The following is a 56,488-nucleotide window of genomic DNA, read 5'->3' as shown; positions in this document are numbered from 1 at the left end:
TGCGAAGCGACGTAGGCGAACTGCTCCAGGTCGGCGTTGGACCGCTCCAGCTCGCGTGTCCGCCGGTCGAGCAGTGCGTGCGCCCGCTCCAGCTCGGCGACCTCGTCGAGGATGCGCTGCCGCATGGCTTCGACGTCGGCGCCGAGCTGGGCGATCTCGCGCGGCCCGGTCCCGTGCACCGGGTGGTGGACGTCGGCGTCGGCGACCTGCCGGACCTCACCGGCCAGCCGCAGGATCGGCCGGGTGATGACCTGCCGCAGGCCGAAGAACAGCACCACGAACAGCAGGACGACCAGCACGCCGACGGCGGCGAGCATCGCGTTGAGGAAGCTCTCGGCGGCGTCGAGGTCGGCGCGGCCGGCGTTGCGGACCGAGGTGAGGTGGGCGAGCTGGGCGTCGACGGCCGTCCGCACCGCGCCGAACGCCGTCCGCCCGTGCTCGACCTCGGCCGCGGTGACCGGCGGGGCGCCGGGGGCGATGGTGGGCGCGGCCACGGCCTGCCAGGCGGCGGCCGCGCGCAGCACGGCGTCGAGGTCGTCGCCGGCCTGCGTGCCCGGGACCGCGCCCAGCTGCCGCAGCTGCGCGGCCGCGTCGGCCTGCGCGCGGACGCCGTCGGTGTACGGGGTGAGGAACTCCGGGCGGCGGCCGAGCTGGTAGCCGCGGACGCCGCTTTCCTGGTTCGCCAGCGCCGCGGACAGCTGGACGGCGCTCACCCGCTGCGGCCCGACGACGTAGAGCAGGCGGTCGCGGGCTTCGGTGAGGTTGTTCAGCGCGATCCCGCCGCCGGCGAGCACGGCGAGCAGCAGCACCAGCTCGATGGCGGCCAGCAGGCCCAGCCAGCGGCCGATCGGCCAGCGGCGTGCGTCAGTCTTCATCGGGCGTCCCGGCCGGGTCGTGGCTGAGCAGGGCGAGGGCGACGTCGTCGTCGAGCGGGCCGGAGTTGAGCCGTTCGGCGCGCGCGATCAGCTCGTCGAGCAGGGCCCGGCCGCCGAGCCCGGTCTCCCGCTTGATGTCGAGCACCAGCTCGGCCATCCGTTCGTGGCCCAGCCGTTCGGACCCGGCGCCGACGCGGCCCTCGAACACGCCGTCGGTGTACAGCAGCAGGGACCAGCCCGGCTCCAGCGGCACGTCGAGGGCGTCCCACTTGGCGCCGTCGACGATGCCGAGCGGGACGCCGAGGCGCTTGCCGGAGAGCAGGTGCCCGTCGCCCGGGGTGAGCAGCAGCGGCGGGAGGTGCCCGGCGAGCGACAGGCGCAGGGATCTTCGGTCCGGCGCGACGACGACCATGCAGACGGTGGCGAACAGCGGCTCGATCCGCTCGTGCACCAGGACCTGCTCGACCATGGCCAGCACGTCCGGCATCGGCAGGCCCGCCATCACCAGCGAGCGCCACGCAATGCGCAGCGCGACGCCGAGCGCGGCCTCGTCCGGGCCGTGGCCGCAGACGTCGCCGATCATCATCTGGACGGTGCCGTCGGCGAGCTCGATGGCGTCGTAGAAGTCGCCGCCGAGCAGGGAACCGTTGCGGCCGGGCCGGTAGCGCGCGGCGAGGTCGAGGTGCGGATCGCGCAGCAGCGGGCTGGGCAGCAGGCCGCGTTCGAGCCGCGCGTTCTCCCGCGCGAGCAGCTGCTGCTGCAGGAACTGCTGCTCGACCTGCTCGGCGCGCTTGCGCTCGCGGGCGAAGCGCAGTGCCTTCACCAGCAGCGGCCCGTCGACCTGGTCCTTGACGAGGTAGTCCTGCGCGCCGGCGGCCACCGCGGCGACGCCGGTGGCCTGGTCGTGCTGCCCGGTCAGGACGACCACCGCGACGCCGGGCGCGTGCTGGCCGAGCCGGGTCAGGCCGGTGAGGCCGAAGGCGTCGGGCAGCTGCAGGTCGAGCACGACGCAGTCGGCGGTGAGCGGGCCGGCCAGCGCGGCGGCGAGGGTCTCGACGCGTTCGAGCGAGAACGGCTCGGCCGTGTCCGCCAGCATCTCCTCGACCAGCAGCGCGTCGCCGTCGTCGTCCTCGATCAGCAGCACCCGCAGGCGGGTGCCGGGATCCCACGATGGGTCGGCGGTCACCGGCGTCTCCCGTTCGGCTGCTCGTGAGCCAGCACATCCAGACGATCAACCCTAGCGGCACCGGTGGCGCACCGGGATAGCGCTTTATAGCACTCCGGAGCGGCACCGGGTCGGTAACGGTTCGGCGCACGACCGTGCCGTCACGGCACATTCCGGCCCTACCCTGCGCGCATGTCCGAGGGATTTCCGCCGGGACCGCCGCAGCCGTACGGCGGGTTTCCGCCCGCACCGCCGCCGTACGCGGGCCAGAACGCCCGCCCCGAGCGGCCGCGGGAGGTCCGGAGGGCGGCGTTCGCCTGGTGGGCCGCGGTCGCGTGCTGGTTCCTCGGGTCGCTGTCCAGCCAGGTGCTGGGCGGGAACGTCCTGCGGTTCACGACGTTCCGCTCGGTCCGCACCGGCGACGGCACGGTGGTGACCAGCGCGACGGAAGGCCCGCTGCCGACCGGGATCGCGGTGGTCACGTTCCTGGTGCTGGGAGCACTGTGGGCGCTGCTGGTGTACGGGATGTACCGCGGCGCGAGGTGGGCCCGCATCCTGCTGGCGATCCTGGGCGTGCTGGGGATCCTCAACGTGGTGCTGCAGCTGATCGCGGTCGCCGGCGCGAACGGGATGACCGCCGGCGACCTCGCGCATCTGCTGTTCTTCCTGGGGACCCTGGTCCTGTCGATCACCGGTTTCGTGTTGATGTTCAAGGACGGCGCGGTCCCCTACTTCGCCAAGCGGGGTTAGCGCGGGGTCAGCGTCAGCGCGAACGTGTTGCCCTCACCCTGGACCAGGGAACTCAGGTATGTCGTGAACGTGCCGCAGCCGGTGAGCGGCGGGATCGCGTACGTTCCGGTCACCGGTCCGCCCGATTCCGGCGTGAAACCACTGCCGGTGCGAAGGTCGGTGAGGATCGGCGCGCTCGCGCGGCAGCCCGCGTCGGCGACCGGGAGGCCGAAGAGCGTCACCTGCGGCAGGCTCAGCGCGAACGTCGCGTGCGCGACGAACCCGGGTTCGCCCGGCTGCGGGCCGTCCGTGGTGAACTGCAGGTCCGCCGTGCCCGGCACGAACCCGAACACCTTGAACGCCGCCCGCGTCCGGTCGAACGCCGGGGTGAAGTCGCGGCCCACGGTGAACGAGCCGGTCACCGGTGCCGACGCGCCGAGGGTCTTCAGCGTCGTCGTTCCCGTGACGCCGTACGTCACCGGGGCCTGCGTGCCGCCCACGTCGAAGCTCAGCAGCACCGGGTCCTGGCCGGGGTCGAGCGTGCAGTCCGAGGTGAACGAGCCCAGCCCGGTGAACGACCCGTCGGCCTTCTTCGGCGTGAGGCGGGTGCTGAACCCGCCGATCGTCAGCGTCGTCTTCCCCGCGTTCGGCAGCCGGACCGGCGGGACCGAGCCGGACGCCGGAGTCGTGAACGCCCCCGACGGCGGCACCGGCGTCTTCGCCACCGTCATCGGCAGGCTGATCGGCAGCGTCAGCGGACCGTTGGCCAGCGTCACCCCTGCGGACGCCGTCCCTTCGATGCTCGCCGCGCCGACCAGGGCCAGGCCGCGGGCCGCCTTGTCCGGCACGGTCACCGAGACCGCGAGGTCCGAGGTCGTCAGCGTGCCCCCGGGCGCGGCAGGCACGTCGAACGACGCCGTGATCCGCACGTCCAGCCGCTGCTTGCCGATCAGCGGGAACGGGCAGGTGAAGGCGAGCTTCCTGTCGACCGGCGTCGACGCCTGCGCGGCCGGCGCGGCGACGAGCGGCAGCGTGAGGCAGGCGAGGCCCGCCGCGAGCAACGACCGGGCTTTCGGCACGGGCTTTCCCTTCCGGGGCATGGCACCGGCCCCCGCCGCGGCGCGACGGGGGCCGGCAGATCGGGTTACTTCTTGACGAGGTTCAGGTCCAGCGTGTTGCCGGTGCTCTTGGCGAACGCGCTGATGTAGTCGTTGAACGGGCCGCAGTTCTGCAGCGCGGACAGCGCGTAGGTGCCCGACAGCTTGCCGCCCTTGAGCAGGTCGAAGCCGTCGCCGGTGGTCATCTCGCTGGTCGACGGGCTGACCGTGCCGCACTTCGGGTCGGTGCTGATCGGGATGCCGAACAGGTTGACCGTGGTGAGGAAGACGTCGAACTTGATGTGCGCCTTGAACCCGGTGCCGACCAGCTCACCGGTCTGCGGGCCGTGCTGCACGACCTTGACGTCCGAGCTGCCCTGCAGGAACCCGAACAGCTTGAAGTCGGTGTGCGTCGGTTCCAGCTGCAGGTCGCCGGTGAACGTCTTGGCCGACAGGTTCACGTCGGCGTCGAACGCGCCCTTGATCGGCGCGGTGCTGCCGAGCGACTTCAGCGCGGTCTGCCCGGTGATGCCGAAGGAGTACTTGAGGCCGCCACCGGGCGGCGGGGTCGTCGTGGTGGGCGGCGGCGGGGTCGTGCTCGTGGGCGGGGGCGGCGTCGTGCTGGTGGGCGGCGGCGGGGTCGTCGTCCCGCCACCACCGCCGGCGATGGTGATCGTGGCGAGGGTGTTGTCCTGGCCGGGGTCCTGCGTGCACGGCGCGTCGATCGTGCCGTCGGGGGTGATGCCGGTGACCGAGCCGTCGGCCTTGCGCGGGGTGACCTTGAGGTTCAGGTCGCCGACGGTGATCTTCGCCTGGCCCGCCTGGGTGAACGTCAGCGACGGCGTCTTGCCCGCCGCGTTGATGGTCATCTCGCCCGAGGGCGGGATGTTCGTCTTGTCCAGCGTGATCGGGACGGTGACCGGCAGGTTGAGGCCCGGCGCGGCGACGTTCGCCTTGGCGGCGGCCGTGCCTTCCAGCGTCGTGGCGCCGATCAGGCTGAGGCCGCTGACGGTGTCCGCGTTGATCGTGGACACGGCCTTGATGTCGAACGCGCCCGTCGGCTGGCCGGTGTTCACCGTCGGCGGCAGGTCGGTGTTGATCACCACCTTCAGCGACTGCGAGCCCACCAGCGGGAAGGTGCAGTGGTAGTTGAGCGTCAGCGAGATCGGGTCGGCGGCACTGGTCTGCGCCCCGGCGACCAGTGCGGTGGCGACCAGCCCCACCGCGCCCGCGGCCGCGGCGGCCGCGACCGTCTTCTTCTTGCCTCTTGGCTGCCTCACGATGGGTCCTTCCGTGTATCAACAGTGATACGAAACGGCATGCGTTTTCCCCGGAAATCGCTACCGAACAGTAAGCTAACGAGCGCCGCCGGTGCCGATCAAGTCCTTTCCCGGAAAAGCACGCGGCGCCGCGGCAAATTGTCACACCGGCACGTCACAGCGGACGGGTTCCTAGCAGGACCGGGTGGATTTCCCCAGCACAGCGCGGTCGGCGAATCGCTGACGTGCGTAACAAACACCGGCGGCGCAATGTTGACGAGCGTGCCAACCGGCCATTCTCCGCTTGCTCGGGAACAACCGTGCTGCGTAGCCTCGAAACCCATGAAAAGAATGCACAGCGCGGTGCTGGTGTTGTCGGCGGCCGCGCTTCTGTCGTGCGCCGCCTGCGCTTCGGACGCCCCGGCCGACCCCGGCCGCCACGCCGATCCCGCGGCGCTGGCCTGGGTGGACAAGGTGTGCACGGGGGTGGCCGCGGGCTCGGCGAAGCTGTCCCAGCCGCCCGCCGTCGACGACGCCGACCCGGTGAAGACCCGGGACGCGATGGTCGGTTTCCTGGACCGGCTCGGCGCCGCTCTCGACGACATGGCGGGCGGCATCCGCACCGCGGGCGTCCCGCCGGTCCCGGATGGACAGTCCGCTGTGGACAAGGCGACCGGCAATCTCGGCGAGACGAAGAGCAAGCTGGCCGAGACGAAGGCGAAGATGGCGCAGGCGAAGGTGACCGACCAGGCCAGCCTGCGCCGGGTCATCGCCGACGCCGACGCGACGATGGGCAAGCTCGCCGACCCGGAGGGCCCGATCAAGGACCTCAAGGCGAATCCCGAGCTGAACCTGGCCTTCAGCGAGTCCGCGACCTGCAAGCGCGTCTACGGGACCCCGTCGTGACAGCGCGTCGCGTGCTCGCCGCGCTGGCGGCGCTGGTGCTCTGCCTGCCGCCCGTCCCGGCTTTTGCGGCTCCGGGAGGCGGCACCGGCCCGTTCGACGACTCGTTCTACACACCGCCGTCGCCGCTGCCCGCGGGCAAGCCGGGTGACGTGATCCGGTGGCGGACGTCGAACGCGGGTCCGCGCAAGGCATCGGTGGACGCGTGGCAGGTGATGTACCTGTCCACCAACGCACTCGGGCAGCCCGACGCGGTCACCGGAACCGTGCTGGTGCCCAAGAACGCCGACCGCGCGACGGCGCCGATCGTGTCGTTCGACCCCGGCACGCACGGGCCCGCCTTCGACTGCACACCGTCGAAGATGATCGACATCGGCGCCTTCTACGAGCAGCCCGGCCTCGACGACCTGCTCGACGCGGGCTACGCCGTCACGGTCCCGGACTACGAGGGCTACCAGCCGGCGCCGAAGACGACGTACGTCGTGGGCCGTTCCGAAGGCCCGGCGGTGATCGACGGGGTCCGCGCGGCCCAGCGGCTCACCGCGGCGGGGCTGTCTTCGACGTCGAAGGTCGTCTTCCGCGGTTATTCCCAGGGCGGCGGCGCGGCGGCGTGGGCGGGCGAGCTGCAGCCTGCGTATGCGCCGGAGCTGAACCTGGTGGGCATCGCGGCCGGCGGCGTGCCGTCGGACCTGATCCAGGTGACGCTGCAGCTCGACGGCAAGTTCGGCTTCGGCGTGTTCGCCTACGCACTGCTCGGCCTCGACCAGGCGTACCCCGAGCTGCAGCTCGATGCGTTCCTCAGCGACAACGGGCGGGCGAAGCTGGCGGAGATGAAGCAGAGCGCGTGCACGTTCGAGCTGCTCACGACGTACGCGAACCAGAAGATCGCGGACTACACGGCCGGCCCGGGCTACATCAAGCCCGCGTGGGTGGCGCGCCTGAACGAGAACAAGCTCGGCGGCAGCCCGCCGAAGGTCCCGCTGTTCCTGTACCACGCGACGGGCGACCAGCTGGTCCAGTTCGCACAGGCCGACACGCTGCACAAGACGTACTGCGCGGCCGGGGTGAAGCAGACGTGGAAGACCTACGACACCGACCACATCACGCTGGTCTACACGGGTAATGCGGACGTCCTGGCGTTCGTGAAGGACCGGATCGCCGGGAAACCGGCTACGTCGAACTGCTGATCGGTGGGTTCGGGCCGCCGTGGCTTGCGTCGCCCGCGGGCGCTGGTCCCGGGTCCGGCGCCGTGGCCGGGGCGCCGCTGTCCGGAGCCGAGCAGCCGGGCAGCTTGCGGCCCGGCGGCAACCGGGCGCCGGGCGCTGGTCGCCGGATCCGGTCGCCGTGGCCGGGAAGTGGCTTGCGTGCCCGCCCAACCGGGCGCTGGCCCCCGGATCCGGCCGCCGTCACCGGGGCACCGCTGCCCGGAGCCAGGCAGCTTGCGTCCCCGCGCCAACCAGACGCGGGTCCCCGGTTCCGGCGCCGTGGCCGGAACGCTGCCGCCCGGAGCCAAGCACCCAGGCAGCCGGTCCCGCTGTCCCCGGCTCCGCCGCTCAGCGGTTCCAGCCGCCACCATGGCCCGGCCGCTGCTGCCACGAGCTGATCACCGAGCTGACGTAGTCGCGCCACTGGTCCTCAGGGGACTCCGGCTGCGAAGTCGTCGCGTCGGGACCCGCCGGCTTGCGGCCCGCGGCGGCCGGGGCGCTGGTCGTCGGCTCGGCGGAGTGGCGTACCTGGGCGGTGAGCGGGGGTGGTGCCTGGGTCGCGCTCATCGTCTCCACCGCGTCGCTCGAGGTCGGCGGCGGGGCCGGGGCGGCGGTGGGCGCCCCCGGTGGCGGCACGGCCGTTCCGGCCACCTGGTGCGGCTGGACCAGCACCACCGCGGCCAGCCCGAGCGCGGCGAGGGCACCCGCGGCGAGGACGTACGGCTTCGCGCGGCGGGACCCGTCGGCCGGCGGGGCCTCCTGCGGGCGCTCCTCCGGCTCTTCGGCGGCCAGTTCGGCGTCGAGGATCGCCAGCGGGTCGAGCTTGGGCTCCGGTTCTTCGGCGAGCTTGGCGTCGAGTTCGCCGCGGATGACCAGCGGCTTCGTCTCGGAGAGGTTGACCAGCTCGGCGACCGAGGGGAGCTCCTCGTCACCGCCTGTGCGTGCCATCCCTAGACCTCCACCCCGTCGAGTGTCACCTGGAGGAACCATGCCCGAGCCGCGAGAGCTGCTCCGCTTCGCCGTCGTCGGCTTGGCCGCGTACGGGGTCACACTACTGGGCGACTACAGCCTGAAGCTCACCGTGTTCCGTGAGAAGCCGGTGACCGCCCTTTTGTTCGCGACGGTCGTCTCGACGGCGTTCGCGTACGTGCTCTCCCGCCGCTGGTCGTTCGCCGCGCGCGGCGGCCACGGACGGCTGCGGGAAGCGACGGCGTTCTTCGCGGTCAACGCGGGCGCGGTCGCGGTGAACCTGGTGCCGCCGCTGGTGTCGCGGTACGTGCTGCTGCTGTCCGTTCCCCATGTGGGTTACCTGGCGCAGGAGATCGCGGACTTCGTCGCCGGGATGGTGCTGGGCACGCTCCTGGGGACGGCGTTCCGCTGGTGGGGGTACCGCAGGTGGGTGTTCCCGCGCCGGTCAGCGCCACCAGTCGGAGTCGCCGAGGGTGACGAAGCCGAGCTTCTCGTACAGCGGCCGTCCGGCCCGGGAGGCGGTCAGCGTGACGGGCAGGTCCTGGAAGTGCCGTAGGACGGCGTGCATGATCTCGCGGCCGACGCCCTTCGAGCGGTGCTCGGGCAGGGTGGTCACCCAGTAGACACCGCCGACGCCGCCGTGGGTCATGGTGAGGCACGCGCCGGCGTGGTCTCTCCGGAGGAACAGGTCCGCCGATTCCAGCAGAGCGGGCGGGAAGGTGACGCCGGGTTCGTACGGCTGGTACTCCTCCAGCTCGAAGCCGTTGACGATGATGTCTTCGGCTTTCCGCAGGTCGGCGGCGGTCCGGACCAGCTCGGTCTCGGTGGGCCCCGGCGCCGGCGCCGGTTCCCTGACCATGACCGGCAGCTGGGCGGCTTTCATGCCGAGAGCGGCCAGGTCGAGCACCTGGAAGGGATCCTCGACGACCACGGTCCGGCCGTCGGCCCGCCGCGCCCGGGCCAGCGCGGTGAGCTCCTCGACGTCCACCCCGGGATGCCGCACCATGATCCGGAACCGCCGCCCGTCGACGGCGGTGAAGGAAGCGTGTTCGTGGACGACATCCCCGCGCGAACGGGCCACGGCGGACCACATGGCGATGGCGTTGTCGGATGCCTGGTGCAGACGCTCGGCGAGCAAACCGGTCATGCCGGGCAGCCTAGGGCCGGATTGGCCCGGTTCCCAGTGCCAATCCGGACGTCGGCGACCAGGCCACTTCGGCGCGATGGCGCGGCTTCCGGCCGCGACCCCGCGCCCCAAGGCGGCCTTCGGTGCGCTGGTGAACACAGCGGCGCGAAGCGCCTCGGTTGAGGGCGGCGGTGGGGGCATGGGCGGAGCACCCAAGGCGGCCTTCGGGGCATCCAACCCAAGGCGAACGGGCATTGGATGGCCTACCGCCCGACGGGCACAGCGCAGGCCCGGCGCGGCCGGGGAGAGGCTCACCCCAGCGTCTTGAATGACTCATTCAGGACCTCCGAAGACCTGAATGAGTCATTCAAGACACCCGTCCCGCACTCCTGCCGCGAGCGTCACCGGATTGTCCACAGCCCGCGCGGAATGTGGACAACCCGGCAGCCGGCCGGGCAATCCGCGGGTTTTGTCGGTCCCCGCCGGTAGACTGGTCCAGGGGACGCCCCCCAAGGGAAGGGCGGGGGCCGCGGCCGGTCACTCCTCCCCGGGCAACACCCGCTCCGCCAGCAGTGCCAGCTCCAGCCGCAGGCGCTCGCCCGGGTCGTCGAGGCGCTCGCCGAACAGCTCGCCAAGCTTCTTCAGCCGGGCGCGGATCGTCTGCGGGTGCAGGTCCAGCTGCCGTCCCAGCTCCGGGGCGCTTCCGCGGGTGCGGACCAGGGCCAGCAACGTCTCCGCCAGCTGCTCGCGCCGCTTCCCCGTCACCTCCGCCAGCGGCGCCAGCGTCGTCGACGCCAGCTGGGCCACCAGGAACTCGTCCGCCAGCAACAGCAGCGTCGTCATGTGGTCGCGGCACCAGATCACCGGGCCCGGGACGTCGAGCAGGCCGCGGGCCGCCAGGTCGATCGCGCGGCGGGCGATGCGGAACGACTCCGGGGCCTCGGCCGGGGCCACCAGCGGGCCGACCGCCGCCGTCCAGCCCGGCGGGAGGGCCCGCAGGCCTGCCAGGTCCGTGTCCGGGGCCGGGGTGAGCGCTGCCGGCGGGTCGCCCGACGGGTCCGCCGGGACGTGTTCCGGCAGCAGGTCCGGCGGGAACTCCGGGGCTCCCGGCAGGGCACGGAATGCCACCGCGGCCACGCGTGACGGCACCGGGAGGCCGGAGGCCGCCACCAGACCGTCCACTTCGGCCGGTGTCCGGCCGCCGATCAGCGCGCGCAGCAGACGGCGGTGGCGCTCGCCCGTTCCGGACACCGCCGCCTCGGCCGCGCTGTAGCCCTCCGCGACCGCCGCCATCGACGTCTCCACGTCGGCGAACATTCCCTCCGCCGCGCCGTACAGGACGTCACTCGACAAGCCCGCTTCCCGCGCGATGTCGGCGATCCACCGCCACGTCACCCGGCTCGACACGCGCACCGCCGCCTGCACGGCTTCGCGGCTCACGCCACTGTGGAACGCCTCGCGCCCGTGGCCGCGGAACTCCGCCAGCCGGTCGGCCTGCCACATCGCGGGCGTGCCGACGCGGTCGATGTCACGCTCGATGCCGCGCCGGGCACGCTCGATCGCCGCCTCCCGCCCCGCGCCGCCGCCGAACCTCGCGGAATATTCCGGAATCTCGGCGGCGATCGCGTCGATGCAGGCACGGGCGATCTCCGCGATCCGCGGCCGCACCGCGTCGCCCAGCTCGGACGGCAGGCGGGACCACACCGAAGCGTCCGGGGCAACGGGACCGCGCATGGGGAATTCAATCCTCCACTCGGGAATCGGCGCTGCGGAAATAGTCTCCGGGAAACCCCCTGCGCCATCTGACACGGAGCGTAGGACGCCCACCCGTCCGTGTCAAAAGTCCGGGCGTGCGTCACCCTTTCAGGGCGCAGTCGTTGATTTTTCAGTGACACACCCGGGTATAGGCTCTGCCCACACCGGACTCCAAGGGGGATTTTCGTGGTCGAGTACCGCAGCTTCCGCCTGCTGGCCTCGCTGCCGCGCGCGCTGGGCGCCGGGCTGCGCCCGCACATCGGGTACGCCGCGGCCGCGATGATCCAGGAGGTCCAGCGCACGGTCCCGGCCTACGCCCAGCCGCTCAAGGGCATCTTCGGCAAGGTACTGGTGAAGAGCGTCGAGTTCGCGGTGCAGCACTGCATCGACTCCATGGGCGCGCCGGACCTGTCCCACGAGCACTGGATCGAGTTCTACCGCGACCGCGGCCGGATGGAGTTCACCGAGGGCCGCAACCTCGACGCCCTGCAGGACACCGCCACGATCGGGGCCAGGGTGGCCTGGCGGGCGATGCACCCCGCGGTCGTCGCCGCCGGCGTCCAGCCCGCCGTCATCTCGGTCGCCGCGGAGGCCATCTTCGCCTACGTAGACGAGCTGTGCGCGACCGCGATCGAGGGCTACCAGCAGGCGCAGGCCGAGGCCGAAGGCACCGTCCCGGTCCGGCGGCGGCGCCTGCTGGAGCTGATCGTCGAGGCCCCGGAGGGCGCCGCGAGCAGCATCGCCGGCCTGGCGGGCGGGGCGGGCTGGCCGCTGCCGGAGACCGCCGCGATGGTCGCGCTCGAACGCGGCCCCGACGCCGCGGACTTCCCCGCCGACCTGCTCGGCGACGGCGTTCTGGCCAACCTCGACGACCCCGAGCCGCACCTGCTGACCCGCGATCCGGACGCCGAGCTGGCGCCGCTGGCGGCCAAGCTCGACGGCTGGCGGGCGGCGGTGTCGCCGACCGTGCCGCTGGCCGACGCCCCTGCCGCGCTGCGCACCGCGCGGCGGGCCCTGCAGCTGTCCGGGCCGGACATCCCCGGCCCGATCATCTGGTGCCGCGACCACCTGGCCACGCTCTGGCTGCTCGCCGAAGACTTCCTGGCCGCCGAGCTGGCCCGGCAGAGCCTCGACCCGTTCGAGTCACTCGGCGAGAAGCAGCGTGAGCGGCTCAGCGAAACCCTGCTGGCCTGGCTGGAGACCCGCGGTGGGGCACCGGAGATCGCGCAGCGCCTCGGCGTCCACCCGCAGACCGTCCGCAACCGGCTGCGGCAGCTGGACGAGCTGTTCGGCGACCGCCTCAAGGACGCCGACGACCGGCTCGGCATGCAGCTGGCGCTGCGGGCCCAGCGGCTCATGCGCGCGCACCGGCCGCCGGACGGGGAACGCTGACCACGCCCTTGCCGTGGTAGCGGGACCGGCCGCCGTCCCGCGGTTCGACCGCCTCGTCGGTGCCGGTCGACGCCCCGGAGGGCACCGTCCGCTCTTCGCACCGGGGCCGCCCGGTCATCGGCACGGTCAGCAGCCGCCGCCACGGACGCAGTCCCGGCCGCCGCCGCGGCAGGGCCTGCCCCGGCGCGGGGAAATGGAAACTCGCGCGGCAGGACATCAGCGCGTCCGGTGCGTCATTGCGACCATGGTCCGAAGAAATACCTGCCATCCCCGGGGAATGTCGATACGCATTCGGAGTGATACCGGGAAAACCCGCACGAAGGACCGGGTGCGGACGGCCGTTCTTGTCACGCCCGTCGCCGATTCTTCCGTGGTGGTGTTCGCCACATCGGGTTCGCGGGCCGGACTGGCCTATTTTCGGGGCCACGAGAAAGGCCGCCGATGACACTCGAGACGTACGCCCTCACCCTGCACGGCCGCCGTATCCGCCTGCACGAGCACGTGCCTCCCGACGGCGGCGGCGACGAAGCGATCGTGCTGCTGCACGGGATCGCGGGCAGCGCCGAAACGTGGGCGCCGGTGCTGGCCCGGTGTGCCGCGTGGAACCGGCGCGTACTGGCGCTGGATCTGCCCGGCCACGGCGAATCCGAGGCACCGCGCACGGATTACGGCCTCGGCGCGCTGGCGAGCGTCGTGCGGGACGTGCTGGCGGTGTCGGGCGTGCGGCACGCGACCGTCGTCGGCCATTCGCTCGGCGGCGGCATCGCCCTGCAGTTCGCCTACCAGTTCCCGGAAATGTGCGACCGGCTGGTGCTGGTGGGCAGCGCCGGGCTCGGCCCGGAGGTGAGCCCGGTGCTGCGGGCCGCCGCCCTGCCGGGCGCACCGGTCACCCTGGCACTGGCGGTCAACCGCGTGACACTCGCGATCGCGCGGGCCGTCGCGCGGCTGGGACGGCGGCTCGGCGGCTCGCTGAAACCCGAAACCCGGGAACTGGCCCGGCATTTCGGCTCGCTGGCCGATCCGGCGCGGCGGCGGGCGTTCCTGTTCATCGCGCGCAGCCTGATCGACCTGCGCGGCCAGCGGGCGAGCGCGCTGGACCGGCTCTACCTGGCCGAAACCGTGCCGATCCTGCTGGTCTGGGGTGCGCGTGACCCGCTCATCCCGGTGACACACGGGCGGCGCACGGCCGGGCTGCTGCCGGACAGCCGCTTGACCGTGCTGGAAAACGTGAAACACTTTCCACATGTGGCCGACCCCGACGGGTTCTGCCTGCTGCTGAACGAGTTCGTCACGGGGACCACGCCCGCGCGGCTGACGCTCGACGACGTCGTCGAGCGGCTCATGACCGCGAACGTCCGGCGCACGCCCCTCTAGAAAAGTTGTCACCCGCGCACCATCCCCCGTCGGCGGAAGTGTCACCTCCCCTCGCGCCGCTCCACCCGTTCGGGTGTAGTCCGGAAGGGTTACCGCAAAGTCAGCGGAGAACCCGTTGACAGTGCCGTTCGCGCGAAATTATGTTGCCTGAGCCACAAAATCTGGATCGGCTTCGACGACGAAGAGGCCGATTTTGTTGCCAGCAAGGATAAAACATGACCGACGTGGACACCGGGTTCGCCGTCCCCGCACTGCGGGCCGAGCGGCCACATCCCGGCCAGCGCTCTTCCGGACCGGCCTACCGGCAGCAGTCCGTGTCGGCCGACCGGCCCCGGACCGTCTATCCGCCCGCCCCGCGAACGCCGGCGGAACCCCGGCCCGCCCGCGCTTCCGGCGCGATCGGGCTGTGGGCGTCGCTGCCGCGCGAGCTGGCGATCCGCTTCAAGCCGCGGGTCGATCCGCTCGCCCGCGCCATCCTGCAGGAGGTGCAGCGGGCGGTGCCCGAGTACCGCCAGCCGCTGGAGGGCGCGTTCGGGCACATCATCACGCAGGGTGTCCGGCAGGCGATCATCCAGTGCCTCGACAGTGTCGGCACCCCCGGTGCCGTGCCGCTCGAGACGTGGACGACCGTCTTCCGCAACCTCGGCAAGATCGAGTTCAACGAGGGCCGCAGCCTCGACTGCCTGCAGACCGCCTACCGCGTCGGCGGGCGGGTCGCGTGGCGGCACATCTCCGAGTTCGGGCAGGCCGCGGGCGTCTCCGCGGACACGCTGTGCACGAGCGCGGAAGCCATTTTCGCCTACGTGGACGAGATTTCGGCGTTGTCGATCGAGGGGTACACGGCCGCGCAGACCCGGGCCGCGGGCACCCGCGCGCGGCGACGGCGGCGGTTGCTGGAGCTGCTGCTCGCCGACCCGCCGTCCGCGCCGCAGACCATCGCCGCGCAGGCCGCCACCGCCCAGTGGGCGCTGCCTGCCGAAGTCACCGTCGTGGCCCTGGAACCCCGCGCCGACCAGCACAGTCTCGCGGCACCGGACCTGCACTCCGACGTCCTCGTCGACCTCGAAGGCGCCGAGCCGTGCCTGGTCACCGGGGCACCGGACAAGCACCTGCGGAACCTCGCCGAGCGGATGCCGGGCTGGCGCGCGGTGATCGGCCCGTCCGTGCGGCTCACCGACGCGCCGCGGTCGCTGCTGTGGGCGCGCCGGACGTTGAAACTCCTCCAGCGGGGCGTGCTGCCGGACGTGCCGGTGACGCGCTGCACCGACCACCTGTCGACGCTGTGGCTGCTCTCCGACGAGTTCCTCGTCCGCGAGCTGTGCGCGCGCAGCCTGGCGCCGTTCAAGGACCTGACCCCGAAGCAGCGCGCGCGGCTCGGCGAGACGTTGCTGATCTGGCTGCAGTCCCGCGGCAGCGCGCCCGAGATCGCGAAGAAGCTCAAGGTGCACCCGCAGACCGTGCGCTACCGGATGCACCAGCTCATCGACCTGTTCGGCGACCGGCTCAACAACGCCGACGACCGGCTCGACATGGAGATCGCCCTGCGCGCGGAGGCACTCCTCGGTTCCTGACGTTCTCTCCACAATGGGGTGGGTGATGGCGGGATCTCCCGTCGAAACGGCCTACGGGCCGATGCTGGGCGGCGACGGCAGGCCGGGACAGCTGTGGGCCATGCTCCCCCGCGAGCTGGCCGCGGTGTTCCGGCCGCGGATGCTGGACGTCGCCGACGAGGTGCTGCGCGAGATCCAGCGGACCATCCCGGACTACGCGCGGCCGCTCGACGGCGCGTTCGGCAAGGCGCTGCGGGCCGGTGTCCAGGCGGCGATCCTGCAGTTCATCGACCGGATCGCCGCGTCCGGCCCGCTGCCGGACGACCGCCGGAAGCTGTTCGTCAGCCTGGGCGTGCACGAGCTGGCGCAGGGCCGCAACCTCGACGTCCTGCAGGCGGCCTACCGGGTCGGCGCGCGGGTGACGTGGCGGCGGATGGCGGAGGTGGGGACGCGGGCGGGCGTGCCGTCGGCCACGCTGTGCCTGCTGGCCGAGGCGATCTTCGCCTACATCGACGAGCTGTCGGCGTTGTCGATCGAGGGACACGCGGCCGCGCAGGCACGGGCGGCGGGCGCGCTGGAACGCCGTCGCCGGCGGCTGCTGGACCTGCTGCTGGCTGACCCGCCGTCGCCGTCCCGGACGGTCCAGGAAGCCGCGACGGCGGCGGACTGGCCGTTGCCGCACCGGCTGGTCGCGGTGGCGCTGGACGGCCCCGCCGACGTCACCGGGCTGGCCGCTCTGGAGGACTTCGAGGACGGCACCCCGCGGCTCCTGCTCCCGGCACCCGCGGACCGCGCGGCACTGACGGCGGCATTGTCCGGCCACCGGGCGGCGGTGGGACCGCCGGTGCCGCCACGCCAGGCGGGCCGGTCACTGGCCACGGCCCAGGAAGCACTGCGGCTGGCCGGCAACGTCCTCCCGGACGAGCCGTTGACCTGGTGCGAGGACCACCTCGCGACGCTGTGGCTGCGGAAAGAGCCGTTCCTCGCCACGGAAGTGGCCCGGCGGCGCCTGGCCCCGCTGACGGCGTTGACCCCGAAGCAGTACAACCGCCTGGCCGGGACGTTGCTGGCCTGGCTGGAGACGTGCGGCAACGTCCGCGAGGTCGCCGACCGCCTGGCGATCCACCCCCAGACGGTCCGCGCCCGCGCCCAGGAACTGGAGACGTTGTTCGCCGACCAGCTCCGCAATCCGGACGACCGCTTCGAGATGATCCTCGCCCTCCGCGCCACCCTCACCTGACCGTGTCGACCCCCCAATCACGAGTGTCGTCCCTCTGATCACGCGTGTCGTCCCTTCCCGCACGACGAGCCTGTGCGGCAAGGGGAATCCCGCGTGATCAGAGAGGCATCACGTGTGATTGGGAGGGCATCACGTGTGATTGGAGGGACGACGCGGGTCAGAGGCCGAGGGCCGAGAAGTAGGGGCGGGGCAGTTCCGGGACCTGGCCCGTGCCGATGCGGAGCGTGGCCGCGGGGAGGCCGCGGGAGCGGCGCCAGGCCGCGAACGCCTCCAGCCAGGCGTCCGCCGTTGCCGCGGTCATGGGGCCCGGGGCGCCGAACAACGCCGTTGCCGACGAACACAGCAGCCACCACTCCGGCGGGGTTTCCGCCGTGGCTTCGTGGAGCCGGCGGGCGCCGAGGACCCGGGTGCGCCAGCCCGCCTCGACGTCGTCCGCGAGGACGCCTGCCGCGTGCACCATTCCCCGCAGCGGCAGGCCGCCCGCCGTCGCCGCCGCGATCAGCCGGTCCGCGACGCCCGGCTCGGCGAGGTCGCCGTCGACCACCACGAGGTCCACTGAGGACAGTTCGGGGGCGTCGCAGCCGCACAGCACGATCCGGGTGGCGCCGGTGTCCGCCAGCCAGCGGGCGGCCACCAGCCCGAACGTGCCGGTGACGACGTACGCGCCCGGCCCCGACGGCACCCCGCCGAACCGCGGGACGCGGGTGAGCCGCGCCGCGTACCGGACGTCGTGGCGCCAGCTCACTTCGTCGTCCGGCGCGTCCGAGCGCAGCTCGCGCACCAGAACGTCCACATCGGACCGGACGTCGACGTCGACCAGGCTCGCCCGCAGGTCCGGCCGCTCGCACGCGAGCACCCGCACCAGTCCGCGCAGGAACAGCAGCCCCGGCTCGCCGCCCGCCTGCGTGACCAGGTGGAACCGGATGCCGGGGTCGAGCCGTGCGATGACCGAAAGCACCGTGAGCAGCAGCTCCTGCGCGTCCTCCGGCTCGTGGTAGGCGTGCGGTGCCCCGGTGAGGAAGACGACGCCGCGCACCGGCCGCCCGGCCAGGATTCCGGGCAGCTCGTCGAGGTCGTCCTGCGGCAGGGACAGCGCCTCGTTCCCGGTTTCGGCCAGCGCCAGCGCCAGTGCGACGGCCCGGCCGAGCGCGGCCGGGTGCTCGTCGGTGAGCAGCAGCCACGCCCCCGGCGGCAGCGGCGGGACCGGCGGCAGCGGCACCTCCGGCCACGTCACGTCGAACGCCGCGGTGGCGAACGGGACGCCCGGCGACAGCGCGCGCTCGTCCTCCACCGGCCCGGTCACCGCAGGCCGTCCGCGGTGAGCAGGCCGTCGAGGTAGCGGTCCCGGCACTGCGCGCGGCTGCGCGGTGGCTCGCCCGCGGGCAGCACGACGACCCGGCGCAGCGTGAGCCCGTGCCGGGTCACCACCGCGTGCCGCACCGCCCGCTCGACCTCGCCGCGGGGCGGCACGACCCCGTCGGCCAGCGCCAGGACGACCACCGGATGCTCCCCGGGGACGGCGAACGCGGCCACGCCGGACGGCCGGATCGCCGGATGCGCCTGCCCGGCCGTCGCCTCCACGTCCTGGGGGTCGAGGCCGGCGACGAGGTCGCGGCCGGTGACCGACAGCCTGCCGGACTCGTCCAGGACGCCGAGGTCGCCGGTCCGCAGCCACCACCGCGGCTCGGCGTCGCCGGCGAGCAGCGCGCAGAAGACGCGGGCGGACTGCTCGGGCCGGTTCCGGTAGCCGCGCGCGACGTTCGGCCCGCTCACCCAGATCTCGCCGGTCTCGCCCGGCGGGACCCGCCGCCCGTCCGGGTCCACGATCGCGACCAGCTGCCCGGCCGGGTGTCCACATGCGACCAGAGCCGTGGCCTCGGCCCGGACGTAACACACCCGCAGCGCGAACACTTCCCGGAGCCGGTCCAGATCCGGGTCGGCTGCGTCGGCCAGGGCGACCGCGAAGCCGGACGGCGGATCGGCGAGCAGGTGCCTCCGGTCGTGCACGACCGCGGGCACGCCCGTGACGACCGGCACGGCCACCCCGAGCAGCAGGCCCAGCGGATCGCTCGGCGGCAGCCACGTCACGACGGCGTCGTCCCCCAGCACCTGCGCCGCCTGCCGAGCGTTGGCCAGCACGTTCGCGTGCGTGACCATCACCCCGCCCGGGTACTGCAGGTAGGCGACGTCGTCGGCGAGCACCGGGGCATCGGGGACGGCGGCGGCGTCCGGGACGGCGTCCACCGCGAGCACCCGGTGCCCGCAGGTCTCCAAAGTGGACAGAAAGCGCCGGACCGGGGCCACGGTCTCCGCGGTCGCCAGCACGATCGACGGCTCGGCGTCGGCGAGCACACCGGCCCGGCGGTCCGGGCCCACCGGAATCGCGACCAGCCCGGCGCGCAACACGCCGAGGAACGCGACGACGTAGTCGGGCGAGGGCGGGACGAGGATCGCCGCGCGCTGTCCCGGCTCGGTGACCCGGCGCAGGGCCGCGGCGACGGCGGTGACCCGGCGGTCCAGCGCGGCCCAGGTCACCCGGGTGCCGGTCCAGGTCAGCGCCGTCTCCTCGCCCGCCACCGCGGCCCGGTAGGCCAGCAGCTTCGAGAGGGTCGTGAACATGGTTTCCTCTCAGGCGGCGGACATCCCGGTGACGCGCCACTTCCCGGCGACGCGCTCGGCCGTGACACTCAGCTGGGCGGCGCCGGTGCTGCGCTGCCCGTCGCCTCTCGTGCCGGTCTGGTCGAGGAACACCAGCAGTGCCGCGCGGTCGCCGTCCAGCAGCTTCACGCCGGAGGCGACCGCGATCGAGGTGACCACCAGCTTCTGCTCGGCAGCGAGCCTGCGTACCTGGCCGAAGAGCTGTTCGTACTGGCCGAGGGCGGGTCCGGTGAGGACGTCCTTCGCCGCCTGCTCGCTCTTGGCCGGATCGTCGTAGCGGTAGGAAAAGACCGTGCCGAGCGCGGCGCCGACCTGCTTGCCGGCATCCGCGGTGGCCGCGACGTCGGCGAGCGCGCTGTTGTGCGCGACGACTTCGCCGGTGGCCCGCGCTTCGAGCGCGAACCACACGGCGAGCCCGGCCATGACGAGGGCGAACGCCCCGGGCCAAACCTTCTTCACGGTGCCTCCCCCACGGGAACCTGGCCGAGGCCGGTGACGCGCCAGCCGTCCGGGCCGCGGGTCAGGTCGGCCTGGAAACGGTTGCGCTTGGTCACGGCGTCCCCGCCCTCCGGCGTGACGACCAGCTCGACCGACGCGAGCAGCTTCGCCGTGCCCGCGCCGGTGTCCACTTCGGTCACAGCCGCGTCGGTCACCTTGCCGGTGGTGACGGTCTTGGCCTGCGCGATGCGGTCGAGGCTGCCCTGGCGGTCGGCTGCCAGCTCGTCGTGCAGCGCACCGCCGGAGAGGTCCAGCCAGTGCTGGTAGCCGGGGCCCGCCTGCCGGTAGTCCAAAGTGGTCAGTCCGGCGACCGCGGTCCGGCCCGCCTGCAACGCTTCTTCCCGGACGGCCGCGCGCGCGACGCCGTCGTCGTGCGCCACCTGCCACCAGGTGAACCCCGACCACCCGGCGGCCGCGGTGGCGAGCACCGCCGCCACCGGGGGCAGCCACGCCAAGATCCTCACGGCCGTCCTCCCGGTGCGTTCTGCGAGCCCCGCACGTTCGTCCCGTCGCCAGGGGGCAGGGCGCAGCGCGCCGCGGTGTTCAGCGGGCGGGCCGACGTGTCGAGGCCGTTGCGATACGGCGTCGTGTACCCGGTGGTGCACGGCGGCGGGTCGAAGAACGTCAGCGACAGCCCGATGTGCGCGCCGTCCGGGCGCACGACCGCGCTGCCCGCCGCGACCGCTTCGGGCGCGGTGATCAGCAGCTGCCGGATGCCGTCCCGGCGGGTCTCCAGGACGTCCGCGGTGGTCAGCAGGTTCGCCAGCAGCACGCCGAGACCCGGCCCGGAGTCGCGGATCAGCGCGCCGACCTCGTTCGCCGCGGCGGGCACCGCCGGGATCAGCGTGCGCAGGTCGCCGTCGGACTGTTTCAGGGTTGCCGCCAGCAGCTTCGCGTTGGCGCCGAAGCTGCGGATCGCGTCCGCCTGCTGCACCTGCGTGTCGAGGACGACGTGCGCGTCGGTGACGAACCGGGTCAGCGGCGCGACGTGCGCGCTCGCCGCCTGCACGAACTCGATGCCGCGGCCGACGAGCTGGTCCAGTGCCGGGCCGGCGTCGGACGTCGCGTTGTACAGCTCGTCGACGACGGTGCGCAACGCCGGCTTGGGCACCGACGCGGCGAACGAATCCACAGTGGACAGCACGACGTCGACCGGCAGCGGGATCTTCGTGTCCGCCTGGGTGATCACCGAGCCGTCGTGCAGCTTCGGCCCGCCGTCGGTCCGCGGCCGCAGGTCGACGTACTGCTCGCCGACGGCCGACCGGTTGGCGACGACGGCTTCGGTGTCGGCCGGGACCGGCGCCGTCCCGGAGTCGATCTGGAGGTCGGCCTCCATCCCGGCCGGGGTCAGCCGCAGCTCGCCGACGCGGCCGATCGCGACGCCGCGGTAGGTGACCTCCGCGTTCGTGAAGATGCCGCCGCCACTGGGGAACTGGGCACGGACGGTGTAGCCGCGGTCGAAGAACACCTTGTCCAGACCGGCGTAGGTGGCCCCGACGTAGGCGACGCCGACGACCGCGATGACGACGAAGGCCGTCACCTGCACGCGCACGAACCGGGTCAGCATCAGTGGCCTGCCTTGAGGAAGCCGTTGAGATAGTCGCCGCGGATGGCGTCGAGCGCGGCGTCCGGGAACGGGAAGGTGAAGATCATCTCCATGGCCTTCGGCAGCTTGTCGCCGGAGTCGGCCAGCCGCCGCAGCAGCGGTTCCAGCGCCCGCAGGTCGGCGACCAGGTCGTCCTTGCTGCGGTTCACGGTGTCGACGGCGACCGCGGTCAGGCCGTCGAGCGACTTGAGCATCCCGACCAGCGCCTCCCGCTGCTGGTTGAGGACGCCGATGCCGGGCGTGAGCCCGTTCAGCGTCGTGGTGATCTGGCCGGTGTGGGCGTTGAGGGTCGCGGCGAGCTTGTTGACACTCTCGATGGCCCGCGTGATCTCGGCGCGGTGCTCGTCGAGTCCCTTGACGAACGTGTCCAGATTGGACAGAAGGTTGCGTGCCGCGGTTTCCTTGCCGCCGAGGGCGTCGTTGAGTTCGTGGCTGATGTTCTGCACCTGCGCCACCCCACCGCCGTTGAGCAGCAGGGAAAGGGCACCGAAGACCTCCTCGATCTCCGGCGTCAGCGTGGACCGGTCGAGCGGGATGGTCGCGCCGTCGAGCAGCCGGCCCGACGGCGTCGCGTCGTCCGGCGGGGCCAGTTCGACGAACTTCTCGCCGAGGATGCTGGCCTGCCGCAGCCGCGCGACGGCGTTGCCCGGCAGGTCGACGTCGCCGTTGACCAGCAGGCTGACGACCGCGCTGTGCCCGCCGGGGGCCAGCTCGACCTTGACGACCTGGCCGACCGGGACGTCGTTGACCTTGACGCCGGACTGCGGCACGAGGTCGAGGACGTTGGTGAAGCTCGCGGTGACGTGGATCGGGTGGTCGCCGAGCGCGGCGCCCCCGGGCAGCGGGATGTCGTAGACGCTGACCCCGCGGCCGCAGCCGGTGGTGACGAGTGCGAGCGCCGCCACCGCGGCGACCTTGACCAGTCCCTTCATTTCGGCTCCGAGTACTCGAGAAGGTTGCCGCGGCCGTCGATGGTCCCGTTCGCCTTGTCGTAGGCACCCAGGAGGTTCGTCAGGGCGTTGGGGGCCGCGGTGAGGGCTTCGGCGAGCGAATCCTTCTGGTTCACCAGGATCTTCGTGACGTCGGTCAGTTTGTCCACGTTGGACTGCACCTTGCCGCGGTTGTCCTTGATGAACCCCTGCACGACGCTCAGCGCCTGGGTCAGCTCGGTCAGCGCGCCGGAGAACTGGTCGCGCTGGTCGGCCAGCACCCGGCTCAGCGACGCGATCTGCGAGATCGCCTGCTTCACCTGGGTGTCGTTGGCGGCGAGCATCGCGGTGAACTTGCTGACGTTGTCGATGGTCGAGAAGAAGTCGTCCTTGGAGTCACTGGCGGTGCGGACGAACTCGCCGAGGTTCTTGATCGCCTCGCCGATGGTCCGCCCGTTGCCGTTCAGGTACTCCGCCGACTTGGTCAGCACGTCGCTGACCGCGCCGTCCTTGTTGGCCCCCTGCGGCCCCAGCGCAGCCATCAGCTGGTTGAGGCTGGTCAGCAGCTCGTCGACCTCGACAGGGGTCGCGGTGCGTTCACGCGGGATGGACGCCCCGTCGGCCAGCGTGGGGCCGCCGGTGTAGACGGGCGTAAGCTGCACGTACCGGTCGGCGACCAGGCTCGGCGTGATGACGACGGCCCCGGCGTCCGCGGGCAGCTGCACGCCGGGCTTCAGCGTCATGGTGACCTTGACGTCGGTGCCGTCCGGTTCCACTTTGGACACCGACCCGATCGCGACGCCGAGCACGCGGACGTCGGAGTTGGGATAGATGCCGACGGCGGCGGTGAAGTACGCGGTCAGGGTGCGGTCGCCCGGCGCGGTCGCGATCGGCCACGCCGCGCTGACCAGCAGCGCAAGCACCACGCCGAGGGTGAGCGCGCGCAGCCGCGTGCGCCGTTTCGCCTGCGCTCCGAGGTCGACGAGCTGGTGGGCCATCAGCGTCCCCCGTTCTTCGGCGGCAGGCAGCTGCCCGGGGTGTCCCCGGTGGGGATGAGCCCGCAGATGTAGGTGTCGATCCACCGGCCGTTGCCGACGGCGTTGCCGAGCAGCCGGTAGAACGGGCCGGCCAGGCGCAGGCTGTCCTCCAGCTTCCCCTGGTTGCGCTGCAGCACGGTCGCGACGCGGTCGAGCTGGTCGAGCGCCGGGCCGAGCGTCTTCTGGTTCTCCGCGACCAGCCCGCGCAGCTGGATCGCCAGGTTCCGGACGCCGCTGAAGAGTTTCGCGATGGCGTCCTTGCGGGCGTTCAGCTCGGTGAGCAGCGTGTTGCCGTCGCGGATGAGCGCCTGGATCTGCTCGGCGCGGCCGCCGAGCGTCTTCGAGACCTGGTTGGTGTTCTGGAACAGCTTGACCAGCTCTTCGTCGCGGGAGGCCAGCGTCTTCGACAGCGCGGCGACGCCATCGAAGGCCGCTCGGACGTCCTGCGGCGCCGACGCGCCGAGCGTGTCGGACAGCGTGCGGAACGCCTGCGCGAGCTGGCCGGTGTCGATCGCGCCGACCGTGCCAGCCAGGTCGTTGAAGACGGCGGTGACGTCGTAGGGCGAGCTGGTACGGTCGAGCGGGATCGGCTGCGCGGGGTCCAGCTCGCCGTTGCCGACCGGGTCGAGCACGAGGTTCTTCTGGCCCAGCAACGTCTTGATCTTGATCGCCGCGGTGGTGCGGTTGCCGACCCAGGTGTCCTTGACACGGAAGAGCACCTCGACGTGGTCGCCGGCCAGCCGCACGTCGGTGACCTCGCCGACCTTCACCCCGGCGACGCGGACCTCGTCGTTCGGCTTGATTCCCGCGGCTTCACGGAATTCGGCCTTGTACGTGGTGCCGCCGCCGATGACCGGCAGGTCGTCGGAGAAGAACGTCGCGCTGCCGATCAGGGCCATGACCAGCGCGGTCACCGCGCCGACGGCGATCGGGTTACGGGACCGGAAAGGCTTGATCCGCGGGGGTTTCACCGGCACCTCGCAGCGGTCACGGGAATGCCCGGCGGCGGGCCGCCCGGGGCCGGTTTCGCGTCCGTCCGGACCGAGCACAGGTAGAAGTTCGCCCACGAGCCGTAGGAGAACAGCGTGCCGATCCGGTCGAGCTTCTTCGGCAGGTTGTCGACGAACTGCTGGAACACCGGGGTGTTGTCGGCCAGGTTCTTCGACAGGTCGCCGAGCGCGGTGATGCTGTCCTTGAGCGGCTGACGGCCCTGGTCGAGCAGCCCGGCGGTGGCGGTGGTCAGCTCGCCGAGCCCGCCGATGGCCTGCCCGATCGGCTTGGCGTCCGCGGCGAGGCCGCTGACCAGCTGCGCGGTCGTGTCGACCAGCGTGTCGAACTGGTCGCCCTGGGCGTTGAGGGTGTCCAGGACGGTGTTGAGGTTGCCGACCACCTGGCCGATGACGGCGTCCTTGCCGGCCAGCGTCGAGGTCAGCGACGCGGTGTGCTGCAGCAGGCTTTCGATCGTGCTGCCCTCCCCCTGCAGGACCTGGATGATCTCGAACGACAGCTGGTTGACGTCGTTCGGTGAAAGCGCCTGGAACAGCGGCTTGAAGCCGTTGAACAACGCGGTGAGGTCGAGTGCGGGCTTGGTCCGCTCCAGCGGGATCTGCGCGTCTTCGGCCAGTGTCGGCGCGGTGTCGGCGGCGCCGGGGTCGACCGCGAGGTACCGCTGCCCGACCAGGTTGCGGTAGCGGATGGTGACCGAGGCCGCCGCGGTGAGCCGGTGGGTGCGGTCGACGGAGAACCCGACGTCGGCGAGGCGGTGCTCGACGACCTGTACCGAGTCGACCTGACCGATCCGGACGCCTGCCATGCGGACCTCGTCGCCCGGGTTGACCGACGTCGCGTCGGTGAACCGGGCGGTGTAGCCGATGGTCGCGCCGACCCCGGAGTTGGCGATGGTGATCGCGAGCACGCCGGTCGCGGCCGCGGTGACCAGGAAGAAGATCAGGCCCTTGACCGCGGGGCCGACCACACTCCTCATCGGACAGTCACCTCCGTCCCCCGCAGCGCGGGTCCGATCAGGACACTGCTCCAGTCCGGCACGTCACCCAGGACCGGCCGCAGCAGCTCGGCGACCAGCCGCCGTTCGCCCGGCGAGTTCGCCGGACCGAGGTCGCCGTCGGTGACACCGGGAGCCGCGGCGCCGCCGCCGTAGCACTTCGGGCCGCCGGTGGCGTCGAACCGCGGGGTGTCGCGGCCGGGGACGTACTTCTCGCGCGGGTCCTGCACGGTGAGCGTCACGTGCAGGCCCGGCTCGTTCGTGCCCTTGCCGAGTGCCTTCTCCATCACGGGCTTGAGGCGGTTCACCGCGTCGAACAGGCACGGGAACTCGGGCGAGTAGCGTGACAGCAGCTCCAGTGTCGGACGGCTCTGCGCGGACACGCCGATGATGTTGTCCTTGTTCTTCCGCAGGAACTCGTCCAGGTGCCCAGTGGCGGCGGTGACACTGGAGTAGAGGTTGTCGAGGTCGGCGCGGGTGTCCACAATGGTCTTCGCGGTGGTCGCCAGGTCGGTCAGCGCCTGCAGGATGTCGGGCGCGGCGGTGGTGTAGACGTCGGCCGCGTTCGCCAGCCCGGTGACGTCCGCCTTGAACTGCGGCATCAGCGGGTTCACCTGGTTCAGCAGGTCCTGCAGCTGCCCGATGCTGTCGCCGATCGGCTTGCCGCGGTGGTCGAGGGCCTGGGAGATCGCGCCGAGGGAGGTGTTCAGCTTCTGCGGCTGGACCGCGCGCAGCAGCGGCAGCAGGTCGCCGAGGACGCGTTCCAGCTCGATCGCGTTGGCCGAGTGGTCCTGCGCGATGACGTCGCCGGAGCGCAGTGTCCCCTGTGGACTCGCCGGCAGCACGAGGTTGACATACCGCTCGCCGAACACCGTCTTCGGCAGCAGCCGCGCGGAGACGTTGCGCGGCAGCTGGCCGATCTTCGCCGGATCGAGCGCGAGGTCGATTTCGGCGCCCGTGCGGGTGCTGCGCACGGCCCGGACTTCGCCGAACGGGACGCCCTTGACCTTGACCTCGGCGGTCGGGGCGAGCTGGTTGCCGACCCGGTCCGCCTGCAGCGTCACCAGCTCGGCGTCGTCGAAGTCCTTGTCGTAGACCGCCACCGCGAACCAGCCGAGCAGGACCAGCACGCCGAGGAAGGCGACCCCGGCGAGCTGCGTGCCGAACCGGCTCATCCCGACACCTTCACCGTCGTCGTCGCGCCCCAGATGGCCAGGGACAGGAACAGGTCGAGCACGCTGATCAGCACGATCGACGTCCGCACCGCACGGCCGACGGCGACGCCGACCCCGGCCGGGCCACCGGAAGCGCGGTAGCCGTAGAAGCAGTGCGTCAGGATCACGCCGACGCTGAAGACCAGCACCTTGCCGAACGACCACAGGACGTCGCCGGGTGGCAGGAACAGCGTGAAGTAGTGGTCGTAGGTGCCGCCGGACTGTCCGAAGAAGACAACCGTGGTCAGCCGCGAACCGAGGTAGGAGATGAGCAGGCCGATGACGTACAGCGGGATGATCGCGACGAACCCGGCGACGATCCGGGTGGTGACCAGGTACGGCATGCTCCGCACGGCCATCACCTCCAGCGCGTCGATCTCCTCGGAGATGCGCATCGCGCCCAGCTGCGCGGTGAACCCACTGCCCACAGTGGACGACAGCGCGAGCCCGGCCACCAGCGGCGCGATCTCGCGGGTGTTGAAGTACGCGGTGAGGAACCCGGTCATGGCCGAGATGTTGATCTGGTTCAGTGCGCTGAAACCCTGGAGACCGACGGTGACGCCGGTGAACACGCACAGCCCGACCATCACGCCGATCGTGCCGCCGATGACCGCGAGCGCGCCGCTGCCGAACGTCACTTCCGCCAGCAGCCGCACCACTTCGCGGAAGTAGCGGGTCACCGCGAGCGGGACGGCCGCGATGGCGCGGACGTAGAACAGCAGCTGGTCGCCGAGGTCGAACAGCCGGTCGCCGGGTTTGCCGAGGAGCGTCACTCAGGTTCCCTTCGCCGGCACGAGCTGCAGGTACAGCGCGGTGAGCACGGTGTTGACGAAGAACAGCAGCAGGAACGTGATGACGACGGACTGGTTGACGACGTCGCCGACGCCCTTGGGGCCGCCCTTCGGGTTCAGCCCGCGGTAGGAGGCGACGACCCCGGCGAGGTAGCCGAAGATCACCGCCTTGACCGAGCTGACGACCAGGTCCGGCAGCTGCGCGAGGGCGTTGAAGCTGGCCAGGTACGCGCCGGGCGTGCCGCCCTGGACGATGACGTTGAAGAAGTAGCCGCCGAGCACGCCGACCACGCTGACCAGGCCGTTGAGCAGCACGGATGCGCAGACCGCGGCCTGCACCCGCGGCACGATCAGGCGCTGGATCGGCGAGACGCCGAGCACCTCCATCGCGTCGATCTCCTCGCGGATGCTGCGCGCGCCGAGGTCGGCGCAGATCGCGCTGCCGCCCGCGCCGGCGATGATCAGCGTCGTCACGATCGGGCTCGCCTGCTGCACGACGGCAAGGACGCTGGCCGCACCGTTGAACTGCTGGGCGCCGATCTGGCTGGTGAGCGAGCCCAGCTGCAGCGAGATGACCGCGCCGAACGGGATGGAGACGAGGATCGCCGGCGTGATGGACACGCTGGCGATGAACCAGAACTGCTGGACGAACTCCCGGACCTGGTACGGGCGGCGGGTCATCGCGAGCAGGATGTCCAGACCCATGGCGCACATGCGGCCGAACTCGCGCAGGCCGTTGGCCGCCTTCTGCGGGGCCTGGCTCAGCAGCGTCGTCATGCGGCACCGCACTTGTTCGGGCCCGCCGTGCCGAAGCAGCGCAGGACGAGGTTGGTGACGAGGGTGTTGCCGGGCCCGGCGACCAGGCCGGTGAGCAGGCGGCTCACGTCCTCGTGGCCGACGCAACCGGCGAACGGCGGCGTGGTGAACGTGCTGGTCACCTTGGCGGGCGGGGCCGGGAAGGAGATCGGCACCAGCGCCTTGATGTTCACCGAGGCAGACTGGGCGGTCCGGCAGTTCGCGCCGACGTCGAGGACCTTACCGTCCACTTTGGCCTCCGAGAGCTTGATGAAGACCTTGGCCGTCACGTCGGTGTCGGCGCAGATCGCGGTGCCGACCGCCTTGCAGCCGGTGTCCTTGCCGTTCCTGACGGTCGCGGTGCCGGTGGCGTCGCCGTCCGGGACGATCTCGACGCGGCTAGTGGCGGGCATGAACCGGAAGGCGACGAAATAGCCGTCCGTGGCGGGGATCGAGAGCTTCCCGGAGATCGGGACCGTGTTCGTGAGGCCGCCGAGGAAGCCGTCGAAGTGCCCCTGCGGGAAGACGATGTCGGAGCCGAGCTTGGCCACGTGGCTCGTCGTCGGCTGCTTGGCGTCGCCGAGCAGGAAGCCGAACGGGAGCTGCGTGACCGCGGCCTGCTGTGGCGCGTTTTCGCCGGGCGCGGCTTGCGCCGCCCCCAGCGAAAACGCGGCCAGCACCAGCACGAGCGGGAGCGAGAACCGGGTCAGCACGGGCATCCTCACGTTGTCGAAATTACTGACGATTCTCGTTGCGGGACAAGGGTTTTCGTATTCTTGTCACGCGCGTCTGCGTTTCCCGCCCGCCAGGTCACTTCCTGGTGAGGGTCACCTCCAGCTTGTTGCCGGGACCGGAGGTGATGGCACTGATCAGGCCGGTCAGGAAGCCGCAGCCGGTGAACTGCGGGATGGTGTAGGTCGCGGTCAGCTTGCCGCCCTTGAGCGGGTCGAAGCCGGGCGCCGAGACGAGCGGGATGTCGGCGGGCTTGGTCGTGTGGCACGCCGTCGAGCAGAGGATCGGCAGGCCGAACAGCCGGACGCTGGTCAGGTGGATGTCGACCGGCGCGTTCGCCTTGACCACGCCCGCGGCGATCGTGCCCGCGATGGGACCGGCCTGGTCGAGCTTGACGGTCGCCGACGCCGGCAGGAAGCCGAAGACCCGGAAGTCCACATGGGACTTCGGCAGCGCCAGCTGGGCGCCGAACTTGCCGGACGCGACGTCGAGCTTGGCGTCCAGGGTGCCCGGGCCGAGCGGCAGCGTGGCGTGCAGCTGCTTGAGGACCGACTTGCCCTGCACCGAGTACTTGACCTCGACGCCGTTCGGCGGCGTGGTCGGCTGGGTCGTCGGGGTGGTCGGTTCCGTCGTCGGGGTCGTGGGCTCGGTCGTCGGCGTGGTCGGGGTCGTCGGCTCGGTCGTGGGAGTCGTCGGCTCCGTGGTCGGGGTCGTGGGCTCGGTCGACGGCGTGGTCGGCTGGGTGGTCGGGGTCGTCGGTTCCGTCGTCGGGGTCGTCGGCTCGGTCGTCGGAGTGGTCGGCTCGGTCGTCGGAGTCGTCGGTTCCGTCGTCGGAGTGGTCGGCTCGGTCGTCGGAGTCGTCGGTTCCGTCGTCGGCGTCGTCGGCTCAGTGGTGGGAGTCGTCGGCGTGGTCGGGACCGTTGTCGGGGTCGTCGGCGTTGTCGGGGTCGTGGGCGTCGTCGGCTCGGTGCTGGGCGTGGTCGGCGTCGTCGGCGTGGTGGGGGTCGTCGGGGTGGTCGGCGTCGTGGTGCCGCCCGCCGGCTTGATCTCGAACGTCCCCAGCTGCTGGTTCTGGCCGGGGACGGCCACGCAGTCCGAGGTGAACGTGCCCAGGTCGGTCGGCTGGCCGTTCGCGGTGCGCGGGGTCATCGTGGTGCTGAAGTTCCCGACCGTCACCGACGCGGTGCCGGGGCTGGGGAACGTCACCGCCGGCGCCTTGCCGCTGCTCTTGACGTGGAACGAGCCCGACGGCGGCACCGGCGTCGACGGGATGGTCAGCGGCAGGTTCAGGTTCAGCGTCCGGTCGACCGGGTACTTGAGCACGGCCGCGGCCTTCGCCGAGCCGTCCAGCGAGGTGGCGCCGACCAGGGCGAGGCCCTCGGTGGCGGTCTCCGGCACGGTGACGTCGACGTCGAAGGTGATCGGGGTCGACGCCGCGCCCGCGACGGCGTTGTCGGGCAGGTTCGTGTCGATCTTCACCGACAGCACCTGGTCGCCGATGAGGGGGAACGGGCAGTTGTAGTTCAGTGTCAGGGTCACCGGCGCGGCCTCGGTGGGCCCGGCGCCGACGAGCGCGACGGTGGCCGCGACACTCGCGGCGGTCGCGACGGCCAGGCCGTACGCGGGCTTTCTCGACTTCCACGGAAACTTCACGGCTCGTCACCTCGGGGAATGGGGGTAATTTCCCTGGAAAATACCTCCGTAATTCCGGCGCAACAAGCGGCCGCCGATTCTTTGTCACGCGCAGGGGATCACCACCGCCGGGAAGGGTCACGCAGGTCAACCCTTGTCACGCGCGGACGATCCGCGGCCGCGAAAATTGTCATGCCCGTGTTTCCGCCTTGCCTGCCGCTGCCGCGTCCGGATACCTTTTCCGGGGCAGCGGAAAGGAGCGGCCATGAACCAGCCGGTCATCGCCGTGACGGACCTCGCGAAACAGTACGGCGAAGTCACCGCGCTCGCCGGGATCAGCCTGAACGTCGCCCGCGGGGCGGTACTGGCGGTCCTCGGCCACAACGGCGCCGGGAAGACGACGCTGATCGACATCCTCAGCACCCGCGTCCGGCCGAGTGCGGGCACCGCCCGCGTCTGCGGCTTCGACGTCGTGCAGCGCGGACGGGCGGTCCGGCGGCGGATCGGGGTGACCGGGCAGTTCGCCGCGGTCGACGACGCGCTGTCCGGCCGCGGGAACCTGGTGCTGATCGCCCGGCTGCTGGGCGCGAAACCCCGGCAGGCGCAGGCGCGGGCCGCCGAGCTGATCGCGGCGTTCGGGCTGGAGGACGCGGCCGACCGCCCGGCGGCGACGTACTCGGGCGGGATGCGGCGGCGGCTGGACCTGGCCGCGGGCCTGGTCGGCGCGCCGCAGGTGCTGTTCCTCGACGAGCCGACGACCGGCCTCGACCCGGTGAGCCGCGCCGGGCTGTGGGCGATCGTCGAGGACCTCGCGGCGCGCGGCACCACGGTCGTGCTCACCACCCAGTACCTCGAGGAGGCCGACCGGCTGGCCGACCACGTCGTCGTCCTCGGCCTCGGGCACATCACGGTGTCCGGGACGCCGGCGCAGCTGAAGGCGCGCCTGGGCAACCGGACGGCGACGCTGGCGTTCGGCACCGAGCTGGCGTTGCGGCGCGCGGTCGACGCGTTGTCCCGCCTGGGTCTCGCGGCGGGCCGCGGCGGGCTGGTGCTGACCGTGCCGCTGTCCGGCCCCGGCGACATCCCGGTGCTGGTGCGCGCACTCGACGCGGCGGGCGCGCCACTGCGGGACCTGACGGTGACCGAGCCGACGCTCGACGACGTCTACCTGTCCCTGCACCGGGCGGCGTCGTGACGCAGGCCCGGCACCGCGCGGCCGTCGCCGCCCTCGGCGACCCGTCGGCCTGGCCGGAGTCCGGGTTCTGGACGCACGTCCGCGTCCTGGCGGCCCGCTCGCTGCGGACGGCGTTCGGCGACCGGCGGCTGGTCTTCTTCGGGCTGGTGCAGCCGGTGGTGCTGCTGGTGTTGTTCAGCCAGGTGTTCAGCGGCGTCGGGGCGCTGCCGGGGGTGGCGGCGTACCAGGGTTACGTCAACTTCCTGGTGCCGGCGACGCTGGTGAACATCGCGATGACGACGGCGATGAGTTCGGGCGCGGGCCTGCTGGCGGAGATCTACGGCGGCTTCACCGGACGCCTGCGCTGCCTGCCGATCTCGCTGTTCTCGGTCCTGGTGGCCCGCACGCTGGCCGACTCGGCCCGGCTCGCGGTCCAGCTCGCGGTGACGGCACTGGCGAGCGTGGTCTTCCTGGGCTTCCGCCCGGCGGGCGGGGTACTCGGCCTGGGGCTGGCGTTGCTGCTGACGCTGGTGGTGGGCTGGTGCCTGAGCTGGGTGTTCGTGGCGATCACGACGTGGCTGCGCAAGGCGGAGACCCTGCAGGCGGCGTCGTTCGTGGTGATGTTCCCGCTGATGTTCTCCTCGAGCGCGTACATGCCCCTGGACACGATGCCCACCTGGGTCCGCGCAGTCTCGGCGATCAACCCCCTGACGTACGCAATAGACGCAACCCGCGCCCTGGCACTGGCCCGCCCCCTCGGCTGGTCCCTCGCCACAGCCCTGGCCATCGCCGCCGTCGCCGCGGTGGTCGGCGCAACCCTGGCCTCCCGCACCTTCCGCAGAAACCCGTGACTCGCGTGATCAGAACGCCAACTCGCGTGATCAGAACGCCAACTCGCGTGATTGAAGGGTCAACTCGCGTGATTGGAGGGTCGACACGCCTCCGGCCCCGCCCTGCGCCGTGTCGACCCTTCAATCACGCGTGTCGACCCTTCGATCACGGGCTCGCCAGGGATTCGAGGCGGGTTGCGGCTTCCTCGGCGCCTCCGGCTGCTTCGAAGGACTCGCGGATCCGGGACGCGCCTTCGCGGTACTGGCCCGCTGACTCGATGGCCGCGCGGATGTCCGCCGCCTTCGCGCGGTCGAAGCGGACGCGGACTCCGGCCGCGGCCGTGACGACCTGCTGGGCCAGCATCGACTGGTCGTCGCGGATCGGGGCGACCACCAGAGGTACCCCGGCCGCGAGAGCCTCGCACACCGTGTTGTGCCCGCCGTGGCAGACCACCACCGAGGCCTGCGCGAAGACCGCCACCTGCGGGATCCGCCGGGCCAGCCGGACACCCTCGCTCACCAGGGTCCCCGACGGATCCACCACCAGGCCCTGGACCGACGGCATCCCGGCCAGCGCGTCGACGCTCTCGGCCAGGAACCGCGTCCCCGCCGAGGCGTTCGACGTCCCCAGTGTCACCACCACCAGCGGACGTCCGTCCGAACCGGACCACTCGCCCGGCTCAGCACTCAGGACCGGGCCCACATAGGACACCGGAACGTCCAACCGGGACGGACCGGCCAGCGCCCGGGTCGTGAACGCCAGCACGAGATGCGGGGAGAACCGCAGGTCACCGAGCAGGACGCCGTGCCGGGCCCGCAGTCCCGCCTGGAGGTCACCGACCCAGGACGCGATCTTCGGCAACGCCGAGAGCGGGTCGGCCAGCTCGGTGGACGTCGACGCCGACGTCGCCCACGGCAGCCCGCACCGCTCCGCCACCAGCGCCCCCGCCATCGCCTGCTGATCCACGACGACAACGTCCGGCTCGAACGAGGCAACCGCCGACGCGACGCCCGGCACCATCGCGTCGGCCAGCGGCACTAGGTACGACTCCCACAGGTACTTCAGCGCGGCGAACCCGCGCAGCCCCGGCGGCCGCAAGGCCACCGCGAACGGCCTGGAGTCCCCGGCGGGGAACACCCGGCCGGAGACCAAAGTGGACAGTTCCGGTACAGGACCGCACCAGGACACGGAGTGTCCCCGCGCGGCGAGGACCGAAGCCACCCCACGCAACGGCGCCACGTGCCCGGCCAGCGGCGGCACGACCAGCAGGAACCTCACGCCGCGTGCCGCTCGATCCAGCGCAGCACCAGCTCGCGCACCTCCCGGTGCTGCTCCACCAGCACCGAATGCCCCTGCCCCTCGAACACGTGCAGCTCGCCCCGCGGCAGCATCGACGTCAGCGCTTCGAGATCGTCCGCCTGGTAGCCGTGACTGCCCAAAATGGACAGGACAGGGCAGCCGATCGCCGCCACCTGTTCCCAGGTGAGCAACGGCCCGAGCGGGACCTCCTCGGCCATCTTCGTCGACGTGATCCGCTCGGCCGCCATCCGCGCGAGACGGCGGTGGTGCGCGCTGAAGTTCGCTTCGATCCACTCGAAGCTCTCCTCCACCTGCAGGAACCGCACGGTGTGCGCGAGGATCGCGCTCATCTTCTCGGCCCAGACGTCGGTCGCGGGCTCGGACTCGATGCACACGATGCTGCGCACGCGGTCCGGGTAGGCCGCGGCGTAGCTGTAGGCGAGCGTGCCGCCGAAACTGTTGCCCACCAGGTGAACCGGCCGCGAAACCGCGAGCTGACGCAGCAGGTCGTCGAGGTCGGCGACGAAGTCCGCCAGCGTGTAGCCGCGTTCCGGGCGCTCGGTCTTGCCGTGCCCGCGCAGGTCGTAACTGATCACGTCGATGCCCGCGGCCGCGACCGGCGGCGCCAGCGTCAGGTAGAAGCTCGCCAGGCTGTCGGTGCCCATGCCGTGCAGGAACACCACCGTCTCGGTGCCGCCGGCGGGCACGAGCTGCACGTTCGTGCGCAGCCCGTTCACGGTCATCGTCGGCACGTGCGCTCCTCGACGAACCGCGCGATGTCGCCGACCGTCAGCCCGATGACGTCGTCGAGGTCCTTCTCCGCCAGGTGCTCGGCGAGGTTGACCTCGGCACCGAAGTGCTCGGCGAGGATGCTCGCGAACGTCACGAGGTCGATGCTCTCCAGCTGCAGGTCCTCGTGGAACGTCGTGTCCGGGGTGATCTCGATGCCGAGCACCTCGGCGTCGCCGACGAGTTCGGCGAGCAGCCCGGCGACGACGTCGAACGTGGCGGACGCGTGGTCGATGGTCATGACGTGCTCCTGGATTGTGCGGTGGCGGTGCCGCCGGTCAGCTCGACCGAGACGGCGAGGCGAGGGAGGTCCCGGTGCCGCCCGGACACCGTGCCGTCGTCGTGCACGCGGATTTCCGCGGGGTAGACGGGTTCGGCGAGCCGGGCGCGGACGGCGTCCTTGGCCGCGATGCGCCGCAGCAGCCAGCCGCGTTGCTGCAACGGCGGCACCGCGGCGAACTCGGCGCGTTCGGACGCGCTGAGGTAGATCCCGGCGTAGATGTCCCGGGCGGCGACGGTCGGCCAGCGGTCGGTGACCGTCACCCGGCCGTCGTCGTGCCGTTCGGCCAGCAGGTGCCGGTCAGGGAAGGCATAGACGCGGTGGGCCGCGCGGTCGCACGGGAACCGGACGTCCCGCCAGCCCGCGACGGTCGCCAGCACCCGCCCGTCGAGGACCAGCTCGGCATCCATTTCCAGCACGTCCGGCCGCGGCAGCCGGATCCGCGCCAGGCACTCCAGCCGGGTGCCGGGCGCGGGTTCCGGGCCGTGCCAGGTGAGCCGGCCGATCGACCGCGGGAACGCGAGCAGGTCGTCCGACCGCGTCGCCATCAGCCAGCAGCCGAGCAGCTGCCCGACGTTGTCGAGCAGCCCGCCGGGCGCGGACGGCACCACCAGTTCGCCGCGGATGTGCTGCTCGCCGAGCCCGGTCAGCCGGGCAAGGCCCTGGTAGGCCGGGCCGTGGAACATCTCGCGCCGCGCGTAGATTTCGGCCGCGCTCAGCGGCGGCGTGGTCTCCGGGCCGGGCGCGCCGGTGCGTGACGGCGGTGGCGCGTACGTGCCCAGTTCGACGGTCATCAGCGCGTACGGTCCTATTTCGACAGTGACGCAGCCGCCCTCGCGGCTCAGGGACAGCGGCACCCGCTGGGCAGGCGACGCGATCAGCCAGCGCGAGAACACCGCGTCCCGCACCGCGACCGCCGTCGTGCCCGGCCAGGTACGCTCGACGGCCCGGCAGGCCAGGTCCACCAGCGTCGTCGCGGGCACCACCGGCCGGAAGTCGGACTCGTCGGGCCAGTCGTCGCGCTGCCGGAAGAACCGGTGGTCACGCAGGTACGGCATCGCCGTCAGCGAGACGTCCACAGTGGATTCGACACGCCGCCGTGCGGCCGCGGCGACGACCTCCGCCGCGGTCCGGCGGGTTTCGGTGAGCAGCGCGGTGAACTCGGCGACGATCGCGTCCGGCACCCCGGCGGGCAGCGTCTCGCCGTCCAGCAGTCCCCGTGCCGATTCTCCCAGCGACAGCAGGGAATTCCCGGTGTTGAGCCGGATCCGCCGGGGTTCCAGCGCCGCGAAGTCCGGGGTCCCGCCTTCGGTCCACAGTGCCGTCGCGGCCCGCCGCAGCTGCGCGAGCCCGGACCGCGTGCCGGACGCGGCGGCGACGACCAGGTGCCGCCGCTCGCCGAGCGTGTCGGTGACGTACGAACCGATCTGCCCGGCGCCGACCTGCACGAACGCGCGGAACCCGGCGTCGTGCAGTGCCTCGGTCAGCTGCCGGAACCGGACCGGGCGCAGCAGGTGGTCCAGGTACAGCGCGCGGACCTCGTCCGGCGCCGCCGGGTAGGGCCGCGCGGTCGTCGCCGACCAGACCGGCAGCGCGGGTTCGCGCAGGTCCAGATCGGCGACGAGCCGGGCGAACGGCGCGAGGTACGGCCGCATCAGCGGGGTGTGGAAGCCGGACCGGAACGGCAGTGTCCTGGCCACGATCCCCTGCCCGCGGCAGATCGTGGCGAACTCCGCGACGGCGTCCGGCGGGCCGCACACGATCGTCTGCTGCGCCGCGTTCTCGTGCGAGACAACGAGATTCTCGGGCAGCAGCCCGGCCACGCGGGCCGCCGGGCAGCCCAGCACCAGGTAGTCGGCCTCGGGCAGCTCGAATCCGCCGGGCCAGTACCGCGCCACGGCGTCCGGCGCCGCCCGGTACATCGCGGCGGCCTGCATCGCGGTCCACTCGCCGACGCTGTGCCCGGCGAGCGCGTCCGGCCGGATCGCCAGCCGCCGCAGTGCCTCGTCGAGCATCAGCCCGGCCGCCGACACGCTCGCCGCGCGGTCGAGCACGCTGGCCGTCGACCACTGTGGACGGTCCAGGCCGAACTGCCGGGCGACGTCGTCCAGCCGCGGTTCGGTGCCGTCTTCCAGTCCCGGGTGGACGAACACCGTCTTCCCGGACGGCAGCAGCGGATCGACGCTGCACCAGACGTCTCCCGCGCCGTGCCACGACCGGCCGTCCGCGGCCACCTTGGCGATGACCCGGCGGGCCGTGGCGAGCTTGCGGTCGTCCGGGCCGACGATGCCGATCCGGCACGGGCCCTCGCCCGCCTCGGGCCGGTCGAGCCGGTCCAGCAGTTCCTCCGGCGTGCGCGCGGCCAGCCGCAGCACGCGTTCCGGCTCGTCGACACGCACCCGCCGCTTCGGCGCCGGGTCCCCGGCCTCCAGGACGACGTGCGCGTTGACCCCGCCGAAGCCGAACGCGTTGACCGCGGCGACCCGCGGCAGCGCACCCCACGGCTCGGCTTCGGCCAGCACCCGGAAGCGGGTCTTGTCCAGCAACGGGTTCGGGTCGGCGCAGTTGAGCGTCGGCGGCAGCACCTCGTGGTGCAGCGCGAGGGCGACCTTGACCAGCCCGGCGATCCCCGCGGTCGCCAGCGTGTGCCCGAGCATCGACTTGACCGAGCCGATCACCGCCCGCGGCCCGCCTGCCGGGCCGAAGACGTCGGCGACGGTGGTCAGCTCGGCGGCGTCCCCGGCGGGCGTGGCGGTGCCGTGTGCTTCCAGCAGGCCGATTTCCGTGGGATCCCGCCCGTCCCAGGCCCGCCGCAGAGCCAGAGTCTGCCCGGCGACCGACGGGCTGAGCAGGCTCGCGCCCCGGCCGTCACTCGACGTCCCGCTGCCGCGGATCACGGCGTAGACGCGGTCGCCGTCGCGCCGGGCGTCGGCCAGCCGCTTGAGCACGACCATCGCGGTGCCCTCGCCGATGAGCATGCCGTCGGCGGCACGCGAGAGCGGGCTGATCCGCTGGCTCGGCGACAGCGCGCCGAGCTGGGTGAACAGCGACCACAGCGTGTCATCCTGCGTCTGGTGCACCCCACCGGCCAGCACGACGTCGCAGCGCCGCCGGGTCAGCTCCCCGATTGCCTGGTCCACCGCGACCAGCGAAGACGCACAGGCAGCGTCCACTGTGTACGCGGGCCCGCCGAGGTCGAGCCGGTTGGCGACGCGCGCAGCGGCGAGGTTCGGGACCAGCCCGGCGGCAGTCTCCGGCCGGAACTCGCCGAGGGGTTCGAGCAACGCCGTCCGCAGCCGGTCGAGGACGTCCGGCCCGGCCGACGGCAGCAGCTCGCCGACCGTGCGGGTCACCTGGCGGACAGTGCGTACGCGCTGGTCGAAGCCCTGCAGGCCGGGCGAAAGGTAGCCGCCACGGCCGAGCACGACACCGATGCGTTCCGGGTCGCCGAGCCTGCCGAGGCCGCCCGCGTCGTCGACCGCGGACACGGCGACGGCGAGCGCGGTCAGCTGGTCCGGTTCGGTGCCGTCGACGGACGTCGGCGGCACGCCGTGCGCGGCCGGGTCGAAGTCGAGGAACTCCGGGGTGAAGCCGCCGCGGCGGCCGTGCGTGCGGTCCGGGGCGGCGCCGTCGCGGCCGTGGAACGCCGGGTCGCGGCGGTGCGGCGGGATCTCGGTGACGGCGTCGGCGCCGTCCACGAGGTTCCGCCAGTACTGGTCCACTGTGGACGCGCCGGGCAGGAACACGCCCATGCCGACGATCGCCACCGGCTCCTGGCTCACCACAGCGACGCCGTGTAGAGCACCGCGCGGTCGGTCCCGTAGGCCAGTTCGCGCAGCAGGGCCGCCGTGCCCTCGTCCGGGTCGAGCAGGGCGATGTCCCGCCGCTCGTACTCGCGCGCCAGCTCTGGGGAGACCATGCCGCCGTGGTCGTGGCCCGGCGCCCACGGTCCCCAGTGGACGGTCACCGCGCGGCCCGGCCAGGTGCGGCCCAGGGCCTCCAGCGCGTCGTTCGCCGCGGCGTAGTCGGTCTGCCCGCGGTTGCCCAGGACAGCGGCAATGCTGCCGAAGAACGCAACGAAGCCGGGTTCGGCCCCGAACTCCGTCAGCGAAGCCAGCATCGCGCGAGCGCCGTCCACTTTGGTCTCGAAGACGTCCCGGAACGACGTCTCGTCCTTGTCCGCCATAAGCTTGTCGTCGATCACCCCGGCGGCGAAGACGACGCCGTCGATCCGCCCGTCCAGCTCCTTCACCAGGCGATGCACGGCGTCCGCGTCCCGGACGTCGAGCGCCCGGTAGGCCGGGACGCCCCCGGCCGCACGGATTTCCTCCAGCGTCCGGCCGATCTCACGCTGGGCGAGCACGGTCCGCACCCGGCGTTCGATGTCGGCCACCGCCCCGCCGCGCCCGGCCAGCACCGCACGCATCGCGGCGGGGTCGGCGGGCAGGTCGTCGGGCTCGCCGGGCCACGGCGTGCGGCCGGCCAGCTCGATGCGGCAGCCGGAGGCGGCGAAGGCGACCGCCGCGCGGGCGGTGATCCCGCGGGCGCCCCCGATCAGCAGCACCACCGAGTCCGGGCCGAGGCCCAGCGCGGCCAGCTCGCCACCGCCCGGACCGGCGCCGGAATAGGCGATCGAGGGCAGGTCGGCGGGCCGCGGCTCGATCGTGAAACGGCCGCCGTCGTCGTGGCCGACGACCGAGGGGCCGTCGCTGAGGGCCTCGTCGACCAGCACCTTCGCGATGTCGTCGGCGACCTCGACGAGCCGTGTGACGCCCTGGCGTTCGAGCGCGGCGGAGCGGACCAGGCCGCGGAGCCCGGCCGTACCCGGCTCGGCCGCCACCAGCACGGTGCCGGTTGCCGCCTTGAGCAGCGAGAACACCTCCGGCACGCGGCGGCCGGCGGCCGGCACCACGGTGACGTCGGCGTCCGCGTCGACGATCTCCGCCCCGGCGCGGGCGAAGGCGGCACGCACGGTCTCGTCGTCACCCAGCACCGCCACCGACTTCCCGCGCAGCCGGGCGGGATCGGGGTCGAGCGGCACCGGCACCTTTTCCAGCCGGTACCGGACCGGGGCGGCGGCCGCGGGAGTCAGCCAGCTTTCCAGGTGCGCGGTCAGCGCGTCGGCGGTCCGGTCACGGGAGAGCTGGTCGGTGCGGTCGTCGGCGGGCAAGCCGAGCTTGCTCAGCAGTGTCCCGGCGATCTCGGTGCGCTTGATCGAGTCGATCGACAGGTCGGCTTCGAGGTCGAGGTCGCCGTCGATCATCTCGGCCGGGTAGCCGGTGCGCTCGCTGATGACGGCGATCACGGTGCTCCGGACGTCGGCTTCGACCGGCTCGGGCGTCGCAATCGGCTGCGGCTCGGGGATCACCACGGGTTCCTCGATCACCACGGGCGCCGGGGCGTTCCCGAGGTAGCCGAGCATGACTTCCCGCTGCGCCGCGACGAGTTCGCGGGTGGTGCGCAGGAAGTCGACGATCGCCTGGTCGCGGCCGGGCGCGGGCTGGGTCATGGCGGTACTCCGGATTCTGCGGGCCGGGGGCAGGGCGGGTGCCTCGGCACCGGGCGCGCGGACGGACCGCCCGTCGACGGCCCAGGCGGTGGCGGACGGCTGTGGGCGCTCCGGCCGAGTAAGGCGTCCGGTGTGGACGGTGACCCCGGCGGCGGCGAGCCGGGACAACGCGGTCAGGAAGCCGGTGAGGTCGGGTCCACAAGCGACAACGGTGTGCGGCCGGTCGCCGAGGATCTCCCCCACCAGCCGGGAAAGCACGCGGCCCGGCCCGGCCTCGACGAACGTCCGCGCGCCGGCCGCGTACATCGCTTCGATCTGGTCGACGAACCGGACGGGCGAGCCGATCTGCGCGGCGAGTTCGGCGCGGACGTCGTCGCCGTACGGCTGTGCGGTGCGGTTGGCCCAGACCGGCAGCTTCGGATCCATTATGGACTCGCGCGCGAGTGCCTCCGCGAAGACGGCACCGGCGCCGGCGACCAGCGGGCTGTGGAACGCACACGCGACGGGAATCCGCTGCGCGCTGATGCCGGTTTCCCTCAGCCGCCGGACAGCACGTTCGACCGCGGCAACCGAGCCGGAGAGGACGACCTGCCCGGGAGCGTTGTGGTTGGCGACGACGACGTCGGGGCCGATCAGGGTCGGGGTGAGCAGATCCCGCGAGGCCTTGACGGCAGCCATCGTGCCGGGCGCGGCGACGTCGGCGATGGCCTGCGCCCGGGCCCGGCTCAGGCGCAGCAGGGTGCTGGTGTCGAAGGCACCGGCGACCGAGAGGGCGACCAGTTCCCCATAGCTGTGCCCGGCGAGGAAGTCCGGCCGGACGCCGACCTGTTCGAGGAGCCGCACGACGGCGGTTTCGACAAGCCCGAGTGCGGGCTGCGCAACGCGGGTGTCGGTGAGGGCGGCTTCCTGCGCCGCGACGGCATCGGGGTCGAAGGCCCGAGGCGGGAAGGCCTTCGCGGCGACGTCGGGCGCGAGCCGGAGAAGATCGGCCAGTTCGGGAAAGTGGACGAAGAGTTCGGCGAGCATCCCGGGGCGCTGGCTGCCCTGGCCGGGGAAGAGGAAGGCAATCTTGCCGGGGTCGGTGGCATTGCGGCCGGAGGCGGGCGAAGGCTGCCCGCCCGAACCGGCGGCAGGCTCCGGCGCCCCAGCCGCCCCACCCCGGATCTCCCGCAGCGCCTGCTCGGCCTCCGGGGACCAGTCGCGCAGTCCATGACTCCGGTCCGGGGCCACCGGGCCCGCGCCGAGCACCGCGTGGAAGTTCGTGCCCCCGAACCCGAATGCACTCACCCCAGCCAGCCGCGCCGGGTTGGGCCACGGTCGCGCCGCTGTGGTGAACGTGAACGGGCTCCTCGCCGCGTCCCATGCCGCGTTCGGCTTGGTCAGGTGCAGGGTCGGGGGCAGCACCTCGTGCCACAGCGCGAGCGCCGCCTTGATCAAGCCTGCCAGGCCCGCCGCGCACTTCGTGTGGCCGATCTGGCTCTTCACCGAGCCCAGCGCGCAGCTGCCCGGCGCCGCGCCCGCGTCGGTGAAGAACCCCGTCAGCGTCCGGAGTTCGGTCGCGTCGCCGACCACCGTTCCGGTGCCGTGTGCTTCGACCAGTCCGACGTCCACAGGGGACACTCCGGCGTCGCGGTAGGCCCGCTCCAGCGCGCGGTGCTGCCCTTCCGGGCGCGGTGCCGTCAGGCCGAGTGCCTTGCCGTCGCTGGCCGCGCCGACGCCCTTGACCACCGCGTAGATCCGGTCGCCGTCGCGTTCGGCGTCCGGCAGGCGCTTCAGCACCAGGCAGGCCACGCCCTCGCCGAGCGCGATGCCGTCGGCGGCCGCGTCGAACGGGCGGCAGCGGCCGGTCGGCGACAGCGCGCCCGCCGACGTGAACATCAGGTAGTCGTGGATGCCGTTGTGCAGGTCGACCGCGCCGCACAGCACCAGCGAACTCGTCCCGGCCCGCAGTTCCTTCGCCGCCAGGTCCAGCGCGGCCAGCGACGAACCGCACGCGGCGTCCACAGTGTAGTTCGCGCCGCCGAGGTCGAGCCGGTTGGCGATCCGGCCGGAGATGACGTTGGCCAGCGTGCCGGGGAACGTGTCCTCGGTCGGTTCGGGCAGCTGGGCCAGCAGCTCGGGCGGCACCTCGTCGAGGTAGCCGTCGAGCAGGGACCGCAGCGTGCCCGCGTTGGCGAGGTCGCCGCCCGCTTCCGCGCCGAAGACGACACTCGTGTGCTCGCGGTCGAAGTCCCGGTCGGCGTATCCGGCGTCGGCCAGCGCGCGGCGCGCGGTCTCCAGCGACACCAGCTGGGCCGGGTCGATGCTCGCCATCGCCGACGGCGGGATGCCGTAGTCCAGCGGGTCGACGTCCAGCGGCGGCAGGAAGCCACCCCACTTCGATGTGGACTGTCCGAAGTAGACTTCCGGGTCCCAGCGTTCCGGCGGCACTTCGGTGACGGCGTCGTCGCCGCGGAGGACGGCCGACCAGAAGGCTTCGAGGTCGGGCGCACCGGGGAACGTGCAGGCCATGCCGATGATCGCAATGTCTCTTGTGGACTCAGTCGGCACCGGTTCTTCCTGACGGGCGAAGCTCTTCCCAGAAGTGACTTCGCGGTGCAGCTCGGCGATCGTCGTCCGGCGGTCGCGCAGCACGGCGACCTGCCCGGCCATGTACATCCCTTCGGCCAGCTGGGTTTCCTCGTCGACGCGCTCGCCGCCGTGGCGGATGCCCTTGCTCGCGACGCGCAGCCGTCCGGTGTTCAGCTCCTCCAGCCGCTGCCACGCCTCCTGTGCCGGTACATCCCGCAGACCGGCCTTGACCTGCTCGAACTCCTCGGTGTACGGGCTCGGCAGGCACCGCGTGCGGTGGCCGGGCGCGGTCTCCAGGGTCACGGTGGCGTCGGCGGCGATCGCGCGCTCCTGGAACAGCCCGGTGATCGCGCCGTGCGTCACGGCCTCCTCGGTGAACAGGTAAGCCGTGCCCATCAGGACACCGACGGCGTCGAGCGGCGCGGCCATCGCCGCGACCATCGCGGCCGAGCGCGCGTCGTGGATGCCACCCGCGAAGAGCACCTCGACGTCCTTCGCCGCGCCGAGCACGGCCAGTTGCTCTTCCCACAGCTCGAAACTGGTCCGCGGGCCGACGTGCCCGCCGCACTCGGCGCCTTCGAAGACGAACCGGCGGACCCCGGCGTCGAGGTACTGGGCAAGCAGGATCGGCGACGGCACGTGCAGGAACGTCACGATCCCGTCGGCCTCCAGCGCCTTGGCCTGCCCGGGTTTCCCGCCCGCGACCAGGACGCACCGCGGGCGCGCGGCCCGGATCGCGGCCAGCTGTTCGACGCGCAGCGCGTCCGGCACGAACCCGAGGATGCCCGCGCCCCAGGGCCGGTCCCCGAGCCGTTCGGCGGTGCGCGTGAGCAGCTCGGTCGTGCGGTCACCGTTCGCCGTGGCCACGGCCACGAACGGGAATCCACCCGCTTCCGCGACCGCGGCGGCGAAGCCGGGCTGGTCGCTCACCCGCGTCATCGGGCCCTGGACGACCGGCAGCGCGCTCCCGAGCGTCCGGCACAACCGCGTGCCGAGCGTCGCCGCGGGCACCTCCGCGCCGACGATCCGGCGCACCTCGGTGTCCACAGCGGACTCAAGGACGACGCCTGCCGCGCCACCGGCGAGAGCACCCACCGCCGTGCGCGGCCCGGCCACCCGGCCCCACACCGGGACGTCGAAGGTGTTCAGAAGCTGTTGCAGCAGAATGAAGTCACTCAGGTCACCACCGCGGGCGAGGAGCCCTCGCGCTCCCCCGCGGACGGCCTCGGCCGCGGTGGTGACGTCCGCGACTTCGGCGATCGCGTCCGTCCACGGCGCTTTCGTGCGGACGGCGAAGGCGGCACCCTCGGGCAGCGGGCCGTCGGTGCGCACGGCGTAGGGCACCCGCACCCGGGCCGCGACCAGCCGCAGGGCTTCGGGATCGGCGCCGTCGAGGACACCGAGGCCGCCACCGCGGGCGGCCGCGGCGACCGCATCGGGGCCGCCGATGCTCAGGCACCGCAGCCGTCGGGCATGCGACGGCGGGACCAGCTCGGCCATCGGCGAACCTCCTGTACGCGGGGCGGTGCGATCTTCAGAAATAGCTCACCAGGCCCGGTAAACGCAATACTCGTGCTAATGTACGAAACCGTGGAACCCAGCGCGATCATGGGCTCTACCAGGACTTTTATCACCCGCGTCGCAACCGGGAAATACATTTCCCGCACGCACGTGACAATGCCGACCCCGAATTACTGGAGCCCGCGTGGAACTGACTGGACGAGTGGCCGTGCTGACCGGCGCGGCCCACGGGATCGGGGCCGCCATGGCCCGCCGCTTCGCCGCGGAGGGCGCGGCGGGGGTGGTCGTGTCCGATGTCGACGCCGCGGGCGCGGCCCGCGTCGCGGACGAGATCGCCACCGCGGGCGGCCGGGCCGTCGCGGTGACCGCCGACGCGACGTCCAAAAAGGACCTGAAGGCGCTGGTCGCGGCGGCGCGCGCGGAGTTCGGCCCGGTGGACCTGTTCTGCGCCAACGCGGGCGCGGCGTTCGGCACCGGCGTGCACGCGGCCGACGAGCAGTGGCAGAAGTCGTGGGAGATCAACGTGATGCAGCACGTCCACGCCGCGCAGGTGGTGCTGCCCGCGATGCTCGCCCGCGGCGAGGGCCACCTGCTGATCACGGCGTCCGGCGCCGGGCTGCTGGGCATCCCCGGCGACGCGCCGTATTCGGTCACCAAGCACGCGGCCGTCGGGCTCGCCGAGTGGCTGGCGATCACCTACCGGCCGCGCGGGGTGCGGGTCAGCGCGCTGTGCCCGCTCGGCGTCCGGACGGCCCTGCTGGAGCCCGGCATCGCCGCCGGCCACCCGGCCGCGCTGGCCATCGCCGCGGCGGCGCCGCTGCTCGAACCCGAGGACGTCGCCGAGGCGGTCGTGCGCGGGCTCGCCAAGGAGGAGTTCCTGATCCTGCCACACGAATCGGTGCGGGAGTCCTTCGCCCGCAAGGCAGGCGCGCTCGACGCGTGGATCGACGAGATGGCCGTCCAGGGAGGCTGAAGTGGAGTACCGCAGGCTGGGCGCGAGCGGGCTCGCCGTCAGCGAGATCGCCTACGGCAACTGGCTGACGCACGGCTCGCCGGGCTGTGTCGAGGCGGCGCTGGACGCCGGCATCACGACGTTCCACACCGCGGCGGCCTGGGACGGCGGCGCCGCGGAATCGGCGTACGGCAAGGCGTTTTCCGGTGTCCGCCGCGACGATCTGGTGCTGTGCACCGGCGTGTTCTGGCCGGAAGGTCCCGGCCCGAACGACACGGGACTGAGCCGCAAGCACGTGATCGCGTCGCTGGAGGGTTCGCTGCGGCGGCTGCGCACCGACTACGTCGACGTCTACCAGCTGCTGCGCTTCGACTACCGGACACCGGTCGCGGAGACGTTCCTGACGCTGTCGGATCTGGTGCGGCAGGGGAAGATCCGGTACGTCGGCACGTCGGAGTGGACGGCCGAGCAGCTGATGCAGGCGCATGAGGCGGCGTCCCGCTACGACGTGCCGCTGATCGCCAACCAGCCGCACTATTCGATGCTGTGGCGGGTGGCGGAGGCGCAGGTGATGCCGGTGGGCGCGCGGATCGGCGTCGGGCAGTTCGCCGCGGTCCCGCTCGCACAGGGCGTGCTGACGGGCAAGTACCGCGACGGCCGGATCGCGGCCGGATCGCGCGCGGCCGGTCCGGCGTACGCGCGGCCGTTGCTGATGCCGGAGCTGCTGGAGCGGGTGGAGCTGCTGCGCGGCGTCGCGGACGACGCGGGCCTGACGATGGCGCAGCTGGCGCTGGCGTGGACGTTGCAGCACGAGAGCGTCGCGTCGGCAGTCATGGGCGCGAGCACGCCGGCGCAGGTCACGGAGAACGCGAAGGCGGCGGGCGTCCGGCTCGACCTCGACGTGCTGACCCGGATCGACCACCTGCTGGGCAGCTTCGTGCAGACCGACCCGCGGCTGGTGTGGTCGCCGCCTGCCTAGCCCGCCCCGAGGCAGACGAACGGACGGCGGAACGGGTCGACGGCGATTGCGTCGGCCAGTGCCAGCGCCGGGCTCTCCCGGACGGCGAGTGCCCGGTAGTAGTCGTCCATCGCGGCCGCCGAGGCCAGGTCGCCGACGCGGGAGAGCGGCGCGATGACCGTCCGCGAGCCGCTGGCCAGCAGCGCGCTGGCGAAGCCGAGGGCCTCGTCGCCCGGCCGGATCCGGTTCAGCGCGAGTTCGCACGCGGCGAAGACGACCTGCCGCGGCGGCTGCCGCAGTCCCGCCATCTCGTGGCCGAAGAGGGCACCGTCGGCTAGTTCGAGCCGGGAGAACAGCGCGTTCTCGGGCTCGTGCGCGCCGTGCGCGGCGAAGTGCGCGAGCTTGGCGCCGTCCAGCGCACGCAGCACGGACTTCACGGTGGCCTTGGCGCCGGTCATCGTGGTGGCGCTCCGGTAGTGCGTGGTCAGCTTCTCGAGTTCCCCGCGCGCCCCAGCCAGCCCGGGCCCGCGGACGAGCACGATCTTGCGGGCCCGCGGCGACTGCGTCCGCTCGGCGGCAAGCCAGGCGGTGGCCGACGGCGCGACGACGGTGGGCCGCCCGCGCAGCCCGGGCAGCACGCCCCACGGCACGGCGTAGAGCGGCCCGGTGGGGACGACGACCAGCTCGCGGTCACCGACGAGACCGGCCAGCGGCCGGATGAGCTGCGCGTCGAGCTTGTCGGCCTGCTTGCGCGCCGACGCCATGACGACCTCGGCCAGCCGTTCGGGCAGGTTGTCGGGCGCCAGGGCATCGAGGTCGACGTTCAGGACGCGCGCCGACTCGGCGGCGGCTTCGGCGGACCCGAGCCGAACGAGCCGGCACTCACCCCCGGCCACGACGACGGCGACGAGTTCGTCCCCGGAAGCGGCAAAGCTGACCATGGCCCGTTCCCCGAGCCGCTCGACGACCTCGTGCAGCCCGGCCACGGGCCGCGGCCGTCCCCACCGCCCGGTGTGCCACCCGAGCCGCTGGGCTTCGCGAAGACGTTCGTTGTACTTCGCCCGCAGCCCGGCAATGGGATGGCCGTCGTGCTGGGCTTCCTGGATGGCCTGCCCGAGCCCGCGGACTTCGGCCACCCGCGCGGCAAGCTCGGGATCAGTCCCGGCGGAGAGCGGTTCGTACCGGTAGGTCTGGGCCCTGGTCCGTTCGAGCCAGACGAACAGCCGCCGCGCATCACTGCGTTCGAGCACGAGCTTGACGGCGAGATCGGCGAGCTCCTGCCCGTGCAGGGCGGTCCCGGAGACGAGATCGAGCCCACCCATCCGATCCCGGACGGCGTCGAGCTCACTGAGCCCGGACCGGATTTCGGTGAGCGCCTTGGCCCGGCTCCCCTGCGCGACGGCGAGTTCGGCCCGGCAGAGACGGCGCAGCATCCGGTAGTCGATGGGGGTGAGCTGCCCGGGCCGGGGCACCTTCTGGAGGGTTTCGACGGCGCGTTTGAGGTTCCCGCGCCGGATGTCGAGCCGGACGGCGAGCATCCGCGCGGTGGCGGCCTGGTCGGTGAGCAGCGGGGTGGCCATCTTCGCCGCGACGCGGAGTGCCCGGGCCGGCAACGCCGCCGGGATCTCTCCGGACCGGAGGCTTTCGCGCACATCGGCCTGCAAGCCGATGAGGGTCGCGTTGGCGACACAGGTGCGGCACCCCACCCGGAGCATCCCGCGCCGGGCCGAAGCGGCCATCGCGCGGGCCAGCTCGAGTTCGTCGTTCATGAGGGCCGCGGAAGCCCGGTGCAGTTCGGCGTTGGCTCGCTTGCGGGTGACGTTGTGCTGCTCGTTCATCGTCGCGAGGACGTCGTCGAGGTGCCCGCCCGCCTCCTCCGCCAGCCCGGCCGAGATCAGTGCCTGCGCCTGCTCGAGCCGGAGCTGGTGCGGTACGTCGAGGCCCAGAGCCCGATAGGTGCGCTCGCCGACCTCGTACAGCCGCAGCGCCTCGGGCACGTCGCCGGTGCGATGGGCGAGCACACCGAGGCTCCTCCGCACATCGGCGGCTTCGACCCGCAGCTCGTGCTTCTCCGCCAGCTCGATCGCCCGCGTGAGATCTTCGCGCGCCTGACGGACGTTGCCGAGCTTCGCGTGCGACCAGCCCCGGGCTGACAACGTCTGGACGTAGGCGCCCATCCGGGCCTCGGGGGCAGAGCCGTGTTCGAGCCGGTACTCGTGGTGTTCGAGCGACGCTTCGAAGTAGCCGATGCTGTCTTCGTTCCGGCCCACCGTCATGAGCTTCATGGCGTAGTTGTGGTTCAGCGATGCGCTGAGCTCCGCCCGAAGCACCGGGTCGGTGACAGCGTCGATCAGCAGGCGGACGTCGTCGAGCGCGGCAAGCCCGGCGGGAACGTCGCCGGTGATCTCGGTCGAAATGGCGGCCAGGGTGCTGGCCAGGCGGATCCGGGTCACCAGCCAGTCGGACCGGTGGGCCGGTGCCACGGGGTGGATCGCGTCGAGAAGGGCCATCCCCTGCCGAAGCTGCCGGACGCCGTCGTGGTAGCGCCCCAGGCACGATGCGGCCGAAGCCGCCTTCTGCAGCGTGCGCACACGCTCGAGCACCTCGGAAGTGTGGGGCTTTGTCACAGGCACACTCCTATGACAGCACAGCCGGGAGCAGAAGGAAGCCCGCCCGCCGTGGAAAGATCGGCAGGCGGGCGGTCACACTCTGGTAACTCAGTTCTGGCGCTGGTAGCACGGGTCGCCACAGTTGGGCGAAACCACCGTGGTCTCGGGCTTGTGGCCGATGTGCACCCAGCCGTGCTCGTCGGGCTCCGGGACCACCGGGCCTGCCTTCTCGATCGGCTCCGGGATCTCTTCCGGCTTGGTGTCCGTGGGCGTCGACATGGTCGATCTCCTCTCCCCTGGGGATCTGCATGGGGACGCTGGCCGTGACGGTGAGTCCCCCATCGCGAGGCCCTCTCCTCGCGAACGGGTCAATAGTTTCACAACGGAGCAATGATCGGGAGGGTTTTCGCTACGGAAAGTCAGTCAGACGCGGATGAGCAGGCGTGATGCTCCGCCTGGAACGTCCTAACGAGTGAACCCTGTAACGGCGTCCACTGCGGACGTGCATTCCTCCGGCCGGGCGGGCGGTGCCTGGACCGGCCGGAGGTGCGTGTTGCTCCCGGTACGGACCGTCACCGCCGGGGCGGCGACGGTCCTTTGTGGATGGCTACGCCGTCGCGGCCGCGTGGATGGCGCGGACCAGGCGGGCGTTCTCCGGGGCCGCTCCGCCCGGGAAGGCGAACCGGCGGCGGTTGTAGCCGTACGTCAGGCCGCTGCGGGGGTCGGCGAAGGCCTGGGAGCCCGCCGCGCCGCTGTGGCCGAAGGCGCCCTGGCCCAGCGTCGGGTAGATGTCCGACACGATCGCGAAGCCGAGGCCGAACGCGTTGCGGTTGCGGGTGGTCAGGTCGTCTCCGACCGAGTGGATCTGGGCGAACGCCGCCGCCGTCTCCGCGCGCAGGAGCGGCTCCGGGCCGCTGATCGCCGCCGCGTACATGCCCGCCAGGCCGCGGGCCGAGGCCACGCCGCCGACCGAGGCCGGGCCCAGGCGGCGGACGACCGGGATGTTCGGCAGGTCCCACAGCTCCGGTGACTTCGCGTTGTTCCGGTTGAACGCGATCCCGGTGATGCTGTCCGGCCCGGTCGCGTTCGCCTCCAGCTGGGCCTGCTGCTCCGGCGTCGGCTGCATCGGCAGCGTGGTCAGGAACCGCGGCTCCAGCTCCTCGGGCAGGCCGAGATAGAAGTCCAGGCCGAACGGCTTCCGGACACGCTCCTCGAAGTGCTCCTGGATGCTGCGGCCGGTGACCCGCCGGACGACCTCGCCGGTCAGCGCGCCGATCACCAGCGCGTGGTAGCCGAACGCCGTGCCGGGCCGCCAGTACGGCCGCTGCGGGGCGAGCCGCTCCGCGATCACCCGGTCGTCCGCCAGCTCCTCGGCGGTGAAGCCCTCGTCGGCGCCGACGAGGCCGGCGCGGTGCGCCAGCAGGTCCCGCAGCGTGATCGCGTCCTTGCCCGCGGCACCGAACTCCGGCCAGTAGTGGGCCACCCGCTGGTCGACGTCCAGCACGCCGTCCTGAACGAGCAGCGCGACCACCAGGTGCGCGGCCCCCTTGGTCGAGGAGAACACGCCGGTCAGCGAGTCGGCCGTCATGGCGGGGCCGGTCCACAGGTCGACGACGCGTTCGCCGCCGACGTGCGCGACCAGCTGAGCGGCGTAGTCGCCCCCTTCGGCGGCCGCGACGGCGGCGAACTCCTCGCGGACGGACTCGAACCCGTCGGCGACGGTCCCCTGGATGTGCTCGGACGACATGGCGGCTCCCTCAGTGATCTTGACGCCTGCGCCAGGATGCAACCGCCGCCACGCCCAGGTATTCCGCGTAACGCCCAGCCGCCCGGAGCGGATGTTCCCGGCATGGGGGCACCGGAGTCCGAAGCCGAATCCGCCGAGACCACCCGGCCCGGCCGCGGCCTGGCGATCGCGTCACTGTCGATCGGCGCGGCCGGCGTCACGCTGGCGCTCGCCACGTGGGCCGCATGGCTGCTCGTCCGGCCGCCGCTGCTGGCCGCGTGGGTGTACTCCTGGGTCGCCCAGGCGTTCGTGCTGGTCCTCGGTGCGCTGTGGTTCGCGCTGCTGCCGATCAGCGTCCTGGCGCTGGTCTTCGGCATCTGCGCGGGCGCGCGCACCCGGCCGGGCTTCGGCCGGATCGGGGCCACCCTGGGAGTCGTCACCCTCCTGCTCGCGTTGTCGGGTGCCGCCGTGTTCGCCACGACTTCGTGGCGCCACGTCGGGCCGCCGATCGCCTACTTCGACACGCAGTCCGGACCGGCACGGTAGGGATCGCGCCGAGCGGGTATCACCCGATCATGAAACTGACCTCCACGGTGCTCGGCACGCCGGAACCCCGCGCGCTCGCCGAGTTCTACTCGAAGCTGCTGGGCTGGCCGATCCGCACCGACGAGCCGGAATGGGTGACGCTGCGCCCGGACGACGGCAGCGCGGGCCTGTCGTTCCAGCTGGAGACCGGGCACGTTCCGCCGGTGTGGCCGCCGGTCGAGGGCACCCAGCAGATGCAGCTGCACCTCGACATCGAAGTGGACGACCTCGAGGAGGCGACGGCACTGGCGACCGCCGCCGGCGCCGTGGTCGCGGACTTCCAGCCACAGGACGACGTCCGTGTGTGTTTCGACCCTGCCGGGCATCCCTTCTGTCTCTGGACTCGTTCGTGAGGTGATCCCTCGCGATCATCGGCCTCCACGCCTACGACGACGGCGGCTGGGACCTCGAGTGCGGCCACCCTTCGCGGCTACCGCGCCCACCTGCCGGCGTCGAGGCCCGGCTGGGCCACAATCGCGCGCATGACGGAGATCGCGCACAAGCACCTGGCCTACTGCTGGATCGCCCGTGGTGACGAGGTGCTGTTCCTGCGCCGCAGGCCCGGCGTCTTCCTCGCCGACCGGTGGGAACTCCCCGGCGGGACTGTCGAGCCCGGCGAGGCCTTCGAGGCCACAGCCGTACGTGAGGTGGCTGAAGAGACCGGCTTGCGGGTGCGCGTCACCGGCGAACTCGCCCGGGATTCGTGGCCGGACGTCGCGGGGCGGGCCATGCGGATCCACGCGTGTGTGTACACAGTGGACGAAGACGGGCTCGGTGCGGTCGTGCTCAATCCCGAGGAGCACGACGACTTCGCGTGGCTTACGCCGGCGCAGGCTCGGGACCTGCCGCTGCCGGATCACTTCCGGCGGCTGCTCGATCGATAGGGTCTTTTGCTGAGGCAGCGCCATTTCGGGGCGCTGCGGAGGTCTTCGGTTGCTGGTCATGTGAACTACGGTACCCGAACGTCCGTTCGAACGGCATCGCTGAATCGAGTGAAAGATCGCGGGATTTTGCTTGCTGGGCAAGGGAATCGTTCTGAGCAGCCCCCGATTTCCACTCTACCGGCGACCACCGACAAAAACGGGCGCCGGGGATGCCGTGGGCCGGATTTGCGTTGGGGGCAGCGGGAAATTCGATCGGGGTGGAGTTGACGAGTGCCCGTCTCGGCATGCCGGACCTAGGCTTCCTGGGCCGGACACCGAGGCCGCGGGGGGTGCCCGGGATGGACTGCATCGTCAGGCCTGGATCTGCCGATCCGTATGCACTGAAGGGCCGGTCCATGGTCGTGAGTGAGAAACAGGGTTAGAACACCTTGGGTTCTAGTGGTGGTTGCAACACCTGGTGTGGGAGGTGTTGTGGTGGCCGGGAAGCGGCGTCGGTGGCTGTCGCGGGATGTTCGGGTGGCGTTCTGGGATCAGATGCGGGCGGGTCTGCCCGTCGAGCGGGCCGCGGTGGCCGCGGGCGTGTCGCGGGCCAGCGGGAGACGGTTGTTCGAGCAGGCTGGTGGCGTGATCACCAACGCGCCGACAGCCTGCTCGGGCCGTTATCTCTCGCTGGCCGAACGCGAAGAGATCATGGTGTTGCATGCTCAGCAGCTGCCGAATGCGGAGATCGCGCGGCGGCTGGGCCGGCACCGGTCCACGATCGGGCGGGAGCTGGACCGCAACAGCACCCTGACCGGGTATCGGGCCAGCACCGCCCAGCACGCGGCCGAGCAGCGGGCGACACGACCGAAACCGGCGAAACTCGCCGAGAACCAGGTCCTGCACGAGCGGGTGCAGCAGGACCTGACCGCGCGGTGGTCACCCGAGCAGATCGCTGCCAGGCTGAAACGGGACTTCCCCGACCAGCCGAGGATGCACGTGACCCACGAAACGATCTACCAGGCCATCTACGTCCAAGGCCGCGGCGCACTACGCCGCGAACTGGCCGCATGCCTGCGCACCGGCCGAGCCCTGCGCACACCCCAGCGCACCCCGGACGGGCGCCGCACCCGCCAGGGCAAGATCACCGGAATGGTCCCGATCTCCGACCGGGCCGTGCCCGGGCACTGGGAAGGCGACCTGATCGTCGGCCAGGACAGCGGTTCGGTGATCGGGACCCTGGTCGAACGCAGCACCCGGTTCTGCCTGCTGCTGCACCTGCCCCACGGCAAAGACGCCGCCGCAGTCGCCGAAGCGATGATCACCGTCATCCGCGGGTTACCGGAGGCGTTGCGCAGGTCGCTGACCTGGGATCAGGGCACCGAGATGGCTCAGCATGCCGCCATCACGATGGCGACCGAGATGGCCATCTACTTCTGCGACCCGCACTCACCCTGGCAACGCGGCACCAACGAAAACACCAACGGCCTGCTGCGCCAGTACTTCCCCAAAAGCACCGACCTATCGGTCCACACCCCGGCTGACCTGGCAAAAGTGGCCGCCGAACTCAACGGCCGCCCCCGCAAAACCCTCGACTGGGACACCCCAGCCGAACGCCTCACGATGCTACTGTCCACACAAGACCCAGTTGCAACAACCGCTTGAATCCACCCACTGTTTCTCACTCACGACAAGCCGCGGCAGACCTCAAACTCGGCGGGTCAGGTACCTCAGCAGGACGCTTCCGCCGTCCGTGAGGACCGAGGCCAGCGCCAGCTCCGCCGGATCGATCGCTCCGCCCACCGCCGCCCGGCTGGCTTCTCCCGCCACCAGGAACGGTGCCACCGTCAACCTGAACTCGTCGATCACGCCCGCCTCGATCAGGGACCCGAACAGGCGGGGCCCGCCTTCGCAGTCGATGCGGCCCAAGCCCTCCGTCACCAGCGTTGCCACCACCAGCTCCGGTGCCACCTGCTGCTCGCCCGTCACGAACACCCTGGCTCCGTTGGCCTCCCACGCCTCGCGCAACGGCTCGGGCGTTGCCGCGCACGTGAACACCAGCGTCGGGACCGCCGCCTTCGTGATCACCGGGGCGTCCGGGGGCAGGGAACGGCCCGTCGTCACCACCGCCACCGGGGCGATCGGGGCCAGGCCGAACCGGCGCCTGCGGTCGGCCGTCCGCTCGTCCGGGCGCATGCCCTCGAAGCCCTCGGCCATCGCCGTCCCCGCGCCCACCAGGACGACGTCGGCCAGGTCGTTGCCCAGCCGGTAGACGATCCGGTCGGCCGGGGTCGACAGGGCCCGCGACCGGCCCTCGACCTCGATCGCGCCGTCCGTGCTGGACACGAAGTTCACCGCCAGCCAGCGTCCACCTTCCGGATAGCGGTACAGCTGCTCGAGGTCCTCCTCGCCCAGGTCGCGTTCCCGCGGCCAGACCTGGCGGATCACTCCCATCGGACCGCCTTCGCCGGCGGGCGGGTGCCCGCGATGCTCGCCGCCATCTCCGCCACCTGACGCGTTTCGCGCACGTGCGCCGTCCGGATGATCGCCGCTCCCGCCGACGCCGCCAGCGCCGCCAGGGCCAGGCCCGCCGGGGTCCCGTCGTCCGCCGCCTCGACCAGGACCGGCACGTCGTCCGGCAGCGACGGCGCCGTCCGCACCACGCCGGCGTCCAGGACGACGCCGCCGTCGGGCAGGCCTGCCACGCCGGACAGCGACGGCGCGGCGTAACCGGCGCCGAACCGGGCCGCGACCGCGGCCAGGTCGGCGCGGGCGAGGATGAGGTCCGCGCCCGCTTCGCAGCAGGCCGCGGCCACCGCGGGATCCGCGGTGTCGATCCCGGTGACCAGGCCGGGGAAGGTCTCACGCGTCCAGGCGACCAGGGACTCGGCGCCGGTTCCGGCGAAACACACGAGGTCGGCGCCGTCGGCGGCGGCGCGGCGGACGGCGTCCTGCTCCGGGAGCACCGCGGCCAGCACCAGCGCGCGGTCACTGCTCAACCGGCGGCCCCGGAACACGAGGTCGGGGGTTTTCATCGCACTCTCCCTGCTGGACGTCCGGGCTTCGCGATCATAAGCGAGCCGTCAGGCGAGTGCTTGTTCGCGGCAGGTGGCGGGGCATCGTCGCCGGGCCACCCGGCCGTGGCGGTACTCCTCAGGAGGCGATGGCCTCGTTGAATGCCAGCAGCTCCTGCGCGGTGCGCGTGGCGGTGAACTCGATGACGTCGTAACGGGCGAGGCGCCGCACGACCAGCGGGTCGCTGGCGAGCACGGCGTCGAGCTTTCCGCGCAGCACCGAGCGGGTCAGGATCACCTGGTCGGCCGTGCCCGCGCCCTTTCCGGAAACGAGGAAGACTCCTTTCGTGAATTGTTTGCGTACCCAGTCGAAATGATCCGGGAGCGCGTAGTCGACTTCGGTTTCGGGTGCCGTGTAGGTCAGCAGTGCGATGTACATGATTTGATCGTAGGACCGCCGGCACCGCATCGCATCCGCCTCTTGAGTGGCGCCGGACACCATTTCGGCAATACGCAATTCAAGAAACAGCGTACATTCTTTACACTCGCTTTTTGAACAGCGTACGCCCAGGAGCGTACGTCCACGTGCCGACGCCGGGCCGACGCGGCGGCACCGCCGCGCGGGTGACACTCGGCGCCATGAACCCACTGACCCGGATCTGGCACGACGGCAGGCGAGCCGAGCGGATCGCCTACGCCGTCGGCGCGGTGCTCTTCCTGAGCGGCACCGTGCACGCGATCGTGCTCCTCGCCACCGGCGGCTCCTGGCTGGGGCCGCTGTCACTGCGGAAGGCCGTCACGTTCGGCCTGTCGTTCGGGCTGACGCTCGTGTCGGTCGCCTGGGCGACGTCGTTCCTCACCGTCCGCGAGCGGTGGCGGAACGTCCTGCTCGGCACGTTCACCGTGGCGAGCGTCGCCGAAGTCGCGCTGGTGAGCATGCAGGCGTGGCGCGGCGTGCCGTCGCACTTCAACTTCGAGACGCCGTTCGACAACGTCGTTTCGATGACGCTCGCCGCGGGCGGCGGGGTGATCATCGTGACCGTCATCGGGTTCACGGCCGCCGCGCTCGTCGAGCCGGGCCCGGCCGCGCCGAGCCTGCGCCTGGCCATCCGGGCGGGCCTGGCCGTGCTGCTGGTCGCGCTGGCCACCGGCGCGGTGATGATCGGCCGCGGTGTCGTGGCGGCCCGCGGCGGCGACCCGCAGCTGGCGTACACGACGGCGGGATCGCTCAAGCCGCTGCACGCCGTGGCGATGCACGCGATTCTCGTGCTGCC

General features: G+C 72.1%; 50 protein-coding genes (2 of these 50 only partly in view). 17 read left to right on the top strand and 33 right to left on the bottom strand.

The window, feature by feature from the left end:
* A protein-coding gene (locus ABJI51_RS23335) for a sensor histidine kinase (RefSeq protein WP_348953417.1) crosses the window boundary here: on the bottom strand, positions 1-875 show its 5' portion. 646 nt of this gene lie to the left of the window's left edge; 875 of the gene's 1,521 nt are visible here — the first part of the coding sequence; the start codon lies at positions 873-875; the stop codon falls past the left edge of the window.
* Positions 865-2,061, bottom strand: coding sequence for a PP2C family protein-serine/threonine phosphatase (locus ABJI51_RS23330; protein WP_348953416.1), 1,197 nt, complete (start codon positions 2,059-2,061; stop codon positions 865-867). The genes ABJI51_RS23335 and ABJI51_RS23330 overlap by 11 nt, the downstream gene beginning before the upstream one ends.
* A gap of 171 nt (positions 2,062-2,232) precedes the next feature.
* Between ABJI51_RS23330 and ABJI51_RS23325 the strand changes: the two genes are divergently transcribed.
* Entirely contained in the window at positions 2,233-2,790 is a 558-nt protein-coding gene (locus tag ABJI51_RS23325) for a hypothetical protein (protein WP_348953415.1), read from the top strand.
* Here the strand turns inward: ABJI51_RS23325 and ABJI51_RS23320 are convergent.
* Positions 2,787-3,848 carry a DUF6801 domain-containing protein gene (locus tag ABJI51_RS23320; protein WP_348953414.1) on the bottom strand — a complete coding sequence of 354 codons (1,062 nt, stop codon included), beginning with the start codon at positions 3,846-3,848 and terminating at the stop codon, positions 2,787-2,789. The two genes, ABJI51_RS23325 and ABJI51_RS23320, sit on opposite strands and share 4 nt — an antisense overlap.
* 65 nt (positions 3,849-3,913) lie before the next feature.
* Complete coding sequence (locus tag ABJI51_RS23315) at positions 3,914-5,146, bottom strand: DUF6801 domain-containing protein (protein ID WP_348953413.1); 1,233 nt, start codon at positions 5,144-5,146, stop codon at positions 3,914-3,916.
* 321 nt (positions 5,147-5,467) lie between these two features.
* Here ABJI51_RS23315 and ABJI51_RS23310 point away from each other — a divergent pair, with 321 nt between their 5' ends.
* On the top strand, positions 5,468-6,031 hold the full coding sequence (locus tag ABJI51_RS23310; protein WP_348953412.1) for a hypothetical protein: 564 nt from the start codon (positions 5,468-5,470) through the stop codon (positions 6,029-6,031).
* Entirely contained in the window at positions 6,028-7,215 is a 1,188-nt protein-coding gene (locus tag ABJI51_RS23305; RefSeq protein WP_348953411.1) for a lipase family protein, read from the top strand. The genes ABJI51_RS23310 and ABJI51_RS23305 overlap by 4 nt, the downstream gene beginning before the upstream one ends.
* Positions 7,216-7,581: 366 nt before the next feature.
* On the opposite strand, the gene ABJI51_RS23300 is transcribed toward ABJI51_RS23305, so the two are convergent.
* Positions 7,582-8,181 carry a hypothetical protein gene (locus ABJI51_RS23300; RefSeq protein ID WP_348953410.1) on the bottom strand — a complete coding sequence of 200 codons (600 nt, stop codon included), beginning with the start codon at positions 8,179-8,181 and terminating at the stop codon, positions 7,582-7,584.
* A gap of 40 nt (positions 8,182-8,221) precedes the next feature.
* On the opposite strand from ABJI51_RS23300, the gene ABJI51_RS23295 reads away from it, so the two are divergent.
* Complete coding sequence (locus ABJI51_RS23295; RefSeq protein ID WP_348953409.1) at positions 8,222-8,758, top strand: GtrA family protein; 537 nt, start codon at positions 8,222-8,224, stop codon at positions 8,756-8,758.
* On the opposite strand, the gene ABJI51_RS23290 is transcribed toward ABJI51_RS23295, so the two are convergent.
* Entirely contained in the window at positions 8,648-9,349 is a 702-nt protein-coding gene (locus ABJI51_RS23290; RefSeq protein ID WP_348953408.1) for a GNAT family N-acetyltransferase, read from the bottom strand. The two genes, ABJI51_RS23295 and ABJI51_RS23290, sit on opposite strands and share 111 nt — an antisense overlap.
* Before the next feature lie 516 nt (positions 9,350-9,865).
* Entirely contained in the window at positions 9,866-11,062 is a 1,197-nt protein-coding gene (locus ABJI51_RS23285; RefSeq protein WP_348953407.1) for a PucR-like N-terminal domain-containing protein, read from the bottom strand.
* Between the two features lie 207 nt (positions 11,063-11,269).
* Here ABJI51_RS23285 and ABJI51_RS23280 point away from each other — a divergent pair, with 207 nt between their 5' ends.
* The gene (locus ABJI51_RS23280; protein WP_348953406.1) at positions 11,270-12,475 is read left to right on the top strand and encodes a PucR-like N-terminal domain-containing protein; all 1,206 of its coding nucleotides are present in this window, start codon (positions 11,270-11,272) and stop codon (positions 12,473-12,475) included.
* Here the strand turns inward: ABJI51_RS23280 and ABJI51_RS23275 are convergent.
* Complete coding sequence (locus tag ABJI51_RS23275; protein WP_348953554.1) at positions 12,438-12,692, bottom strand: hypothetical protein; 255 nt, start codon at positions 12,690-12,692, stop codon at positions 12,438-12,440. The genes ABJI51_RS23280 and ABJI51_RS23275 overlap by 38 nt on opposite strands.
* Before the next feature lie 224 nt (positions 12,693-12,916).
* Here ABJI51_RS23275 and ABJI51_RS23270 point away from each other — a divergent pair, with 224 nt between their 5' ends.
* The 3 genes from ABJI51_RS23270 (at position 12,917) to ABJI51_RS23260 (ending at position 16,639) form a co-directional block, all read left to right on the top strand.
* Entirely contained in the window at positions 12,917-13,849 is a 933-nt protein-coding gene (locus ABJI51_RS23270; RefSeq protein ID WP_348953405.1) for an alpha/beta fold hydrolase, read from the top strand.
* A gap of 215 nt (positions 13,850-14,064) precedes the next feature.
* The gene (locus ABJI51_RS23265) at positions 14,065-15,420 is read left to right on the top strand and encodes a PucR-like N-terminal domain-containing protein (protein ID WP_348953404.1); all 1,356 of its coding nucleotides are present in this window, start codon (positions 14,065-14,067) and stop codon (positions 15,418-15,420) included.
* Between the two features lie 25 nt (positions 15,421-15,445).
* Positions 15,446-16,639 carry a PucR family transcriptional regulator gene (locus ABJI51_RS23260; RefSeq protein ID WP_348953403.1) on the top strand — a complete coding sequence of 398 codons (1,194 nt, stop codon included), beginning with the start codon at positions 15,446-15,448 and terminating at the stop codon, positions 16,637-16,639.
* A gap of 157 nt (positions 16,640-16,796) precedes the next feature.
* On the opposite strand, the gene ABJI51_RS23255 is transcribed toward ABJI51_RS23260, so the two are convergent.
* From ABJI51_RS23255 to ABJI51_RS23190, 14 genes are all read right to left on the bottom strand, one after another.
* Positions 16,797-17,942, bottom strand: a complete 1,146-nt coding sequence (locus ABJI51_RS23255) for a KR domain-containing protein (RefSeq protein ID WP_348953402.1) — start codon at positions 17,940-17,942, stop codon at positions 16,797-16,799.
* The gene (locus ABJI51_RS23250; protein WP_348953401.1) at positions 17,939-19,258 is read right to left on the bottom strand and encodes an AMP-binding protein; all 1,320 of its coding nucleotides are present in this window, start codon (positions 19,256-19,258) and stop codon (positions 17,939-17,941) included. Before ABJI51_RS23250 ends, ABJI51_RS23255 begins: the two co-directional genes overlap by 4 nt.
* 9 nt (positions 19,259-19,267) lie before the next feature.
* Positions 19,268-19,756: a hypothetical protein gene (locus ABJI51_RS23245; protein ID WP_348953399.1), complete on the bottom strand. Its 489-nt coding sequence runs from the start codon at positions 19,754-19,756 to the stop codon at positions 19,268-19,270.
* On the bottom strand, positions 19,753-20,259 hold the full coding sequence (locus ABJI51_RS23240) for a hypothetical protein (RefSeq protein ID WP_348953398.1): 507 nt from the start codon (positions 20,257-20,259) through the stop codon (positions 19,753-19,755). The genes ABJI51_RS23245 and ABJI51_RS23240 overlap by 4 nt, the downstream gene beginning before the upstream one ends.
* A complete protein-coding gene (locus ABJI51_RS23235) occupies positions 20,256-21,362 on the bottom strand; it encodes an MlaD family protein (protein WP_348953397.1) in 1,107 nt (368 codons plus the stop codon). The genes ABJI51_RS23240 and ABJI51_RS23235 overlap by 4 nt, the downstream gene beginning before the upstream one ends.
* Positions 21,362-22,333, bottom strand: coding sequence for an MCE family protein (locus ABJI51_RS23230; RefSeq protein ID WP_348953396.1), 972 nt, complete (start codon positions 22,331-22,333; stop codon positions 21,362-21,364). Before ABJI51_RS23230 ends, ABJI51_RS23235 begins: the two co-directional genes overlap by 1 nt.
* Positions 22,330-23,328: an MCE family protein gene (locus ABJI51_RS23225; RefSeq protein ID WP_348953394.1), complete on the bottom strand. Its 999-nt coding sequence runs from the start codon at positions 23,326-23,328 to the stop codon at positions 22,330-22,332. The genes ABJI51_RS23230 and ABJI51_RS23225 overlap by 4 nt, the downstream gene beginning before the upstream one ends.
* Entirely contained in the window at positions 23,328-24,338 is a 1,011-nt protein-coding gene (locus ABJI51_RS23220; protein WP_348953393.1) for an MCE family protein, read from the bottom strand. Before ABJI51_RS23220 ends, ABJI51_RS23225 begins: the two co-directional genes overlap by 1 nt.
* Positions 24,335-25,351, bottom strand: a complete 1,017-nt coding sequence (locus tag ABJI51_RS23215; RefSeq protein ID WP_348953392.1) for an MCE family protein — start codon at positions 25,349-25,351, stop codon at positions 24,335-24,337. Before ABJI51_RS23215 ends, ABJI51_RS23220 begins: the two co-directional genes overlap by 4 nt.
* A complete protein-coding gene (locus ABJI51_RS23210) occupies positions 25,348-26,544 on the bottom strand; it encodes an MCE family protein (protein ID WP_348953391.1) in 1,197 nt (398 codons plus the stop codon). The genes ABJI51_RS23215 and ABJI51_RS23210 overlap by 4 nt, the downstream gene beginning before the upstream one ends.
* On the bottom strand, positions 26,541-27,356 hold the full coding sequence (locus ABJI51_RS23205) for an MlaE family ABC transporter permease (protein WP_348953390.1): 816 nt from the start codon (positions 27,354-27,356) through the stop codon (positions 26,541-26,543). The genes ABJI51_RS23210 and ABJI51_RS23205 overlap by 4 nt, the downstream gene beginning before the upstream one ends.
* On the bottom strand, positions 27,357-28,151 hold the full coding sequence (locus ABJI51_RS23200; RefSeq protein WP_348953389.1) for an MlaE family ABC transporter permease: 795 nt from the start codon (positions 28,149-28,151) through the stop codon (positions 27,357-27,359).
* A complete protein-coding gene (locus ABJI51_RS23195; RefSeq protein ID WP_348953545.1) occupies positions 28,148-28,888 on the bottom strand; it encodes a hypothetical protein in 741 nt (246 codons plus the stop codon). The genes ABJI51_RS23200 and ABJI51_RS23195 overlap by 4 nt, the downstream gene beginning before the upstream one ends.
* Positions 28,889-28,979: 91 nt before the next feature.
* Positions 28,980-30,554 (bottom strand): DUF6801 domain-containing protein, encoded by a 1,575-nt coding sequence (locus ABJI51_RS23190; protein ID WP_348953388.1) that lies wholly within the window; start codon positions 30,552-30,554, stop codon positions 28,980-28,982.
* A 244-nt stretch (positions 30,555-30,798) separates the two neighbouring features.
* Here ABJI51_RS23190 and ABJI51_RS23185 point away from each other — a divergent pair, with 244 nt between their 5' ends.
* Both ABJI51_RS23185 and ABJI51_RS23180 read left to right on the top strand, forming a co-directional pair.
* Positions 30,799-31,728, top strand: a complete 930-nt coding sequence (locus tag ABJI51_RS23185; protein WP_348953387.1) for an ATP-binding cassette domain-containing protein — start codon at positions 30,799-30,801, stop codon at positions 31,726-31,728.
* The gene (locus ABJI51_RS23180; RefSeq protein ID WP_348953386.1) at positions 31,725-32,558 is read left to right on the top strand and encodes an ABC transporter permease; all 834 of its coding nucleotides are present in this window, start codon (positions 31,725-31,727) and stop codon (positions 32,556-32,558) included. Before ABJI51_RS23185 ends, ABJI51_RS23180 begins: the two co-directional genes overlap by 4 nt.
* Before the next feature lie 145 nt (positions 32,559-32,703).
* On the opposite strand, the gene ABJI51_RS23175 is transcribed toward ABJI51_RS23180, so the two are convergent.
* From ABJI51_RS23175 to ABJI51_RS23155, 5 genes are read right to left on the bottom strand one after another with little or no spacing between them, the layout of a single operon-like run.
* A complete protein-coding gene (locus tag ABJI51_RS23175) occupies positions 32,704-33,816 on the bottom strand; it encodes a glycosyltransferase (RefSeq protein ID WP_348953385.1) in 1,113 nt (370 codons plus the stop codon).
* Positions 33,813-34,589, bottom strand: coding sequence for an alpha/beta fold hydrolase (locus tag ABJI51_RS23170; protein WP_348953384.1), 777 nt, complete (start codon positions 34,587-34,589; stop codon positions 33,813-33,815). Before ABJI51_RS23170 ends, ABJI51_RS23175 begins: the two co-directional genes overlap by 4 nt.
* Positions 34,577-34,867, bottom strand: coding sequence for a phosphopantetheine-binding protein (locus ABJI51_RS23165; protein ID WP_348953383.1), 291 nt, complete (start codon positions 34,865-34,867; stop codon positions 34,577-34,579). Before ABJI51_RS23165 ends, ABJI51_RS23170 begins: the two co-directional genes overlap by 13 nt.
* Positions 34,864-38,691, bottom strand: a complete 3,828-nt coding sequence (locus ABJI51_RS23160; RefSeq protein ID WP_348953382.1) for a beta-ketoacyl synthase N-terminal-like domain-containing protein — start codon at positions 38,689-38,691, stop codon at positions 34,864-34,866. The genes ABJI51_RS23165 and ABJI51_RS23160 overlap by 4 nt, the downstream gene beginning before the upstream one ends.
* Positions 38,685-44,486, bottom strand: coding sequence for an SDR family NAD(P)-dependent oxidoreductase (locus ABJI51_RS23155; protein WP_348953381.1), 5,802 nt, complete (start codon positions 44,484-44,486; stop codon positions 38,685-38,687). The genes ABJI51_RS23160 and ABJI51_RS23155 overlap by 7 nt, the downstream gene beginning before the upstream one ends.
* A 205-nt stretch (positions 44,487-44,691) precedes the next feature.
* Here ABJI51_RS23155 and ABJI51_RS23150 point away from each other — a divergent pair, with 205 nt between their 5' ends.
* The gene (locus ABJI51_RS23150) at positions 44,692-45,480 is read left to right on the top strand and encodes an SDR family oxidoreductase (RefSeq protein WP_348953379.1); all 789 of its coding nucleotides are present in this window, start codon (positions 44,692-44,694) and stop codon (positions 45,478-45,480) included.
* Position 45,481: 1 nt separating this feature from the next.
* A complete protein-coding gene (locus tag ABJI51_RS23145; protein WP_348953378.1) occupies positions 45,482-46,438 on the top strand; it encodes an aldo/keto reductase in 957 nt (318 codons plus the stop codon).
* Here ABJI51_RS23145 and ABJI51_RS23140 read toward each other — a convergent pair.
* The 3 genes from ABJI51_RS23140 to ABJI51_RS23130 all read right to left on the bottom strand — a co-directional run bounded on the left by ABJI51_RS23140 (position 46,435) and on the right by ABJI51_RS23130 (position 50,773).
* Entirely contained in the window at positions 46,435-48,927 is a 2,493-nt protein-coding gene (locus ABJI51_RS23140; RefSeq protein WP_348953543.1) for a CHAT domain-containing protein, read from the bottom strand. The genes ABJI51_RS23145 and ABJI51_RS23140 overlap by 4 nt on opposite strands.
* A 207-nt stretch (positions 48,928-49,134) precedes the next feature.
* Positions 49,135-49,305, bottom strand: a complete 171-nt coding sequence (locus ABJI51_RS23135) for a hypothetical protein (RefSeq protein ID WP_348953377.1) — start codon at positions 49,303-49,305, stop codon at positions 49,135-49,137.
* Positions 49,306-49,633: 328 nt separating this feature from the next.
* Complete coding sequence (locus tag ABJI51_RS23130) at positions 49,634-50,773, bottom strand: serine hydrolase domain-containing protein (RefSeq protein WP_348953376.1); 1,140 nt, start codon at positions 50,771-50,773, stop codon at positions 49,634-49,636.
* A gap of 102 nt (positions 50,774-50,875) precedes the next feature.
* On the opposite strand from ABJI51_RS23130, the gene ABJI51_RS23125 reads away from it, so the two are divergent.
* From ABJI51_RS23125 to ABJI51_RS23110, 4 genes are all read left to right on the top strand, one after another.
* Positions 50,876-51,298, top strand: coding sequence for a hypothetical protein (locus ABJI51_RS23125; RefSeq protein ID WP_348953374.1), 423 nt, complete (start codon positions 50,876-50,878; stop codon positions 51,296-51,298).
* Positions 51,299-51,327: 29 nt separating this feature from the next.
* A complete protein-coding gene (locus ABJI51_RS23120; RefSeq protein WP_348953373.1) occupies positions 51,328-51,690 on the top strand; it encodes a VOC family protein in 363 nt (120 codons plus the stop codon).
* Between the two features lie 129 nt (positions 51,691-51,819).
* Positions 51,820-52,221 (top strand): NUDIX domain-containing protein, encoded by a 402-nt coding sequence (locus ABJI51_RS23115; RefSeq protein WP_348953371.1) that lies wholly within the window; start codon positions 51,820-51,822, stop codon positions 52,219-52,221.
* 534 nt (positions 52,222-52,755) lie between these two features.
* Positions 52,756-53,865: an IS30 family transposase gene (locus ABJI51_RS23110; RefSeq protein ID WP_348953541.1), complete on the top strand. Its 1,110-nt coding sequence runs from the start codon at positions 52,756-52,758 to the stop codon at positions 53,863-53,865.
* A 42-nt stretch (positions 53,866-53,907) separates the two neighbouring features.
* On the opposite strand, the gene ABJI51_RS23105 is transcribed toward ABJI51_RS23110, so the two are convergent.
* From ABJI51_RS23105 to ABJI51_RS23095, 3 genes are all read right to left on the bottom strand, one after another.
* Entirely contained in the window at positions 53,908-54,648 is a 741-nt protein-coding gene (locus ABJI51_RS23105; RefSeq protein WP_348953539.1) for a dihydrofolate reductase family protein, read from the bottom strand.
* Entirely contained in the window at positions 54,645-55,235 is a 591-nt protein-coding gene (locus tag ABJI51_RS23100; protein WP_348953370.1) for a dihydropteroate synthase, read from the bottom strand. Before ABJI51_RS23100 ends, ABJI51_RS23105 begins: the two co-directional genes overlap by 4 nt.
* Positions 55,236-55,353: 118 nt before the next feature.
* Positions 55,354-55,653 (bottom strand): YciI family protein, encoded by a 300-nt coding sequence (locus ABJI51_RS23095; RefSeq protein ID WP_348953369.1) that lies wholly within the window; start codon positions 55,651-55,653, stop codon positions 55,354-55,356.
* 200 nt (positions 55,654-55,853) lie between these two features.
* Between ABJI51_RS23095 and ABJI51_RS23090 the strand changes: the two genes are divergently transcribed.
* Positions 55,854-56,488 carry the 5' portion of a hypothetical protein gene (locus ABJI51_RS23090; RefSeq protein ID WP_348953368.1) on the top strand. 274 nt of this gene lie beyond the right edge of the window, so only the first 635 of its 909 coding nucleotides appear in the window; the start codon lies at positions 55,854-55,856; the stop codon falls past the right edge of the window.

This window comes from Amycolatopsis melonis, from assembly GCF_040064235.1.
GTDB lineage: Bacteria > Actinomycetota > Actinomycetes > Mycobacteriales > Pseudonocardiaceae > Amycolatopsis > Amycolatopsis melonis.
This window is presented reverse-complemented; position numbering and strand designations above follow the sequence as displayed.

What these genes read in the sequence shown, in the direction of transcription:
- ABJI51_RS23270 (WP_348953405.1), top strand. Translation starts at nt 12,917, where the DNA reads ATGACACTCGAGACGTACGCCCTCACCCTGCACGGCCGCCGTATCCGC.
- ABJI51_RS23300 (WP_348953410.1), bottom strand. Translation starts at nt 8,181, where the DNA reads ATGGCACGCACAGGCGGTGACGAGGAGCTCCCCTCGGTCGCCGAGCTG.
- ABJI51_RS23125 (WP_348953374.1), top strand. Translation starts at nt 50,876, where the DNA reads ATGGGGGCACCGGAGTCCGAAGCCGAATCCGCCGAGACCACCCGGCCC.
- ABJI51_RS23210 (WP_348953391.1), bottom strand. Translation starts at nt 26,544, where the DNA reads ATGAGCCGGTTCGGCACGCAGCTCGCCGGGGTCGCCTTCCTCGGCGTG.
- ABJI51_RS23275 (WP_348953554.1), bottom strand. Translation starts at nt 12,692, where the DNA reads ATGTCCTGCCGCGCGAGTTTCCATTTCCCCGCGCCGGGGCAGGCCCTG.
- ABJI51_RS23110 (WP_348953541.1), top strand. Translation starts at nt 52,756, where the DNA reads ATGCGGGCGGGTCTGCCCGTCGAGCGGGCCGCGGTGGCCGCGGGCGTG.
- ABJI51_RS23325 (WP_348953415.1), top strand. Translation starts at nt 2,233, where the DNA reads ATGTCCGAGGGATTTCCGCCGGGACCGCCGCAGCCGTACGGCGGGTTT.
- ABJI51_RS23215 (WP_348953392.1), bottom strand. Translation starts at nt 25,351, where the DNA reads ATGAGGAGTGTGGTCGGCCCCGCGGTCAAGGGCCTGATCTTCTTCCTG.
- ABJI51_RS23230 (WP_348953396.1), bottom strand. Translation starts at nt 22,333, where the DNA reads ATGAAGGGACTGGTCAAGGTCGCCGCGGTGGCGGCGCTCGCACTCGTC.
- ABJI51_RS23260 (WP_348953403.1), top strand. Translation starts at nt 15,446, where the DNA reads ATGGCGGGATCTCCCGTCGAAACGGCCTACGGGCCGATGCTGGGCGGC.
- ABJI51_RS23225 (WP_348953394.1), bottom strand. Translation starts at nt 23,328, where the DNA reads ATGGCCCACCAGCTCGTCGACCTCGGAGCGCAGGCGAAACGGCGCACG.
- ABJI51_RS23185 (WP_348953387.1), top strand. Translation starts at nt 30,799, where the DNA reads ATGAACCAGCCGGTCATCGCCGTGACGGACCTCGCGAAACAGTACGGC.
- ABJI51_RS23165 (WP_348953383.1), bottom strand. Translation starts at nt 34,867, where the DNA reads ATGACCATCGACCACGCGTCCGCCACGTTCGACGTCGTCGCCGGGCTG.
- ABJI51_RS23290 (WP_348953408.1), bottom strand. Translation starts at nt 9,349, where the DNA reads ATGACCGGTTTGCTCGCCGAGCGTCTGCACCAGGCATCCGACAACGCC.
- ABJI51_RS23195 (WP_348953545.1), bottom strand. Translation starts at nt 28,888, where the DNA reads ATGCCCGTGCTGACCCGGTTCTCGCTCCCGCTCGTGCTGGTGCTGGCC.
- ABJI51_RS23250 (WP_348953401.1), bottom strand. Translation starts at nt 19,258, where the DNA reads ATGTTCACGACCCTCTCGAAGCTGCTGGCCTACCGGGCCGCGGTGGCG.
- ABJI51_RS23285 (WP_348953407.1), bottom strand. Translation starts at nt 11,062, where the DNA reads ATGCGCGGTCCCGTTGCCCCGGACGCTTCGGTGTGGTCCCGCCTGCCG.
- ABJI51_RS23100 (WP_348953370.1), bottom strand. Translation starts at nt 55,235, where the DNA reads ATGAAAACCCCCGACCTCGTGTTCCGGGGCCGCCGGTTGAGCAGTGAC.
- ABJI51_RS23095 (WP_348953369.1), bottom strand. Translation starts at nt 55,653, where the DNA reads ATGTACATCGCACTGCTGACCTACACGGCACCCGAAACCGAAGTCGAC.
- ABJI51_RS23115 (WP_348953371.1), top strand. Translation starts at nt 51,820, where the DNA reads ATGACGGAGATCGCGCACAAGCACCTGGCCTACTGCTGGATCGCCCGT.
- ABJI51_RS23310 (WP_348953412.1), top strand. Translation starts at nt 5,468, where the DNA reads ATGAAAAGAATGCACAGCGCGGTGCTGGTGTTGTCGGCGGCCGCGCTT.
- ABJI51_RS23135 (WP_348953377.1), bottom strand. Translation starts at nt 49,305, where the DNA reads ATGTCGACGCCCACGGACACCAAGCCGGAAGAGATCCCGGAGCCGATC.
- ABJI51_RS23140 (WP_348953543.1), bottom strand. Translation starts at nt 48,927, where the DNA reads ATGGCCCTTCTCGACGCGATCCACCCCGTGGCACCGGCCCACCGGTCC.
- ABJI51_RS23235 (WP_348953397.1), bottom strand. Translation starts at nt 21,362, where the DNA reads ATGCTGACCCGGTTCGTGCGCGTGCAGGTGACGGCCTTCGTCGTCATC.
- ABJI51_RS23200 (WP_348953389.1), bottom strand. Translation starts at nt 28,151, where the DNA reads ATGACGACGCTGCTGAGCCAGGCCCCGCAGAAGGCGGCCAACGGCCTG.
- ABJI51_RS23295 (WP_348953409.1), top strand. Translation starts at nt 8,222, where the DNA reads ATGCCCGAGCCGCGAGAGCTGCTCCGCTTCGCCGTCGTCGGCTTGGCC.
- ABJI51_RS23120 (WP_348953373.1), top strand. Translation starts at nt 51,328, where the DNA reads ATGAAACTGACCTCCACGGTGCTCGGCACGCCGGAACCCCGCGCGCTC.
- ABJI51_RS23155 (WP_348953381.1), bottom strand. Translation starts at nt 44,486, where the DNA reads ATGGCCGAGCTGGTCCCGCCGTCGCATGCCCGACGGCTGCGGTGCCTG.
- ABJI51_RS23265 (WP_348953404.1), top strand. Translation starts at nt 14,065, where the DNA reads ATGACCGACGTGGACACCGGGTTCGCCGTCCCCGCACTGCGGGCCGAG.
- ABJI51_RS23130 (WP_348953376.1), bottom strand. Translation starts at nt 50,773, where the DNA reads ATGTCGTCCGAGCACATCCAGGGGACCGTCGCCGACGGGTTCGAGTCC.